Below are 57671 nucleotides of genomic sequence, written 5' to 3'. Positions count from 1 at the left end.
TGTCGACAACTCGTCGCGCTACTGCCAGAACCCGGCCACCCAAGGGCTTTTTCGCACGGTGGGCTATGGCGGCGACGCAGGCACGATCGCCGACCTGGAACAGGCGGATCTGATCGTCCTGGTGGGCAGCAACCTGGCGGAGAATCATCCCGTCATCGCTTCTAAAATCAAGGCCGCACGCAAGCACAAGCGGCAAAAGCTGCTCGTGGTCGATCCACGCAAACATGAGATGGCCGAGCGCGCCGATCTCTTCCTGCAGATCAAATCCAGCACCGACATTGTCTGGGCCAGTGCCATGTCACGTTATCTGTTCGACCACGACCTGGTGGACAAGGAATTTCTGGACACACGTGTGAATCAGGTGGATGAATACCGGCGCTCGCTTGAACCGTTTACGCTGGAATTCGCCTCGCAAATCACAGGCCTATCCCAGCCTGACCTGGTCAGGGCAGCCCAGATGATCGCAGACGCCAAAAGCGTGTGCCTGCTGTGGGCGATGGGCATCACTCAGCACAGCCATGGTGCGGACACCAGTACGGCGCTCTCCAACCTGTTGCTGGTCAGCGGTAACTATGGGCGCCCTGGCACGGGCGGTTACCCGATGCGCGGACACAACAATGTCCAGGGGGCCAGTGATTTCGGTTGCCTCAAAAATGTTTATCCCGGCTACGAAAAGGTCACTGACGAAGCGGTGAGAGCCAAGTGGGCAAAAGCCTGGGGGGTGGCCCCCGAGCAGTTGTCCAACAAGGTCGGCGAAGACAATTTCCTGATGGTCGAGCATGCCGCGCAACGCAAGATCAAGGCGATGTACATCATTGGTGAAGAGACGGCGTTCTCGGATGCCGACACGGAAAACGTGCATGAAGCCTTCAAGCATCTGGACTTCATGGTGGTCCAGGATATTTTTTTCAGTCGCACCGCGCAATTTGCCGATGTCGTGTTGCCAGGCTGCCCTAGCGTTGAAAAGGAGGGGACGTTCGTAAACACCGAACGGAGGATCCAGCGTTTTTATGAAGTCTTTCCACCGCTGGGAAACAGCCTGCCGGACTGGCGCATCCTGACCGAGCTGGCCAAGCGCATGGGGCATGACTGGGGGTATGAGCATCCCGCGCAAATAATGGAGGAAGTCGCGAATATTTCGACCCTGTTTGCTGGCGCCCGTTATGAGCGTCTGGACGGCTGGAACTCCCTGCTCTGGCCGGTTAAGCCAGATGGCACTGACACGCCATTGCTCTACACCGAGCGGTTCCACACCGACGATGGCAAGGCCGTGCTGTATCCGCTCGAGTGGAAAAGCCCGGCAGAAGCGCCCGACCGTGAATTCGACCTGATGCTGGACAACGGACGCATGCTCGAACACTTCCAGGGCAACAACCAGACGGGACGTGGAGACCGCATCGATTCGTTGTCACCTGACTGGTTTGTCGAAGTCAGCCCCGAGCTTGCCGCCGAACGTGGCCTTCAGGAGGGGACAATGGTACGTATCACCTCGCGACGTGGATCGGTCTCTGCGCCAGTGGTGATCACCGATCGTGTGAGCGCAAAGGTACTCTTTATGCCGATTCACCAAGGCAAACCCGGCATCAATGAACTCACTGGCGAACATCACGACCCGGACGTCAATACGCCTGCCTATAAGGAAACCGCGGTGAAAATGGAGGTCCTGAAGGCGCCACGCCACCGTCCGCCATTGCCACCGGCAAATTTCCGGCATGGCCACAGGACGCCGAACAAGGGCATAGACGTGGCCGTGAAATGGGCCAGAGACGATTACGCGCCGATCGATACCCCGGCGCCCCACCCGGAGAGGTTTTAATGGCTGAGCCTATCGATTACGACGTCAAACCGACCAAGACCGAGCCTGACGCGAAGGATGAACTGGATCGCCTGCTTCAGAGCCTGCATCAACACGGCGTTTTGCGCATGGTCAATGATTTGGTCTGCGCCAACACGGCGATTACCAACGTGCTGGTGGACGGCCTCAATAAGGACGGCACGCTCAATGTCATCCAGAATCTGTCGATTTTGGCGATGGCACTTTCACGTGTTCAGCCCGATGAATTCTACCGACTGGTGTTTGCGCTGAAAGACGCTGGCGCCGCCGTAAGCCAATGGCGCGCGCCGGATCATGACAATCTCGCTCCGGGTGTCAAAGGCACCTACCGTTTGCTGCATGACGAATCGCTTTGGCATGCGATTACACCGCTTCTCGAAGGCTTGAAGGCAATGGGCGAGGGGATGAAAAGGCCGGTCGACAAACCGATCAGCCAGTTTACTGGCAAGCCCAGCGACGCCTGATCGGAGCCTGCACATGGAACCGTTGGAATCCGCATTGATGCTGGCGCGCTATCAGTTTGCGTTCACCATCAGCTTTCATATCGTGCTTGCTGCCTTTTCCATAGGCCTGGCCAATTATCTGATGGTGCTGGAAGCCCTGTGGTTATGGCGCAAGCGTCAGATCTACAGGGATGTCTATACGTTCTGGCTGAAAATCTTTGCCTGGACGGTTGCCGTGGGGACTGCGTCCGGGCTGGTCATGGAGTTTCAGTTCGGGACTAACTGGGGCGCACTGGCCAATCGAGCGGGAGGTATTCTGGGGCCGCTGATGTTCTATGAAGTCATGGTCGCGTTTTTTCTGGAAGCCGGCTTCATCGGGGTCATGCTGTTCGGCATGAATAAAGTCGGCCCGCGCCTGCATTTTCTGTCTACGTGTGCCGTGGCCGTTGGCTCGTTATTCAGTGCATTCTGGATATTGTCAGCCAATTCATGGATGCACACGCCTGCCGGTTTCAGCATCGCCGAAGATGGCCGGTTCGTACCCGAAGACTGGCTTCAGATCATCTTCAATCCCTCATTTGCGTATCGCATGGTTCACATGAGCCTCGCAGCATTTCTCGGCACTGCCATGCTGGTCGGCGGTGTTGCCGCGTGGCATCTATTGCGCAACAGCCGTCACGCCAGCGCGCGGCTGATGTTTTCAATGGCCCTGTGGATGGCGGCGCTAGTCGGGCCCCTTCAGATCGTGGCCGGGGACTTGCACGGTGAAAATACACGGGATTACCAACCGCAAAAGCTGGCCGCCATTGAGGGTTCATGGCGGCGTCCGGAAGCGGGCGAGGGTGAGCCACTCAGGCTGTTTGCGATACCCGACCAGACCCTGCGTAGAAACGATTTCGAAGTGGCAATCCCTCATCTTGGCTCGCTGTACCTGCGCCATGATTGGACCGGCACCATACAGAGCCTGGATGAGTTCGCCGCGCAAGATATCCCGCCGGTGGCCGTGGTTTTCTATGCGTTTCGCATCATGGTCGGCCTCGGCTTGCTGATTGTGGCCCTGGGCATTGCCAGTCTTTTCCTGCGCTGGCGCGGTGGCCTTTTTGAATGTCGGTGGTTGCTTCGCTGTTCAGTCCTGATGGCGCCGGCCGGGTTCGTGGCAATGCTGTGCGGATGGATCGTCACCGAAGTCGGCCGACAGCCCTTCACGGTCTACGGATTGATGCGCACCGTTCACAGCCATTCGCAGCAACCCCTTTCATTCGTTGCGGGCAGCATGCTCGCCATCGTGGTCATGTATGTGCTGGTTTTCGGGGTGGGTCTTTTCTATCTATTGCGAGCAGTCAGGCAACTGCCGGTAGAAACGGCGGACACCCGCCAATAAGCGCCAGAGTAGGGAGGGATCGTCATGTTCATGTCTGAAGCGTTGTTACCCGATCTGGCGGCGGCCGCGATCGCGTTTACAATCATTCTTTATGTGATTCTGGATGGGACCGATCTGGGTGTCGGGATGCTCCTGGCGACGCGTCACGCTCCTGATGAGAAAAAGATAATGGTCAACTCCATCCTGCCCATCTGGGATGGCAACGAAACCTGGCTGGTGCTGGGTGGCGGAGGGTTGCTGGCGCTGTTTCCGGTGGTGTACAGCGTGTTGTTTTCCGCGCTCTACATCCCGCTCATTGCGATGCTGCTGGCATTGATCGCCAGGGCGGTTGCACTTGAATTCCGCGCTGACGCGTCGACGCGAATGAAGCGTTGGCTTGACATCAGCCTTGTGGCCGGTTCGCTGATCGCGACGCTGTGCCAAGGACTCATCATGGGATGCGTCGTGCAGGGCGTCGAGCAAGAGAAGGGCAGGTTCAGCGGCCACGGCTGGGAATGGCTGGGCGTATTTCCGCTGACATGCGGCATGGCGCTGGTGATCGGCTACGCGCTGCTGGGTAGCTGCTGGCTGGTGTGGCGCACCGAAGGGCAATTGCAAGCTGCCGCGAAAGGCCAGGCGCGGACACTCGGCTGGATGACCCTGCTCGGGATGACGGCGATCCTGCTATGGACCAGTATGTCCAACCCGCTTTACCGAGATCATCTTCTGAGCTCCAGCCTGAGCCTGCCGCTTTTAGTACTCCAGGGTGCGTTAGTGGCAGGCTTTTATTGGGCGTTCTTCAGCCGCCTTGAGTTTCTGCCCTTGTTCGCGGTGCTAGGATGGTTCGGGGTGGCTTTCGTTGCCGCTATCGTTGTCCTCTATCCTTTGATCCTTCCCCCTTCATTGACGATCAGCCAAGCATCTTCCCCAACCTCGAGTCAGGCCTTTATGCTTGCGGGCTTTGCAGTATTGGTACCTGTGACGCTTGCTTACAACACATGGGGATTTTGGGTGTTCCGTGGCAAGGTCACGGCGGGTAAATGAGATTACCGGTTTGCGATATGCGCGTATTGCCGCGATCCTGAAGGTAACAAATTATGCTTCGTCCATTCAGACGATATGAAGGGAGTGGGAATATAAGCTTTTCGCAGTATTACTATGCATCAGCGCGCCCGTTGAGAATGGATTTTTGAAGCCAGCCGGTGAACGAGCGATGGTCATTGAGGCAACTCTGCAAGATCGCCGCATTGTCATGGTAGCGCTTGCCATCGTAAGGTTGAGTCCAAAGCTCAATCTTGCCGAGCGAACCGGGAGCCGAGATGAACCGCCTTGTTCAAGCTGCAGCACTAGCAAGCACCCTGACCGTTATCGCCGTGCCTGCTCAAGCGCAGATCACGCGGCTTGAGCTTTTGCGGACCGAGCCAGCCTTCGGCGGAGCACGCTTTGGCGATACCGGGGCCTACGAGCGCATCTTCGCACGCGCCCATGGCGAGCTGGACCCGGCAAGCGCTGCAAATAGCACCATTCAGGACATCGACCTCGCACCACGCAACGAACGCGGCAGGGTGGAATATACGACTGATATCGCCATTCTGCGCCCCGCTGACATTACCAAGTCCAATGACATCCTCTTGTTCGACGTACCCAATCGGGGCGCCAAGCGCGCGATGGGATTATTTAATGCCGACATGAGCGGCAGCTCTTCAGCCACCAATAATTTGGAGGTCGCCGGGGACGGTTTCCTGCAACAGCTCGGCACGACGCTGATTTCGTTCGCCTGGCAGGGGGACATCGTCCCTGGCGAAAATCGCATGACCGTGCAATTACCCATTGCAATAAATACCGATGGGACGGCCGTCACTGGTGTGGTCCGCAGCGAATTAACCACACGCGCGCCTGCCGCGAGTCTTGACCTCTCCGCAGGTTGGTTCACGACCGTGCCTCCTCACACAAGCTATAAAACGGTCGAAACCGACAACACCAAGCCGCTTGCGGATGGTTTCCTGCCCACCCTGACAATGCGGTCGCGCGCCAATGCGCCTCGGCAAGAGATCCCTACGAGTAACTGGCGTTTTGGCGACTGCAATACCCCTGACGAAACCCGGATATGCCTGTCTACCGGTTTTCAACCCGGCAAGCTATACGAACTGATTTACCACGCCAAGGATCCTGCGGTGATGGGGATCGGTTTTGCGATCGCACGGGATGTCGGGGCGTTTTTCCAGAAAGCCGAGCGCGACGATACAGGGGTTACCAACCCGGTTGTGCATGGGCCCAAGGTCAAGTCGATCATAATCGGCACCTCGCAATCCGGGCGTTTCATCCGCAGCATGATCGCGCTGGGATTCAACCGCAGCGAGCAAGGACAGCAGGTCTATGATGGCGCGATGCCGCATATCGGCGGCGGCCTGATGCCGCTTAATATCCGCTTTGCCCAGCCTGGCCGCGCCTGGGGCCAGCAGGTCGATCATGACTATCCAGCCTACGATTTCCCGTTTACCTATGGCCGGCAAACCGATCCGATAACCGGACGCTCGCAGGGGCTGCTCGATCGCTGCACCGCCAACGGCACGTGCCCGTTTATATTTCATATGGCGACAGCACTCGAACTCTGGGAAGGGCGACAATCGCTCGGCCTTACCGACCCACTCGGCCTGCGCGATGCGGATGAACCGGAAAACGTGCGCACCTTCATTATGGCGAGTACCCAGCACGCACCGCCGGCCTTACCACTGCCCGTCACGCCCTCCTTCGGCCTTTGTCAGATTCAATCGAACCCGAATCCGCATACGTGGACGATGCGCGCCGCGTTCATCAACCTCATCGGCTGGGTACGCGACCACACCGCACCGCCAGCCTCGGTAAAACCTTCGGTGGCGAACGGCACGCTCGTGCCGGCTGACCGAGTGCATTTCCCGCTCATCCCCGCCACGAACTATGCTGGCGTTGCGCGCCCGGCGTTGCGCTACACCGGTGCTGTCAACAGCCTGCAAGTGTTGAACTTCGGCCCGGATTTCCGCCCGCAAGACAGCTCCGGCATCCTTACGAACGAACCGCCCAAGGCAGGCGTCGGCAGCTACGGCATCCTGGTACCGCAAGTGGATGCAGACGGCATTGATGTTGGCGGCGTGCGCGATGTGTATCTGGGCGCCCCAATCGGCACTTACACGGGCTGGAACACTTTCCGCCCCGAGTTGTTCGACGGTGGCTTTTGTAACTTTCAGGGTAGCTTCCTCCCCTTTGCGTCTACCAAGGCCGAGCGAATCGAGGCTGCAGATCCTCGACTCTCCCTGGAGGAGCGCTACCCGACGAAAGACGCCTATGTGGCTGCCGTTCGCAAAGCGGCGGACGAACTGGTCACGGCGCGGATGCTGCTGCCCGAAGACCGCACTCGGCTCGTCATGGAAGCGCAAGATAAAGGCGTACGCAGCGGGCCTTGAGCTCGCTCCTTTTGAGGTTACTGACATCTCTCAAAGGCGGAAATCTGGCCTAAGGAGGAGGGTGGTCATTAGTCCTCAGCTGACCAGCTTTTGAGCGACTGACGTGAAGGTCGTCTAGCAGCAGCCGTAGGTAGAGCGAGCACTCTGGATTTCGACCCGGCTCTCGTTTTGAGGTCAGCAGATCTTACGAGAAAGAGGACAATCCGGCGAATCAGGCCGGTGGACTTGTTCTCTTCGATGTTCTTGGACGTTGCCGGCGGGTGGTGAAGGGACTTCAACATGCCGCTGCAACAGCGTTCTGAATGCAATGGAGTCAGCTCACATTTGTCACGACAGTCTTCTGTGGAATGGCTTCAAGCCTGACGCTTCGTTGCTTCTGATCCGTCGGGCAGACGAGGTTATGCTGTTGGCGAACCCTACCTACCATGCGGAATACGGGGTCGGAGCTTGGCAAATGGGGGCTGAATCAGAAGGGGAGGCGTTGGGGATCGAGCTCAAACGTATTCTTACCGCTGTACCAATCGTGACCGCTGCGGTGCGTTCACTTGCTCCTGGAACGGAGACGTAAGCGATCACGTCCCCAGCCTGAATACAATTCGCTGCCGACTTCTATGAGAGCTCAGAACTGGAAACGGTGGAAATATCGGGCAGGAAGATTCGTGGCCGAAATGGCCTCACACCCTAAACTTGGATGGTCGCTGCTGTGTCCTCAAGCTATGCGGAAGCATCACCCGAGCGACGAAGCGGGATCCAATCACCGATGAAGATGATTAATAGGAATCTAGGTCTTGGCTCGGGCCTTTGTATCGATGGGCGCGGTTTTCAATGCAGCTAAGGCAAATCCCATCCCCCTCAGTATTTGCATTCTTAGGAGCATTCGGCATGACTTGGAGCAACAAGAGCCGGCAGGTCACAGCAACGACAGGCCATGACAATAATCGGCGTGAAACGTTATTTAACATAATATACATTATGCGTAATACCATGTTACGTAATCAGGGCCGTTCCACATCGGTTTACAACACAAAACCCCCTCTACGTTTCAAACCATGGCAAGCCCTGCATCACGATTATCTCGTTCCATCTCATGAAGCAGCTCGTTATCCATCGCTAGGAACAATGCTGCAGTCATTACCTGCCGATTCGTTCCAGTAGCAACTTCTTCACCAATATCGTTCTTGTCGATGTCGTCCTGACCCCGATTACTCGTCGCGCTCGCTCAGCCCACATGTCGAGATCCAGCCCAGTGAAAACTATACTGACTCATGCGTGCATTTGAGATTCAGCATCCAGCACCATTGCAGCGGCTGAACACTCGGTCCCGCGCCTGCCGGCTTGACACAGCGCCCTGTGGCTGGGCGCTGGCTCGACGACCGATCAGGCTAAGAGCCTGGTGCGGCTCTGCCTGTTGAGGGAAGATGAAACCGTCTTGATTGCATACCGCGCATGGAGCATACATAGACAGTCGAGCGTCAGTGAACACCGACGCTTGCTCTTTCCCTGCCCTGAATCCTCAGCCCTTAGTCCCAACTCAACTAAATGACTATTTAGTCGAGTTAAGTCACATCCAGAAACAAACAACCCTCAGTAGCCACTCGCTGCCGTCACCGCTCCACCTACGATCGCAATCCCCGAACTGCTGCCCAACCGTGTCGCCCCAGCCTCGATCATCTTCACGGCCGTCGGATAATCGCGCACACCTCCGGATGCCTTTACCCCAACGCCGGCGCCCACGGTCTTGCGCATCAGGGCCACGTCTTCAGCGGTAGCGCCGCTGCGACTGAACCCGGTGGATGTCTTGACGAATGCCACGCCCAGGTCGCGACAGATCTCGCATGCCTGAACCTTCTGTGCGTCATTGAGCAGGCAGGTTTCCAGGATGACTTTCAATGGCACGGCGCCACAGGCTTTTTTGACCAATGCAATATCGTCGCGCACGGCGTCCAGCAGTCCGTCCTTCAGCCAGCCGATGTTGAGCACCATGTCGATCTCCCCTGCCCCGGCGGCAATGGCTCGTTCCGCTTCGAAGGCCTTGGTGTCGCTCAGGCCGGCGCCGAGGGGGAAGCCAACCACCGCGCAGATAACCACGCTCTTGTCGGTCAGGCACGAAGCCACGTAGGGCACCTGCCCGGAATTGACGCATACCGAATAAAAGCCATGTTCCCGCGCTTCGTCGCACAGGGTCTTGATCTGATCAACGGAGGCGTCGGGAGCCAGCAATGTGTGATCGATGTACTTGGCCAATGCGGCGGGTGGAAGACTGTTCATTTAATGGCCCCTTGCCTGTATGTTTCCAATAAGTGTGCAGCGCTGTCACAGTGCTCACATAATACGTTAAAATACTAACACCAAATGTTGCTTATTTAACATCAACAATCAAGCCCTGGAACACGCGTGGACAGTAGAAAAGCCGAGCGACTCAAGCTTATCCAGCAAGCCCTGCAGGACCAGAACGCCATTCACCTGAGGGAAATGGCGGCCCTGTTGGACGTTTCCGAGATGACCCTGCGTCGCGATCTCGCCCACTTCACCGACCACGTGCGCCTGCTGGGCGGCTATATAACCCGGGTAGGAAACGAGGTCGGTGATTACCGCGTGGCCGATCAGGACACCCGCCATGTGGAGGAAAAACGCCGCATCGGCAAGCTCGCCGCGCAGTTGGTCCAGTCTGGTGACACGGTGTTTTTCGACTGCGGCACCACCTCGCCGTTTGTGATTGATTTCATCCCCGATCAGCTGGAATTCACGGCGGTGTGCAGTTCGCTGAACGTGCTGCTCAAGCTGCAGAACAAGCCCAATTGCCACATCGTGTTGTGTGGCGGCACCTTTCACCGCAAGAACCAGGTCTTCGAAAGCAGCGCCGAAAGCAGCATCCTCGACAGCGTGCGTCTGACATGGGCCTTCGTGACCGCCGCCGGCGTCAGCCAGGCATTCGGTGTGACCTGCTTCAACTTCAATGAAGTCGAGGTCAAGCAAAAGGTCATACGCCAGGCCCAGCAACGGGTGCTGCTTGCCGACTTCAGCAAGTTCGACACGGTGCGCACCGCTCACTTCGCCACCCTGGAAGATTTTCAGTACGTGATCAGCGACAAGAAAATCCCCCGCAGCTACACAGAATCCATCCTCGCCAGCGGCGCGCAATTGCTGGTTTAAGCCCGCAGCGCTTGCCGCTCCTGTGCACTCAGGTAGCCGGTGGTCAGGCTGAACGAAGCGCTGGCGCCGGCGGCCAGTACCCGGACGTTGCCCTTGGCTTTTTCCGCGTTATAACCCTCGGGTTCGCAGGTGGACGGCAGCACGAACGCCGCCACCTGTTGATCCGGCGTGTAGAGAATCCAACGCACGGCATGCTCGAACTGCTCGGGACGGTAACGGGTGTAAAACGCGGCGCCGTCGGGATGATCCAGCAGAAAATGCGCCTGGCCTGCGGCGTCCGTGCCCACTCCGTCGAAGAAAAACACGATTTCCGGGTCGTACAGTGACGGCTGATCGAGGCTGGCCAATTGCGCCGGATCTTCTTCCAGTTGCGCCATGTAGGCGCTCCAGGCGGATGTCGGTTTGACGTGGTCCGGCACGCTCGTGCGCAGGCGTTGGCGTCGCATGCCCTGCGGCTCGACGAACCGCGCGCCCTCCACATAGGCGTAGTTCATATGGGCCATGTACATCAGGTCCATGGGCTTGCCGGCCAGGTTGGTCACTGCCATAGCGATATCGAACAGGGCCGAATCGGCACGCAGCGTCACACTGGGGCACGCCCGATAGCGATCGCCGAAGCCTTTGGCGTATTCGTACGACCCGTGCAGGCTCACGTGGTTTTCACCCAGTTCCAGCCAGGCCGTGTCCATCGGCGCACAGGGCATTTCGCCGTGCAGCGCATGGGTGTCCTGCGGCGCCGGGCAGCCATTGCGCAGCAGGCCGCTGTGAAACATGAAGCAGCCGTAAGTCTCGATGATGGTCGGGCTGGGCCGGGGTTGCGTGAACAGGTTGCGCATGGTCAGGTCGCAATCGTCGAAGACGGCGGACCAGATCATCTGCCCCTGATAAGGCAGCAGCACCAGGCGACCACGGCTGTTCTCCAGGCTCAGGGCCTGCACGCCGGATGGATAGGTCCAGGCACTGACCTTGAAGGCCTGCGACTGCAGGATGATTTTCTCCTGCTCGCCGAACAGCGCGGGGTACAGCGGCACACGAGTACTCATGAGGCCACCGCCCCGGCTGCCGTCAACGGCTCGCGGCCAGGCTGACGCATGCACTTGAGCGCGTAGATGACGATCACGATAAAGCACAGCAACGGCACGCTGTAGGCCAGTTGCATATTGCCGCCGCTGGCGTCGGACAGCAGGCCCTGAAAGATCGGGATGACGCCGCCGCCGACGATGCTCATCACCAGCAGCGAGCCGCCGACGCCGGTGTCTTCACCCAGGCCATCGATGGTCAGGCCATAAATGGTCGGCCAGCAAGGCCCCAGGAAAATGCTCACGCCGACCGCCGCATACACCGCCGAGATATTCGGCACCAGGATGGTGTAGGCCAGCAGCACGATGCACAGCACCCCGTAGATCGCCAGAACCTTGGCAGGATGCAGACGTCGCATCAACAGGTTGGCGATCATCTTGCCGACAAAATAGGCGGCAAAGGTGGTCATCAAAAACCATGAAGCACTGCGCTCGTTCATGCCGCCCATTTGCATGGCCAAGCGAATGGTGAAGCTCCAAACGCCGACCTGGGCCCCCACATACAGAAACTGCGCCAGCACGCCAAAGGTAAAACGCGGGTTACGCCACAGGCGACCGAGGCTCTGACGCAGGCTGCCAGGCTTGCTATCGGCAGGTTTATTGCCCTTGCAGGCGGGAAACCGGGTGATGGCGACAAGGATAAACATCAGCACCAGCACGGCAATCATCCACTTGTAGGGCAACAAGGTGGACTGGATCATCTGCAACTGCTGCACCGCCGCCTCGGTGGCGCTCATTTGCGCGAGCTGTTCGGTCGTGGCGTCAGTGGACTTGAACATCACAAAGCTGCCCACATACACCCCAGTCATTGCACCAAAGGGGTGGAAGGTCTGCGAGATATTCAGGCGTCGCGTCCCGGTTTCCCGTGGGCCCATCAGCGTCGAGTAGGTGTTGCAGGCGGTTTCCAGGAACGACAGGCCCGCAGCAATCACAAACAGCGCCAGCAGGAACATGCCGTACTTGGCCATGGACGCCGCCGGAAAAAACAGCAGGCAGCCGAGCATGTACAACAGCAGGCCGATCAGAATCGTGCTCTTGTAGCTGAAGCGTCGCACCACCATCGCAGCCGGAATGGCCACGAAAAAGTAGCCCAGGTAAAACGCCGACTGGACGAACGCGGTCTGGAAATCACTGAGCAAAAACGCTTTCTTGAAGTGCGCGATCAGCACGTCGTTCATGCTCGCCGCAGCGGCCCACAGTGCAAAAATGCTGCACAGCAGGATAAAGGCGAACCAGGGTGTACGGTTCAGGTAGAAACCATCGGGTGTCTGTTGCAGCGCAGGTTTGTTCATTATTGTTCTCCGGGCTGGGTTGAGGGTGTTACGGCTGTTGCTGGAAGCGCGCGAACGCTTCGCTGTCGGGATAGGAAAACTGCGTGCCCAGCGCCATGACCGAGCATGCCGAGTACGCCACTGCCTGCTCCATGGCCTGCTGAATATTGCCGTCGCGGTTCCAGTGGTGAATGAAGCAACCGATGAAAGCATCACCGGCGCCGGTGGTGTCACGGGCCGCAACCTGGCGGCCTGGCACGCGGAACTCGCCCTCCTCGCCCACGTACAGCGCACCCTGTTCGCCCAGGGTGACAATGACGTGGCGAATGCCGCTGGCAACCAATGTGCGCGCAGCGGTTTGAGCGGCAGCCGGCGAGTCCACCACCTGCCCGGTGATCAGCGCCAGCTCCGATTCGTTGGGGATCAGAAAATCCAGTTGCGCCAGATGCTCAGGGCTCAAGCCCGCCAAGGCCGGTGCCGGGTTGAGCAGCACCGCAATGCCGTGCCGGCGCGCGAATTCGATGGCGTAGTAGACCGTCTCCAGTCGGATTTCCAGTTGCAGCACGATCAGCGCGCACTCACGCAACTCGGCTGCGGCCGCATCAATGTCTGCCGGCGCCAGATGCGCGTTGGCGCCCTTGACGATGAGAATGCTGTTGTGGGAATCGGAGCGCACAAAAATCGGCGCTACACCACTGGAAACGCCAGGCACCCGCTGCACATAACGGGTGTCGATACCAAAGCGCTGGAAATTGGCCAGGGTGTTATCGGCAAACATGTCGTCGCCCACCTTGCTCAACATCAACACCCGGGACCCGAGCTTGGCAGCCGCCACCGCCTGGTTGGCGCCCTTGCCACCGCAACCGAGGGCGAAGTCCGGCGCTTCCAGGGTTTCGCCCTGGGCCGGCATGCGGTCGATATAGGTAATCAAATCCACCATGTTGCTGCCGATGACTGCGATCTTGCTCATTGCTATTCCACCTTGTTGCGGCACGGCCAGGCAGGTCATACCGCTTTTGTTTTGTTATTTAAATAACATATGGTGTGAATATTCAATCTTTTTTTTGCGATCTGGCATTGAGTCCGCACAAAAAAAAACCGGCCCATTGTGGGCCGGCGGGTTGCGCAGCGGGCGCTACAAGCTGAACCGATCCACCGATTGCGAGAGCTTGCCAGCCAGCCCGGACAAATGGTCGGTAGTGGAGGCGGTTTCGTCGATCACCCGGCTGTTGTTTTGCGACATGCCGGCGATCATCTCGACCTGATGGGAGATTTCATTGCTGGCCAGGCTCTGCTCGCCAATGGTGCGCGTAATATCGTTGACCAGCTCGGTGGTGCTCAGGGTGGCCTGCAGGATTTCGCGGATGGCCCGCTCGACCTCAGCGGTCACGGCCATACCTTTGTCCACTTGGGCGACGCCCTCCTCCATGCTGGTCACCGCCTCGCGCGTGCTCTGTTGGATGCGCTCTACCATGTTGGCAATTTCCTGGGTCGACGCGCTGGTGCGCCCTGCGAGGCTGCGCACTTCATCAGCCACCACCGCGAAACCACGCCCTTGCTCACCGGCACGGGCGGCCTCGATGGCGGCATTCAGCGCCAGCAAGTTCGTCTGGTCGGCGATGCCCTTGATCACCTGGATAATGCTGTAGATCGCCTCGGACTCTTTATCCAGGGTGCGGATGACCTGGGCCGATTGCTGCGCCGAGCGGGCAATGCCGCCCATATCGTTGACCACTTGGTGAATCACTCGACCACCGTCCTTGGCCAGGGCTTCGGCCTGATTAGCCATGTCCAGTGCACGCCCGGCATGCCGGGTGATTTCCTCGATGCTGGCGGTCATTTCGCTGGCGGCAGCCGCCATTGTGCTGGCCGCGCCGCTTTGCTGCTGGCTGCTGTTGGCAACTTCATGGCAGCCATGGCTCAGTTGTTCGCTCATGTGGTTGACCTCATGGGCGTTGCTGCGCACTACCTCGATCATGCCGCGCAAGTCGCGCTGCATCGTTGCCAGGCTGCTGATCAGCATGCCCGCTTCGTCCTTGCGCCGCGGCTCAGTGATCGTCTCGCTCAAGTTGCCCCTGGCGATGCTCGCGGCAATCCTGCTCGCGGCCTGCAACGGCCCCATGATGCTGAGGATCACCCAGCGGCCCTGCGCCAGCAGCAGCAACAGGCTGACAATCAACACTGCGCCCAGGGTCAGGTTGGCATTGCTGAGGGTTTGCCGGGTGCTTGCGCCGCTCTGTTCGGTTTTGCTTTCGATCACCTCGCTCAGGGCCGCCATCTGGTCTTCCAGATGACTGAACGCGCTGTTGAAAGTATCCAGCTCGCCGCGAGCGGCCTCGGGATTATCCAGCGCCAGGGCGACGATGCGCTCGCCCGCGCTGATATAGGTGTCCAGGGTGGGCTTGAGTTTTTCCAGGCTGGTCTTGAGCGTGTCGTCCAGCGGCAGCTTGAGGTTATCGCCCAGCACCTGGCGAAAGTGCTCGGCATGTTCTTTCAGCGACTGGGTGACCTCGGCCTTGGTGCTGGTGCTTTTGCCCAGGCCCACCAGCATTGCCGACAGCACATCGGCGCGCAGGGCATCGTGCATCATGTCGGCTTCCATGTGGTTGCGCAGCACGGTCATGCTCACCGCGTTATCGGCCACGGCATCGCCCATCCGGGTGTTGCCCACGTAACCGGTCAGGCTCATGACCAACGCCGCAAGCAGTCCGGTCGCAATCAACAGCATCAAGCGTAGTCTGATCGTCATGCCTTATCCCCTTTCCGAACCGCCGATTGGCGGTCCTACCGCTAGTAGCGTTATCGGCCGCCATGAGCGGATTTTTAGGTTAATTTCAGCGCCGCGCCGTGGCCTGAACGCCAACCATTCGTCGGGCCTGCGCCGCATCCATCACAACTATCGCCGCGGCCCAAACTACTAATCCCATAGCACCCTTGGAAATCTATGGAGATTGTCATGACTGATTACCCACGCCCTCCCTTCGCCCCACAAACCCAAGCCGTGCCAGGCACTCAAAAGAAGATGGATCCGTACCCTGACTGTGGCGAACAGAGCTACAAAGGCTCCGGTCGGCTGGCCAACAAGATCGCGCTGATTACCGGCGCCGACAGCGGCATCGGTCGTGCCGTGGCCATCGCATTCGCCCGTGAAGGCGCCGATGTGGCCATCGCCTACCTCGACGAGCACGAAGACGCCCAGGAAACCGCACGCTGGGTTGAAGAAGCCGGCCGCCAGTGCCTGTTGCTACCCGGTGACATCGCGCAGAAGGCTACCTGCCAGGCGCTGGTGGACAAGACCGTCGAGCAGTTCGGCCGCATTGATGTGCTGGTCAACAATGCCGCGTTCCAGATGAATCACGAAACCCTCGAAGAGATCGAGGATGAGGAATGGGTCAGGACGTTCGATATCAACATCACTGCGATGTTTCGCATCTGCAAGGCTGCCCTGCCCCACATGAAGGCCGGCAGCTCCATCATCAACACCAGCTCGGTCAACTCCGACATGCCCAAGCCAACCCTGCTGGCCTACGCCGCTACCAAAGGCGCCATCGCCAACTTCACCGGTGGTCTGGCACAGTTACTGGGCAGCAAGGGCATTCGCGTCAACAGCGTCGCCCCCGGTCCGATCTGGACGCCATTGATCGTGGCCACCATGACTGATGAAGATGTGCAGAGCTTCGGCAGCGAAACCCCGCTGGGCCGGCCAGGGCAACCGGTCGAAGTGGCGCCGATCTACGTCCTGCTTGCATCCGATGAGGCCAGTTACATCTCCGGTTCGCGCTATGCGGTGACCGGCGGCAAGCCCATTCTCTGATACCCCACGCAATGTGGGAGGGGGCAAGCCCCTCCCACATTTTGATGTTCATCAAACGTTGGTCTTCATCCAAGCGGGCGACCGCTACAGGTCGAACCTGTCCACCGCGCGTCGCCGCTCGTTATCCTCACGCACGTCATAGCTGGCCGTGGTCTGGATATTGGTGTGGTGTGCCAGTTTCTGCGCAATCGACAAGTCATGCTCCTCAATCACTCGGGTGATGAACGAGCGGCGAAAGTCATGGGGCATGATCTTTACACCCACCTGTTCTCCGCGCTGGCGGGCGATGTAATAGATCGCATGCTTGGTGATACGCTCGCGGGTGATATGGCTGCCACGACGGATACGATTGAACAGAAAACTGTCGTCCTGCTCACCCTCCTTGAGCTGTTCGCGACGAAAATCCAGCCAGGCCGTCAGCTTGGCGAAGGCCCAGTCCGGCGCGTATTTGACCAGTTCCTTGTTGCCCTTGCCGATCACCCGCAGGCTGCGCTCCTGGAAATTGACCTGCGCCAGGTCCAGGTTCACCGACTCCGATTTGCGCATCCCCGAGCCGTACAGAATGCCGATCACTGCCGCGTCGCGCAGACCCTGGGGGCGTGGATCGGCGGCGCACGCGTCCATCATTTCGCGGATCAATGTGCGCCGCAGGTTGCGGCCCTGGCTCAGGCGGCTGCCGGGAGTGGCCTTGACCGTGCGCATTTTCAGCAGGTGTTCCTGGCTGATCAGGCTCATGCGCCATGCCTCGTTCATCACCCCGCGTACGGCATTCACATACAGCGATGAGGTATTGGGCGCATAGCCGTCTTCGCGCAGGGCAGCCACGAGGGCGATCACGTGTTCAGGTTGCAGATGGTGCCAGTCGATGTCTTCGAGATTGGCGTCTTCGAAGCCCAGGCGGTCGGCCGCGTCTTGCAGCACGTAGCGCATGGTCAGTTGGCTGGAGGGGGCCAGGCGGGTGAGATAGAGGGTCAGTGGGTTGCGGATAGACTCGGTCAAGGTAGATCAGCCTTTGGATTAAATACCTCGAGCAATCCATTGATTAGTCGAGGTATTTAGTGAATTGGCGAGGCCTGAGTCTAGCGCAGGATCAGCCCTCGCACCACATCACGGCGCCGAGTCCTCGTCCACGGTAGGTTCCTGAGGCGGGGGTTGGACCTGGGCTTGAGCCCACTCGGTGTCCTGCTTCTTCATCAGCGCAAACCAGTGCTGGCGCATGAAGGTCAGGTAGCGCTCGGGGGCCTTGGCAAAGTCTTTCTCATCGCCATAGCACCCCGGCAACGGCAGTTCGGTGCCCTGCTCCTTGTACTGGCTGACCAGCGCCTGTTGGGCTGCCACGCTGCAATCGGTGGGCAAGGGCATGCCGCGCAGCGCGCCGAGCTCTTCGTCCCACCACGCGGCGCCATAGCGGTCGACACCACGCAGCCGGTACTTCTGGGACTTGCCCACATGCATGATCAGTTTGAATTGATTGGGACTCACGTCGCTGGCGCACGTGAGCGAATAGCCCACGGTGGCCTGGGTGATGCCGTCCCCCGAAAGGTCTGTGACGCGGGTGGCCGCCATGTCGAAACGCAGCGCCGCATCGAATTCGCAGCGTTGCACGTCGTCGTAGAGCATCCACATGCGCCGGGGACGGTCACCGTCGATCAGGTACTGGGCCGCGTAGACGAATGCCGATTGGCTGCCATCGTCGTCCCGCTCGCTGATTTGCTCGGCGAGCACCAGCAGGTTCTTGCCCTGGCGGTCGTCCCAGGTGAACGCCGCCACTTGCTTGCCGCGCACTTCGACGCCGTCAGGCACCTGACTGACCGGCGTAAGCGCCACCCCTTCATCGGCCCGCACCGTACCGATACAGGCCACGGACATCATCAAACCGATCAACGCAGGCCGCAATTGGCCGCGCAAAAGCTGCACGCTATTCATCCGACTACCCTGGCACGAGATGGCTTACTTTACCGGCACTTGAGGCGCAATGCAGAGAAGATTGTTGAATTAAATCCGGCAACGAATCACAGGCGGCGAAGTTGCACACAATGTGCGGCGGCTTGTCCCTGTTTTGCTGGTCAGTTCTCGGCTGCAGGCCGCTGGCTGCTTAGCTGAACCCTAGCTGTCTACCTGTCAAATAAACGAGTTTTTCATCAGGCTTTCATATCTGTTCAACATTTTTGCGCTTAATCTTGAACGCATTACTTCACAGTAAACCGCGCTATACAGGCTAACCTGTTGATAATGTTCCAGCTTTGACACCGCGCATCTATCCGCGGCCTGCATGTTCGCCCCCTGATTGCTGCTGTTTTCACGCTTCAAGTTGCGCTAACCCCGAGGTCATGAATCTTTGAAACCCTACCCTATTCATTGCGTGTCGATCGTTATACCGGTCTACAACGAACAAGAGAGCCTGCCTGAACTGCTGCGTCGCACCAATGCCGCCTGCAAGCAACTGGCCTACGAATACGAAATCATCCTGGTGGATGACGGTAGCCGCGACAATTCGGCCCAGATGCTCGAAGACGCCGCGAACGAAGACGGCAGCAACATCGTGGCGGTGATCCTCAACCGCAATTACGGCCAGCATGCCGCGATCATGGCCGGTTTCGAGCAATGCCGGGGTGAGGTGGTGATCACCCTGGACGCCGACCTGCAGAATCCCCCGGAAGAAATCCCGCGCCTGGTCGAGCAAGCCGCCCTTGGCTACGATGTGGTCGCCACCGTGCGCAACAATCGCCAGGACTCGGCCTTCCGCCGTTGGCCGTCGCGCCTGATCAACCTTGCCGTGCAGCGCTCCACCGGCGTGGCCATGAGCGACTACGGCTGCATGCTGCGCGCTTACCGCCGCACCATCGTCGATGCCATGCTCGCCTGCCGCGAGCGCAGCACCTTCATTCCAATCCTGGCCAACGGCTTTGCCCGCCATACCACGGAAATCCTGGTGCACCACGCCGAGCGTGAACACGGCGAATCCAAATACAGCGCCATGCGCCTGATCAGCCTGATGTTCGATCTGCTTACCTGCATGACCACCACGCCACTGCGCCTGCTCTCCATTGTCGGCTTCAGCCTGGCAGCGCTGGGCGTGCTGTTCGCCCTCGCGCTGGTCATCCTGCGCCTGGCCTTCGGTGCGCAGTGGGCCGGCGACGGCATGTTCGTGCTGTTCGCGGTGCTGTTCGTGTTCACCGGCGGCCAGTTCATCGGCATGGGGCTTCTGGGTGAATACCTAGGCCGCATGTACAGCGATGTGCGCGCCCGCCCCCGTTTCTTTATCGAAAAAGTGCTGCGCAACCAACCGGCAGCACCTGCACCCGTGGTCGTCGTCGACGGCCTGGTGTCATCCCATACCTCCACTTCTTCCGATCAGGGTCAGTCATGAGTTCAAAAGCTGTTGTATTCGCGTACCACGATATTGGTTGTGCAGGCATTGAAGCCCTGCTCAGTGCGGGTTACGAAATTGCTGCCGTGTTCACCCATGCCGATGATCCCAAGGAAAACAATTTCTATGGCTCCGTTGCGCAACTGTGCGCGCGCAACGGCATCCCGGTGCATGCTCCGGAAGACGCCAACCACCCGCTGTGGATCGAGCGTATCGCCAAGCTGAACCCGGATTACATCTTCTCCTTCTACTACCGCAACCTGCTCAGCGAAGCCCTGCTGGCGACCGCCAAAAACGGCGCGTTCAACCTGCACGGCTCGCTGCTGCCCAAATACCGTGGCCGCGCCCCGGCCAATTGGGTGCTGGTCAACGGTGAGACCGAAACCGGCGTGACCCTGCACCGCATGGTCAAGCGCGCCGATGCCGGCGCCATCCTCGCCCAGCAGAAAGTCACGATCGATCGCAGCGACACCGGCCTGACCCTCCACGCCAAACTGCGTGACGCGGCCACCAGCCTGCTGCGCGATGCACTGCCGCAACTGGTCCAGGGCAAGCTGACCGAAACCGCCCAGGACGAAAGCCAGGCCACCTGCTTTGGTCGCCGTACCGCCGCCGATGGCAAGCTGGACTGGAAAAAACCGGCTGAACAGCTGTTCAACCTGGTACGCGCCGTGACCCAACCCTACCCGGGCGCCTTCTGCGCCGTGGGCGAGCACAAACTGATCGTGTGGCAGGCCGAGGTCATCCAGGGCAATGAAGGCCTGGCGCCGGGCCGGGTGATCAGCGTCAACCCGCTGCGTATCGCCTGTAGTCAAGACTCCCTGGTGATCAAGTTCGGCCAGCGCAACGCCACCGGCCTGTACCTGGCCGGCCCTTCCCTGGCCGATGAATTGGGTCTGGTGGACGGCTCCGTACTGCGCGGTGCCGAATCCGGCAGCAAGCCACGCCGCACCCGCGTGCTGATCCTGGGGGTCAACGGTTTTATCGGTAATCACCTGTCCGAGCGCCTGCTGCGCGATGACCGCTACGAAGTCTACGGCCTGGACATCGGCTCCGACGCCATCGAGCGCCTGCGCAGCCACCCCAATTTCCATTACGTGGAAGGCGATATCAGCATCCATACCGAGTGGATCGAATACCACATCAAAAAATGCGACGTGGTGCTGCCGCTGGTGGCCATCGCCACGCCTATCGAATACACCCGCAACCCGCTGCGCGTGTTCGAGCTCGACTTCGAGGAAAACCTCAAGCTGGTGCGTTACTGCGTCAAGTACAACAAGCGCGTGATCTTCCCATCGACCTCCGAAGTCTATGGCATGTGCCAGGACCAGTACTTTGACGAAGACACCTCCAACCTGGTGGTCGGCCCGGTCAACAAACAGCGCTGGATCTACTCCGTCTCCAAGCAATTGCTCGACCGCGTGATCTGGGCCTACGGCGACAAAGGCCTGAAGTTCACCCTGTTCCGTCCGTTCAACTGGATGGGCCCGCGTCTGGACCGCCTGGACTCGGCGCGTATCGGCAGCTCACGTGCGATCACCCAACTGATCCTGAACCTGGTGGAAGGCACGCCGATCCGTCTGTTCGACGGTGGCGAGCAGAAACGTTGCTTCACCGACATTGCCGACGGCATCGAAGCGCTGGCGCGCATCATCGATAACGACAACGGTGTGTGCAACGGCCAGATCATCAACATCGGCAACCCGGAAAACGAAGCCAGCATCCGCCAGTTGGGCGAAGAGCTGCTGCGTCAGTTCGAAGCCCACCCGTTGCGTGGCAACTTCCCGCCATTCGCCGGCTTCCGTGACGTCGAGAGCAAGGCGTTCTACGGCAACGGTTACCAGGACGTGGCGCACCGCAAGCCAAGCATCGACAACGCCAAGCGCCTGCTGAACTGGACGCCGACCGTGGAGATGAGCGAAACCATCGGCAACACGCTGGACTTCTTCCTGCGTGAAGCCATGCTCGAAATCGCCCAGTCCAACGAAGCAGCCAAATAATGAAGGCAGGCTTGCGCATCGACGTCGACACCTACCGTGGCACCCGTGAAGGTGTGCCGCGGCTGCTCGAATCCTTGGAAGAAGCCGGGGTTAAAGCGACGTTCTTCTTCAGCGTCGGGCCGGACAACATGGGGCGCCACCTGTGGCGCCTGATCCGTCCGCAGTTCCTGTGGAAGATGCTGCGCTCCAACGCTGCCGGCCTGTATGGCTGGGATATTTTGCTGGCCGGCACCGCCTGGCCGGGCAAGCCGATAGGCCGTGACCTGGGGCACCTGATGCGCCAGGCCAAGGCCGCCGGTCATGAGGTTGGACTGCATGCCTGGGACCACCATGGCTGGCAGGCCAACACCGGGCGCTGGAGCGACGCACAGCTGATCGAGCAGATCCGTCGCGGCGTCGACACCCTGAGCGACATCCTCGGTGAGCGCGTCGACTGTTCAGCGGCCGCCGGTTGGCGCGCCGATGAGCGCGTGGTGCAAGCCAAGCAAGGTTTCAATTTTCGCTACAACAGCGATTGCCGGGGTACCAGCCTGTTTCGGCCGACATTGGCCGACGGCAGTGCGGGTACGCCACAAATTCCGGTAGACCTGCCGACCTTCGACGAAGTCGTCGGGCCGGTGGTGGCTGCCAAAGATTTCAACGGCTTCATTCTTGACCGCTTCGAAGCGGCGAAGCTCAACGTCTACACGATCCACGCAGAAGTAGAAGGGATTCTGATGGCCAATGATTTTCGCCAGTTGCTCGCCCAGGCTGGGCAGCGCGGCATCGAGTTCGCGCCACTGGGTGACCTGTTGCCCGCCGACGTCAATACCCTCCCCCGACAACACCTGGTGCGTGGCGCCTTGAGCGGCCGCGAAGGCTGGCTCGGAGTGCAGCAGGCATGATGCGGCGTTGGGCCCTGCCCCTGCTGCTGTTGGCGTTCGGCGCGTTTTACCTGCTGCCGTTGGCCACCCATGGCCTGTGGATTCCAGATGAATCGCGCTATGCGCAGATCAGCCAGGAGATGCTGCTGACCGGCAAGTGGGCCGCGCCGCACTTCATGGGTATCCGCTATTTCGAGAAACCCGCCGCCGGCTACTGGATGATCGCGTTCGGCCAGGCGATCTTCGGGCAGAACCTGTTCGGCGTGCGGTTTGCCTCGGCCCTGAGCACCGGCCTGAGCATCCTGCTGGTGTACGCCGTATCGCGCCGTTTGTGGGGCGACCGCCAGAAAAGCCTGATCAGCACCGTGCTGTACACGAGTTTCGTCAGCGTGGCGGCGCTGGGCGGTTACGCCAACCTCGACCCGCAGTTCACCTTCTGGGTCAACCTCACCGGCGTTGCGTTGTGGTTTTGCCTGGACAGCACCACTCGGCGTGGCCGTCTGTGGGCATGGGCGCTGCTCGGGTTCGCCTGCGGCATGGGCTTTTTGACCAAAGGCTTCCTGGCGTGGCTGTTGCCGGTATTGATTGCCGTGCCGTACATGGTTCTGCAAAAGCGCGTGGGTGAACTGTTGGGGTATGGGCTGATCGCGGTGGCGGTTGCCACGGCTGTCAGCCTGCCCTGGGCGCTGGCCGTCCACCTGCAGGAGCCGGACTACTGGCACTTCTTCTTCTGGCACGAGCACATCCAGCGCTTTGCCGGCGAAGATGCCCAGCACGCCGAGCCGTTCTGGTATTACCTGCCGCTGCTGGCCGCCTTTTCGTTGCCGTGGCTGGGCCTGCTGCCTGCCACCTTCAAGCAGGCCTGGCTGGACAAGCATGCGCCGAAAATTGCCTATCTGTTGCTGTGGCTGCTGATGCCTCTGGCATTCTTCAGCCTGGCCAAAGGCAAGCTGCCGTCCTACATCATGCCGTGCCTGCTGCCCCTGGCCGTGCTGATGGGCCATGCGCTGGCCGACAAACTGGCCCAAGGCCGCACGCGTGCCTTGCGCATCAACGGTTGGCTGAACCTGATCCTCGGTGTCGTGGCGCTGCTGGCGCTGACCTGGGTGCAACTGAAAAAACCGGTGTACGAACCCGGCCAGGAAACCTTCAGTCTGGTGCTGGTCTGTGTCTTGCTGTTCGGCTGGGTTATCGCCAACCTGCTGCAAGCCATGCGCCCGCTGACGCTGTGGGCGGCGCCGCTGATCGGCAGCGGCCTGCTGGTGGCCCTGGCCCCGGCCGCGCTGCCCCATTCGGTGGTTTACAACAAGACCCCCGATCAGTTCATCCTTGATCACTTGCAAGAACTGCAGCCGGCCACCGCCCTGCTGAGTAACGACCTGGGCGCGGCATCGGCGCTGGCCTGGCGCCTGAAACGCCCTGACGTGACCCTCTACAACTCTATCGGCGAAGTGAAATACGGCCTGGCCTACCCGGATGCCAGCCATCACATGGTGGACACCCACCAGGTTCAGCAATGGATGAGTGATGCGCGCAAGCGCGGTCCGGTCGGCGTGGTGATGCGGGTCAAGGGGGATGACGAGATTGCCGAAGTCAATCTGTTGCCCCAGGACGGCAAGCGGTATGAGCAGGGCAACATCGTGATCCTGATCTTCGCCCAGGTGGCGCCGTGATCACCCTGCTGCTGTTGCTCGCTGCCTGCCTGCTTACCTGCATGGGTCAGGTCTCGCAGAAGTTTGCCGTGGAAAGCTGGCGACACCTGCCCGAAGGCTGGGCGCTGAAATTGCGCTCGCCGTGGCTGTGGTCAGCGCTGCTGTGCCTGGGTTTCGGCCTGCTGGTGTGGCTGCTGGTTTTGCAGCGCCTGGAGGTCGGGATTGCCTATCCGATGCTCAGCCTCAACTTTGTGCTGGTCACGTTGATGGCGCGGTTCGTGTTCCATGAGCCCATCGACGGCCGCCATTGGCTGGGCGTGGCACTGGTGATTGCCGGCGTTGTGTTGCTGGGGCGCCAGGTATGAGCCGCGCACGGGGTTTTGCCCTCGCCCTGGGCAGCGTCGGCCTGGTCAGCGCCGCACAACTGGGCATGCGCTGGAGCATGACGCGCCTGCCCCTGCCCCATGAATGGCTGAGTGTGCCGATTGATCCGAGTGCGCTGGGCGTGGTGATCCTCGCGATCCTCGCCTACGCGCTGTCGATGCTCTGCTGGCTGGGGGCGCTCAAGCACCTGCCGTTGGGCCGTGCCTATTCACTGCTGAGCATCAGCTACGCGCTGGTCTACCTGTTGGCCGCCAGCCTGCCCGTGTTCAACGAATATTTTTCACTTTCAAAAACCTTGGGGGTGGCGTTTGTCATCCTCGGTGTGTTGGTTATCAACTCCCGCCGTCCTAGCGCAGCAAGTCCCAGGAACGCCTCATGAAAATCAGTGTATTTGGTAGTGGTTACGTCGGTCTGGTACAGGCCACCGTATTAGCCGAAGTCGGTCACGATGTCATCTGCATGGACGTGGATCAGAACAAGGTCAAGCTGTTGCAGCAGGGCCATGTGAGCATTTTCGAGCCAGGCCTTGCGGCCATGGTCAAGGAAAACCTGGAGAGCGGTCGCCTGCACTTCACTTTTGACGAGAAGCTGGCGGTCGAACACGGCGAAGTGCTGTTTATCGCCGTGGGCACGCCGTCGGATGAAGACGGCTCGGCCGACCTCAAGTACGTGCTGTCGGTGGGTGACGCCGTGGCCCGCCATCGTGTGGCCCCGGTAATCCTGGTGGAGAAATCCACCGTACCTGTCGGCACCGGCGATACCCTGCGCGCGCACATCGAAAAAGCCCTGCGCGTGGCCGGCCGTCATCTGGAGTTCGATATCGTCTCCAACCCCGAATTTCTCAAGGAAGGCTCGGCCGTTGCCGACTGCCGTCGCCCTGACCGCATCATCATCGGCTGCGAGCGTGAAGAAGTGCGCGACGTGATGCGCGACCTGTATGCGCCGTTCAACCGCAACCATGACCGCATCATCTTCATGGACCTGCGCAGCGCCGAGCTGACCAAGTACGCCGCCAACTGCATGCTCGCCACCAAGATCAGCTTCATCAACCAGATTGCCGAGCTGGCCGAACACCTGGGCGCCGACATCGAAGCCGTGCGCCTGGGCATCGGTGCCGACTCGCGCATTGGCTACCACTTCATCTACCCGGGCTGCGGCTACGGCGGCTCGTGCTTCCCCAAAGACATGCGCGCCCTGATCCACAGCGCCAGGCAGGCCAACTGCTCCAGCGACCTGCTGGAGGCGGTGGAAGCGATCAACCAGCGCCAGAAGAGCAAGCTGTTCGAGCGCATCAACGCGTTCTTCAAGGGCAATCTGCGCGGCAAGACCTTCGCCCTGTGGGGCCTGGCCTTCAAGCCCAACACCGACGACATGCGCGACGCCCCCAGCCGCGTGCTGATGGAGGCCTTGTGGGCTGCCGGCGCCAACGTACGCGCCTTCGACCCCGAAGCCATGCAGGAAACCCAGCGCCTCTACGCCGATGAAGAGCGCCTGATGCTGATGGGCACGCCGGAGTCGACGCTGGTGGGCGCCGATGCGCTGATCGTCTGCACCGAATGGCAGCAGTTCAAGGCACCGGACTTCGACCTGATTCACCAGCGCCTGAAAACCCCGGTGATCTTCGATGGCCGCAACCTGTATGACGGCGAACGTCTGGCGCGCAAGGGCTTCCAGTATTTCCCGATGGGCCGTGGCGACTCCTGCACGCTGCCGATCCCCCAGCAGCAGTGGTTACCCCAGGTTGTGGAAGCCTGATACGTGAACAAAGCGCAACCCTCCCCGCTCACCGCAACGCTGCGCCGCCAATCCCTGGGGCTGGGGTTGCTGGCGCTGTTGCTGTTTGTCGTCGGCAACTGGCATCAGGCAATCATCGGCTTTGACTCGCGTTTCGTGGTGTTTGCCCAGGAGATGCTGCGCCATGGGCCGAGTTTTTTCCCCACGACCTATGGGCAGCCGTACGCCGACTACCTGGCGACTTCCACCCTGCTGACGTGGGTGTTGTCATTGCCGTTTGGTCAGGTCACCAGCTTCACGGCCTGGTTGCCCACCTCCATCGCATCTGCGCTGATCGTCACCCTGGTGTACCGCCTGACGGCGCCCTACTCCACGCGCTGGGGCCTGCTGAGCGTGGCGATGCTGTTGCTCAGCAGCACTTTCATTACCGAGACCCGCGCGGTATCCCTCGACCAGATGCTCGCCGCCGTGGCATTGGCGGTGTTCTACCTGGGTTATGCCCATGATCATTTCGGCGCGGCCAGGCGCGTGCACTGGCTGTTCCTGCTGCTGATCATCGGCTTTGCCATCCGCGGGCCCATCGGGCTGGTGATTCCTACCGGCATCCTGTGCAGCTATTACCTGCTCAGTCGCCAATGGCGCCCGTTGTTCAGCTTCGGGCTGCTGGCCCTGGCGCTGCTGGCGGCGTGTATCGGCCTGTTGTTGCTGCTGGCCAAGCTCAGTGGCGGTGAAGTGTTCATGCAGGACGTGATCCGCATGCAGTTCATGGGGCGCATGGACGGCAGCGAAGGTTCGAGCGGCGTGCTGTATTACTTCACCAGTTCTCTGGGCAACTATGCCCTTGCCTACCCGCTGGCCTTGCTGGTGCTGCTGGCAGTGCTTGCCGGCGGGCGGCGCACACCGGACCCGGCGTTGCAACTGGTGCTGTACTGCGCCGCCGCCGGTGTGCTGGTGATGCTGGGGTTGTCGGTGCCACAGGCAAAAAAGGCACGTTACATTCTGCCGATGCTACCGATGGCGGCGATCATTGCGGCTTACCCGTTCCAGGTCAGCCAGGGACGCTTGTTCGCCGGGTTGCGCGCTTTGATGCTGGGCATCTGGACGCTGTCGCCGGCACTGCTGGCGATCGGGCTGATGGCGGCGCGGCGACGCTATCCGCAGCAGTTGGAGAGCCTGGGGCTGATGTTCACGGTCCTGGGTGTGCTTCAACTGCTGGCAGTGTTTTCGTGGCTGAAGCCGCGATGGCGCCCGCTGGGGCCGGCATTGGCGGCAGTGCTTGCGATCTGGTCGACTTACATCGTGGTGGTCGAGCCCCTTGAACGCGCGGTCTACGACACACGTGCCTTCAGCCTTGCGGTCAAGGCGCGTATCCAGCAAGAGCCCGCCCCGCTGGTGCTGCACGGCCTGGGTAAGGACGCGAAAGCGATCAAGTTCATGGTTGGCTATGGCTGCGACAAGGTGCCCCTGTTTACCCAGACGTCCAGGGACCTGGCACCGCTGCAAGGGCCAGCCTGGCTGGTGATGAGTGCCCAGGACTTCGACCACCTGGAAGACCCTCGCCTGCAGGGTCTCACTCCGACCCTCACAGGAACGTTCGATAAAGACCCTTACGTGCTGCTGCGTCTGGAGAAGGTTTCACCGCCTTGAGCGCAGGTTGGCCCGCTTCGTAGGACGTGACGCCCGCTCTTTCCGGAGTGGGCGTTTTTCGTCACAGGCAGCCGGAAATACCCTACATATCTATACGTAAAGGCCGATTAACTCTGCCTTTCGGCGCCTCCACCCCGCCGGTAAACTCGCATACCAGTGCGTTAACTATCTACCACCCGACGCACACTGCATAACAACAAGGACGCTGTCGGCCAGCGACATCAGGGCCGCCTACTGCATAAAGAGGGCAATGCCGTGTCGGATGATTCTTTGCTAATTCCCGGGCCGAGGCTGGATGGGTTGATGGAACTTCGCGATGCCGTGGTGGCGCTGAACGGGCCGCTGGCCGACGATCCAGCGGTGCAGGAAAACCTGCAGCGTCAGCTGTTCAACGAGGAACGCCGAACCCGCGTGCTCGGGCGGATCAGCGCAGTGTCAGCACAGAAAACCCGGCTAATTCCTTTTGGCTGATTGCGTTGAATCCAGTTTTATTGCATTCAACCTGCATTAATATGCATTGGACCCATTGATTCAACGGCGGCACACTGCGCAGGTTCCTTCCCCCAATTGTTGGAACTTGCAGGGCTTTTCCGGGAAACCTGACAAGCCCTTTTTTTCGCCCGCTGTTCATGGATTCGCACAATGCTCGCTCGCTGGTTACCCGCTGCCATCAACACCCGTCCTGCAGAATGGAGCCGTGCCGCCATCGGCATGGCTCTGGGCACCCTGTTCAGTGTGTGGCTGTGCGCCCAGGTGTTTGGCATGGACGTCGCTCTGCACCTGCTGGGCCCACTGGGCGCGTCGGCGGTGCTGCTGTTTGCGGTGTCATCCGGCGCACTGGCGCAGCCGTGGTCGATCATCGGCAGTTACCTGTGCGCGACGGTCGTTGCGCTGCTGGTGGCCCGGGTATTGGGGCGCACCCTGGGCAGTGCGTGCCTGGCGGCAGGCATGACGGTGATTCTGATCTGCTGGCTGCGCTGCCTGCACCCACCGTCCGGGGGGCTGGCCATGACCCTGGTGCTGGCAGACCCCGCGTCCGCCGCCCTTGGCTGGCATGAACTGTTTGCCGTGATGCTCGGCGCCGGCGCCTTGTTGGCGTGTGCCCTGGCCTACAACAACGCCACGCGCACCCGCTATCCCAAGGCTGCCGGTATGCCGCCCGAGGGGGTCATGGGTAATTCACCGCCGATGACTGACCCGGCCATCACTGCCGCCGATCTGAAGCTCGCCCTGGCTGAAATGGAACAGTTCTACGACATTGAGCCGAACGAGCTTGAGCAACTGGTCCATGCGGCCGAGGGCCATGCGCGCCGGCGCAGTATCGGCGAAGTCCTGGCCCGCCGCGTGGCGTAAGCACGACTGCATAAATGCAAGAAGCACCTGCATGATTGAAGGTTGTACTGGGCAAATTTGCACTGGTAGGATCGCGAGAAGGTTCGCTTGCGAACATCTTGATAAAGACAATAAAAGCAGGGAGTTAGAGATGACTGCTCAGGTTTCCGCCGAGGCAAGCCCCATCGACGCGCGCAACAAGGATGTTCAGACCGAAGTCCGCAACCATATCGGCCACCTTACTCTCAATCGCCCGGCCGGCTTGAACGCCCTTACCCTGGACATGGTGCGCAGCCTCAGCCACCACTTGCAGGCCTGGGCGGACGACCCGCAGGTGTATGCCGTCGTGCTGCGCGGCGCCGGTGAAAAAGCCTTCTGCGCCGGCGGCGATATCCGCTCCCTTTACGACAGCTTCAAGGCCGGCGATAGCTTGCACGAGGACTTTTTCGTCGAGGAATACGCGCTGGACCTGGCGATCCACCATTACCGCAAACCCGTACTGGCCCTGATGGATGGCTTTGTGTTGGGCGGCGGCATGGGGCTGGTGCAAGGCGCTGACCTGCGGGTGGTCACCGAGCGTAGCCGACTGGCCATGCCGGAAGTCGCCATCGGTTACTTCCCGGATGTGGGCGGCAGTTACTTCCTGCCGCGCATTCCGGGAGAGCTGGGGATTTACCTGGGCGTGACCGGCGTGCAGATCCGCGCAGCTGACGCACTTTACTGTGGCCTGGCCGACTGGTATCTGGAAAGCGATCGGCTGAGCGACCTCGACCACAAGCTGGACAGCCTGCGCTGGCGCGGCTCGCCGCTCAAGGACCTGCAGGGCGCGCTGGCCAAGCTGGCCGTACAGCAACTGCCGGACGCGCCGCTTGCCGGCTTGCGCCGGGCCATCGACCATTTCTTTGCGCTGCCGGATGTGCCGAGCATGGTCGAGCAACTGCAGCAGGTCACCGTTGCCGACAGCCATGAATGGGCAATCACCACCGCCAACCTGATGCAGACCCGCTCACCGCTTGCCATGGCGGTGACCCTGGAAATGCTGCGTCGCGGCCGTCGCCTGCCGTTGGAGCAGTGTTTCGCGCTGGAGCTGCACCTGGACCGACAGTGGTTCGAGCACGGTGACCTTATCGAAGGCGTGCGCGCGCTGATCATCGACAAGGACAAGGCGCCACGCTGGAACCCGCCGTCCCTCGATGAACTGGAAGCCGCCCATGTCGAACGCTTCTTCCGCGACTTCAAGCAGGTTGGGAGATAAGCCATGCAAGATATTGAATACACAGAAGATCAGGTGATGTTTCGCGACATGGCGCGCGACTTTGCGCGCCACGAGATCGCACCGCATGCCCAGGCATGGGAAAAAGCTGGCTGGATCGACGACGGCCTGGTCGCGAAGATGGGTGAACTGGGCCTGCTGGGCATGGTCGTCCCCGAGGAATGGGGCGGCGCGTATGTCGATTACGTCGCTTATGCCTTGGCGGTGGAGGAGATTTCCGCCGGCGACGGAGCTACCGGCGCGTTGATGAGTATCCATAATTCAGTAGGTTGCGGGCCAATCCTCAACTACGGCTCACTGGAGCAGAAGCAAACCTGGTTGGCGAAACTTGCCAGCGGCCAGGCGATTGGCTGCTTTTGCCTGACCGAACCCCAGGCCGGTTCCGAAGCGCATAACCTGCGTACCCGCGCCGAACTGCGCGACGGTCAGTGGGTGATCAATGGCGCCAAGCAATTTGTCAGCAACGGCAAGCGCGCGCAGCTGGCGATCGTGTTTGCGGTGACAGACCCGCAGCTTGGCAAGAAAGGCATCTCGGCGTTCCTGGTGCCCACCGACACCCCGGGATTCATGGTCGACCGTACCGAACACAAAATGGGCATCCGCGCGTCAGATACCTGCGCCGTGACCTTCACGGCCTGCACGGTGCCCGAAGCCAACTTGCTGGGCGAGCGCGGCAAGGGCCTGGCCATTGCACTGTCGAACCTGGAAGGCGGCCGCATCGGCATTGCCGCCCAGGCCCTCGGGATCGCCCGTGCAGCGTTCGAAGCGGCACTGGTATATGCCCGTGACCGTACGCAATTCGACAAACCGATCATCGAGCACCAGAGCGTGGCCAACCTGCTCGCCGACATGCAGACCCGCCTCAATGCCGCCCGATTACTGATCCTGCACGCCGCGCGCCTGCGCAGTGCCGGCAAGCCATGCCTGTCGGAAGCCTCCCAGGCCAAGCTGTTTGCCTCGGAAATGGCCGAGAAGGTGTGCTCCTCAGCGGTGCAGATTCATGGCGGGTACGGATACCTGGAGGACTACCCGGTGGAACGCTACTACCGGGACGCGCGCATCACGCAGATTTACGAGGGCACCAGCGAGATTCAGCGGATGGTGATTGCCAGAGAACTGAAAAACTACCCGCTCTGACTGTCTGTGGAGTGTGAGCGCGATCATGTGGCGAGCGGGCTTGCCCAATGCCATTCAGTTAAGCGCAGATTCCCTGTGGCGAGCAGGCTTGTCCTGCGTTGGGCTGCGCAGCAGCCCCACAACCAGGCGCTGAGCCGTATCAGGTACACCGCGTTTGGCTGGATTGGGGGCGCTTCGCACCCCAACGCGGGGCAAGCCCGCTCGCCACAGGGATATCACTGTATGTTGTGTTTGATAAGCGCGCTCTTCAGCGGCGGGCAGATCGGTTACTTGTCCTTGAACTCAGGCGCGCGCTTGGCGACGAAGGCGGCCATGCCTTCCTTTTGATCCAGGGTGGCGAAGGCTGCGTGGAACACCCGACGCTCAAAGCGCACACCTTCTGACAGGCTGACTTCAAACGCGCGGTTCACGCTTTCCTTGACCATCATACTGATCGGCACCGACTTGCCGGCAATCAGAGTCGCCACTTTAAGCGCTTCGTCGAGCAGTTCATCGGCCGGCACAATGCGTGCTACGATCCCGCAACGCTCCGCTTCCACCGCATCGATAAAGCGACCGGTCAGGCACATCTCCATGGCCTTGGCCTTGCCCACGGCGCGCGTCAGGCGCTGGGTGCCGCCCATGCCCGGCAGCACGCCGAGGTTGATTTCCGGCTGGCCGAATTTGGCGCCGTCACCGGCTAGGATAAAGTCGCACATCAGCGCCAGTTCGCAGCCGCCACCCAGGGCAAAGCCGTTGACCGCCGCGATGATCGGCTTGCGGCGGTTGGCCACGCGGTCGCTGTCGCTGAACAGGTCGTCGAGGTAGATCTGCGGGTAGGTCAGCTCGGCCATTTCCTTGATGTCGGCGCCGGCGGCAAAAGCTTTTTTCGAACCGGTCAACACTATGCAACCAATGTGTGGATTGGCCTCCAGTTCGTCCAGCGCCTGGTTCAGCTCGCTGACCAGTTGCGCATTCAGCGCGTTCAACGCTTGCGGACGATTGAGGGTAATCAGCCCGACACGGTCCTGCACTTGCAGCAAAATGGTTTCGTAGCTCATTGATTGGCTCCTTAGAGAGTGCGTGAGATGACCATGCGTTGAATATCGCTGGTGCCTTCGTAAATCTGGCAGACCCGCACATCGCGGTAAATCCGCTCCAGGGGAAAGTCGCTCAGGTAACCGTAACCGCCCAGGGTTTGCAAGGCGCACGAGCAGACCTTTTCGGCCATTTCCGAGGCAAACAGCTTGGCCATGGAGGCTTCCACAAGCGCTGGCTTGCCGCTGTCGCGCAGGGCTGCCGCGTAATGCACCATCTGCCGCGCCACCGCTATTTGCGTAGCCATGTCGGCCAGGCGGAACGCCACGGCCTGGTGCTCGATTAACGTCTTGCCGAAGCTTTCGCGCTCACGGGCATAATCGCGCGCGGCTTCGAACGCCGCACGGGCCATGCCCACCGCCTGCGAGGCGATGCCCACGCGGCCGCCTTCAAGGTTGGCCAGGGCGATCCGGTAACCTTCGCCCTCCTCGCCCAGGCGATTGGCCACCGGCACCCTCAGGTCTTCAAACAGGATCTGACAAGTGTCGGAGGCATGCTGGCCGAGCTTGTCTTCGATCCTGGCCACGCTGTATCCAGGCGAATCCGTCGGCACGATAAACGCACTGATACCACGCTTGCCCGCTGCGGGGTCGGTGACCGCGAACACAATCACCACCCCAGCGTTTTTTCCCGAGGTGATGAATTGTTTGCAGCCGTTGAGCACATAGTGGTCACCGTCACGGCGCGCGCGGGTTTTCAGGCTGCTGGCGTCAGAGCCCGCCTGGGGCTCGGTGAGGGCGAAAGCGCCGAGCATGGCGCCACTGGCCAGGGGCGTGAGGAACTGCGCTTTCTGTTGCTCGTTGCCGAACGTAAGGATCGGCACGCAGCCCACCGAGTTGTGCACGCTCATGATGGTCGAGCAGGCGCCATCGCCGGCGGCGATTTCCTCCAGAGCCATGGCATAAGCGAGATAGCCGGTGTCGCAGCCGCCCCACTGTTCCGGCACCAGCATGCCGAAAAAACCCAGCTCGGCCATTTCGCCAATGGCCTCTTTGGGGAAACGGTGGTCGCGGTCCCACTCGGCAGCGAACGGCTTGAGCCGCTCCTGGGCAAATTGCCGGGCAGCGTCGCTGATTTGCAGTTGTTCATCATTGGGCAGCATGGTGCTCATTCCTTAATACAGGCATTCGACGGCCATGGCCGTGGCTTCACCGCCGCCGATGCAAATGGCGGCCACGCCGCGCTTGAGGCCTTGCTGACGCAGCGCCGAAAGCAACGTCACCAGGATCCGCGCGCCCGAGGCGCCAATCGGATGGCCGAGGGCACAGGCGCCGCCGTGGATATTCACTTTGCGGTGGGGAATCTGCAGCTTGCTCATGGTGACCAGGCTGACCACGGCGAACGCTTCGTTGATCTCGAACAGGTCGACTTCGTCGAGGTTCCAGCCGGTCTTGCTCATCAGCTTACGAATGGCCCCTACCGGCGCCACCGGAAACAGCCCCGGTTCATCGGCGAACGCAGCGTGGCCCTGGATGACCGCCAAAGGCTTGAGCCCGCGCTTGTCAGCGTCGGATTGACGCATCAGCAGCAAGGCCGCCGCGCCGTCGGAAATCGAGCTGGAGTTGGCTGCCGTCACCGTGCCGCCTTCGCGGAACGCCGGTTTCAGGCTGGCAATCTTGTCCAGGCGTGCCTTGGGCGGCTGCTCGTCATGCAGGATGGTTTTCTGCTCCTTGCCCACGGTGACCTGCACCGGAACGATCTCGGCGGCAAAGTTGCCATGGCTGATCGCTTCCTGCGCGCGGCTCAGGGAGGCAATGGCAAATGCGTCCTGGGCTTCGCGGGTAAAGCCGTTATGCAGGGCGCAGTCTTCGGCGAACGTGCCCATCAGTCGGCCCTTGTCGTAAGCGTCTTCCAGGCCGTCAAGGAACATATGATCAAGCACCTTGCCATGGCCCATGCGGTAGCCGCTGCGGGCGCGGTCGAGCAGGTACGGTGCGTTGGACATGCTTTCCATGCCACCGGCAATCACCACCTCGGCGCTGCCGGCCATCAACGCATCGTAGGCCAGGATCGCCGCCTGCATGCCCGAACCGCAAATCTTGTTCAGGGTGGTGCAGCGGGTGCCTTTGTCCAGGCCGGCGCCCAGCGCGGCCTGACGTGCCGGCGCCTGGCCAAGCCCCGCCGGCAGCACGCAGCCGAACAGCACTTCATCGACGCTGTCTGCGGCGATCCCGGCCCGCTCCAGCGCGCCCCGAATCGCGGCGGCGCCCAATTGCGGCGCGGTCAGGCCCTTGAGGTCACCCTGAAACCCGCCCATGGGCGTGCGCGCGGCGCTGACAATAACAATCGGATCGTTCATGAGACCTCCTTAGCGGGCTGCCATGCGCAAAGCGCCGTCCAGACGGATCACCTCGCCATTGAGCATGCTGTTTTCAATGATGTGCCGCACCAGCGCGGCGTACTCGGCAGGTTTGCCCAGGCGTGGCGGAAACGGCACGCCGGCGGCCAGGGCATCACGCACCTCGGGGGTCATGCCGGCCATCATCGGTGTTTCGAAGATGCCGGGGGCGATGGTCATCACGCGGATACCAAAGCGCGCCAATTCACGGGCGGCCGGCAGTGTGAGGCTGGCAATGGCGCCCTTGGACGCGGCATACGCGGCCTGGCCGATCTGCCCATCGAAGGCGGCGGCCGAGGCGGTATTGATGATCACGCCGCGCTCGCCGTCGGCATTGGCCTCGGTCTCGGCAATCGCCGCGGCCGCCAGGCGCATCAGGTTGAAGCTGCCGATCAGGTTGACGTTGACCACCTGGGCAAAGCTCGCCAGGCCATGGGGCCCGTCCTTGCCAAGGATTTTCTCGCCGCGCACCACGCCAGCACAGTTGACCAGCCCATGCAGGCCGCCAAACGCGTCGACCGCCGCCTGCACGGCCGCCTGGGCGGCAGCTTCCTGGCTGATATCGGCCACGGCGCTGCGTGCACGCACGCCAAGCTGTTCGGCCTTGGCGGCGACGGCTTCGGCGTTCATGTCCACCAGCATCACGTTGGCACCCGCCGCGACCAGCATCTCGGCCGTGGCCGCGCCTAGGCCCGAGGCACCGCCGCTGACCAGAAACACCTTGTTTTCAATCTGCATCATGGTTTCCTTGAAAAGTGGATCACGCCACGGCCGCCTGGGCCTTGGCGATCTCCTGATTACGCAGGATAAAACGTTGCAACTTGCCGCTTGGGGTCTTGGGCAAGTCGCTGACAAATTCGATTTCCCGTGGGTACGCATGGGCCGCCAGGCGCTTGCGCACATGCAGGCGCAGTTCCTCGGCCAGCTCAGGGGTGGCGCGGTACTGCTCGTTGATCACCACAAAGGCCTTTACCAACTCGGTGCGCTCCGGGCACGGCTTGCCGACCACGGCCGCTTCGACCACGGCCGGGTGCTCCACCAGCGCGCTTTCCACATCGAACGGGCCGACGCGGTAGCCGGACGTGGTGATCACATCATCACTGCGCCCGACAAAACTGATGCTACCGTCCGGGTTCAGCTCCACGGTGTCGCCACTCAGGTAGTACTTGCCGACAAACGCCCGGGTGTCGACGCCGTCGTAACCGGCGAACCAGCACATCGGCGATTGCTCGCGGTCGATGGACAGGATGCCCGGCTGGCCGGCCGGTAATTCCTCGCAGTCTGCACCCAGCACCACGATACGGTGACCCGGTGATGCAAAGCCGGCTGAGCCCACATGCACCGGATGCGCCAGGCCATGGTGGTTGCACAGCACCATACCTAGCTCGGTCTGGCCGTAATGATCGTGAATGGTCACGCCCAGGTTGTCGGCGAACCAGCGGATCACTTCCGGGTTCAGCGGCTCGCCGGCGCTGCTGACGATGCGCAGCCGGCCCTTGATCGACTCGGCGAATTGCTTACCGCCGGCTATCAGTAAACGGTAAGCCGTGGGCGAACCGGTAAGGTTGGTGATGCCGTACTTGTTGATCACCCGGCAGGTGCTTTCCAGGGTGAACGGGCCATCGTAGAAGGTGATAGGGTGCCCCATGGACAACGGCCCGGTCACCCCGAAATAGATGCCGTAGGCCCAGCCCGGGTCGGCGACGTTCCAGAATGCGTCTTCGGGACGCAGGTCCACCGCGTCGCGGGTGTAGCTCTGGAACGCGACGATGGCCTTGAGCGGCACCGACAGCGCCTTGGCCGGGCCGGTAGTGCCCGAGGTGAACATCAACAGGAACGGCTCGTGCGCGCCCAGCATCACCGGCTCACAGTAATTGGCGTGGTTGGGCAGCTCAGCCCAGAAACTGAAGTCACCGCGTACCAGGCCTTCGCCCTTGGGGCCGGTGACCGTGACGATAATCGGGCAGCCGTCAACTTCAGCGAGTTTGGGCCGGTTGACCGCGTCGGTGACCACCAGCGCCGCGCCGGAACTGTTCAAGCGATGCTCGATCGCCTTGGGCCCGAAGGCGGTGAATAACGGCTGATAGACCGCGCCGATCCGCCAAGTGGCGAGTACCACCACCAGCAGTTCGGCGGTGCGAGGCAGCAGGCCCGCGACCTTGTCGCCGCGCCTTACGCCCTGGGCCAGGAGGAAATTGGCGAAGCGTGCGGCCTGGTCCTGCAGGTCACTGAACGTCACCGTGGCGCTGCGCCCGTCCCTGCCCTCCCAGAACAGCGCGATGCGCCCCGGCAGCGCGTGGCGGTCACAGCACTCCACGCAGGCGTTGAGGGCCTGCAGGTTGCCGGCCAGCGCCGCGTCAACGGTACGTGGGTAATCGAACTGGCTCATCGCAGACAGGTAGTCACGCATCGCTTCAAATCCCTCTGTGTTTTTATTTTCAGGGCGTAAACAGCTGAAATAGTGGCGCCAGGGCGCCATGGCGGCAATGGTCAAAGCCTTCAAGATAGTTGACTGGTTTGGCCATTGCGCGCAGGAGCGGACGCGGGTTTGACACCTGCCGTGGTCTGGTCGAAGCTGACGGCTTTGTAACAGTCGCTCACGTTTTCTGGACGCCCGCATGTCAAAGTCACGCCGTTACTCCATCATCGGCCTGTGCGCCCTGCTGTTTATTGTAGTGATCACCTGGTATTTCTCGCGCGCCACCCCGACAGCGGTGCCACCCGCCATTGCCCATGGATATGCCAAGGCGCTGAGGCAGGCGCACAACGGCGAACCGGGTGCGGCGCGAGTGCTGTATCAGCAACTGGGCCGCCCGGACCTGTCGCCGGAACGCCGCGCCGCGCTGCATGCCGAGCTGCCCAACTACCCCAGCCCCCAGGCATTGAAATTGGCCGATAAAGACCTGCTTGACGACTCGCCAGTGGTACGCGAAGCGGCCATTCACAGCATTGTCGGCCTGGTGCCCACCGGCCAGCGCACCTTGCTGCTCGGGCCGGCGCTGGACGATCCGGAGCAGGAGGTTCGTTTTGCCGCAGCCAATGCCTTGCTCGGCCTGTCGCCGGACACGCTGGGCCTGTACTTCGGCCCGTTGCAACAAGTGCTCGATGAGTTCGTGAAAAAGCTGAAGGCCGAGCCCGAAACAGCCGAGGGCTGGATTCAACTGGCGCGCCTCTACATTCACAGTGCCCTGCTGCAGGATGCGCAGAATGCGCTGGAGCAGGCAATACGCCTGCAACCGGATAACCTGCAAGCCGTGGTCGCGCAGATTGAACTGCTGGACAAACAGGGCAAGACCGACGAGTCGCGCCAATTGCTGGGGAGGCAACTGGCGGCGCACCCGGAATCAGCCTACTTGCAGCATGCGCTCGGCATGTGGCTGCTGCATCACGGCGAACGGCCTTATGCACTGCTCGGCCTGTCCAGGGCGATCGAACTGGAGCCGGACAATCAGGATTATCGCTACGACCTCGCCACCACCCTGCACGCCCAGGACGAACTGGAAGCGGCCCAGCGCCAGTTGGAAGAAATCATCCAGCGCCACCCCGCCAACCGCAAGGCGCGTGTACTGCTGGTCAACTACTGGAAGGAGAGCGGGCAGCTGCAGAACGTGCAGGTATTGCTCGCACAGCTTGAGCAACAGAACCCCGACGACCCCGCGTTGCAGCAAGGCCTTTAGAAATCCTCGCGGCCAACGGACCTGTTATGTCGAGCGGGCTTGTTGTGGCGAGCAGGCTTGTCCTGCGTTGGGGTGCGAAGCAGCCCCAAAACCAGACGCTGAGCCGTATCAGGCACACCGCGTTTTGCTGGATTAGGGGCGCTTCGCACCCCACGCGGGGCAAGCCCGCTCGCCACAGTAAAACCTGCTTTCCGGCGTTAGACCTGCTTCACACAGCAAACCCAATTTCCACAGTAAGCCCACTCAACAGCAACCGAGAGTCGCCCACGGCACATAATCGCAAGTTCGCGGAACGGCTACAGGCCGCTACGGTCAAGAGATTATGGCGTGCCAAGCGGGCACGCCCTCTACTTGTACGTGACCTGAGGGCACTTCTTGTCTACATCCAACGAGCTGTTCAGTGAAAAGGCGGCCATCGGCATTGAAGGTCTCGATGACATTCTTTGCGGTGGGCTATCGCGCAGCCACCTGTTCCTGCTGGAAGGCGAACCTGGCACCGGCAAAACCACTGTGGCGCTGCACTTTCTCCAGGCAGGCGCCAGAGAAGGTGAACGATCGCTGTACATCACCCTGTCGGAAACCGAGCGTGAACTGCGCCAGGGTGCCAAGTCCCACGGCTGGGACCTGGATGACAATATTCATATCTTCGAGCTCACCCCGCCCGAAAGCCTGCTCAACGCTGATCACCAGCAGAGCCTGCTGTACTCCTCCGACCTGGAACTGGGCGAAGCCACCCGACAGATCTTTGAAGTGGTCGAGCGCATCAAGCCGAGCCGCGTAGTGATCGACTCGCTGTCGGAAATCCGCCTGCTGGCACAGAGCTCGTTGCGCTACCGCCGGCAGATCCTGGCGATCAAGCATTACTTCGTGCGTTACGACGCCACGGTGTTGCTGCTGGACGACCTCACCACCGAATCCCTGGATAAAACCGTGCACAGCGTAGCCCACGGCGTGATTCGCCTTGAGGAGCTGACGCCCAGCTATGGCGCCGAGCGGCGCCGCGTGCGCGTGGTGAAGTACCGTGGCCAAAAGTACCGTGGCGGCTTTCACGACTTCACCATCATGGAGGACGGCATCCACGTGTTCCCACGCCTGGTGGCGGCCGAGCACCGTGGCGGTTATGTGCGACAGACGCTGAGCAGTGGCATTCCTGAACTGGATGCGTTGATGGGCGGCGGTGTCGAAACCGGTTCCAGCAGCCTGATTCTTGGCCCGGCCGGTACCGGCAAATCCCTGATCTCGATGGTCTTCGCCGCCGCCGCAGTGGCCCGTGGCGAAAAAGCCGCGCTGTTCATCTTCGATGAAGAGTTGGGCCTGTTGTTTGAACGCATGAAAAACATGGGCATCGACCTGGCCGCCCTGCGGGACACCGGCAACCTGCTGATCGAGCAAGTGGATGCCGCCGAACTGTCCCCTGGCGAGTTCTCGCACCGGGTGCGCCGCTGCGTCGACGAGCGCGGCATCAAGACGGTGGTGATCGACAGCATCAACGGCTACCAGGCCGCGATGCCGGAAGAGAACGCGCTGATCCTGCATATGCATGAGCTGCTGCTGTACCTCAACCGCCGTGGCGCCGCGACGTTCATGACAGTCGCCCAGCACGGGCTGGTGGGCGATATGCAAACGCCCGTGGACATCACCTATCTGGCGGATACCGTCATTTTGTTGCGCTACTTCGAGGCGCTGGGCAAGGTTCGCCGGGCGATTTCGATCATCAAGAAACGCACCGGCTCCCATGAATCATCGATTCGCGAATACCGCATCAGTGCTCGCGGGTTGACCGTGGGTGAACCCCTCGACAACTTCCAGGGCGTATTGCGCGGTATCCCCACTTACATGGGCGCGGGCTCTCCCCTGCTCAAGGAAGAGGGCCAGTGAACAGTCTTTTACCTGTCTCCGAGCGCGCAATCATCCTCGCCCCCGTGGGCCGCGACAGTTCACTGGCGTTGATGATGCTCAACGAAGCCGGCTACAGCGGCATCGTTGCCGCCAACCTGAGCGCGCTGTGCGAGGCGCTCGAGCAAGGCGCCGGCCTGCTGGTGATCGCTGCGGAAGCCCTGCGCGGTGTCGACCTTGAACCGCTGCTCGAGTACCTGCATCGGCAGCCCGCGTGGTCGGACCTGCCGATCGTATTGATGACCCACCACGGCGGCACCGAGCAAAATGGTTCGTCACACCTGAGTGGGCTGTTGGGCAACGTGACCTTTCTGGAGCGGCCATTTCATCCGGTCACGCTGATCAGCCTGGTGAGCGCCGCCCTGCGCGGCCGCCGCCGCCAATACGACGCGCGCGATCGCTTGATTGACTTGAGCGAAAGCGAGCAGCGCCTGCGAAGCACCCTGGAAACCCTCGAACAGCAGGTCGAAGAGCGCACCGCGCAACTGCGCAGCAATGAAGAAGCCTTGCGCCAGTCGCAGAAAATGGAAGCGGTCGGCCAGTTGACCGGCGGCATAGCCCACGACTTCAACAACATGCTGACCGGCATCATCGGCAGCCTGGAATTGCTGCGAAGGCGTATTGCACGGGGCAAGCTCGACGACCTCGATGGCCTGATCGACCTGGGAGTGACCTCGGCCAACCGCGCCGCCGGTTTGACCCACCGTTTGCTCGCCTTCTCCCGTCGTCAGTCGCTGGACCCCAAGCCTGTGGAAATCAACCAACTGGTGAACTCCATGGGCGAGCTGCTACAACGCAGCATCAACGAAAGTATTGCCCTCGACATGCGCCTCACCGGCCCGCTCTGGACCGCCGAAGCCGACCCCAATCAACTGGAAAGCGCCCTGCTCAACCTCGTGCTCAACGCGCGCGATGCGATGCCCGGGGGTGGCCGCCTGACGGTCGAGACCTCTAACCGTCATCTGGACAGCGTGTTTACCGCCGCCTACGGCACCTTGCAGCCCGGCGATTACGTTGAATTGAGTGTCAGCGATACCGGCTGCGGCATCCCCGACAGCGTGATAGGCCGAGTGTTTGACCCTTTCTTCACGACCAAGCCGATCGGCCAGGGCACCGGCCTTGGCCTGTCGATGATCTATGGCTTTGCCCGCCAGTCCCGCGGCCATGTGACCATCCACAGTGAAGTGGGCAATGGCACCACCGTCAGCCTGTTCCTGCCCCGTTTTGCTGGCGAGATCGCTGCGCAGGAGGCCAGCAACCCGACATTGCTGCCCTACGCCAATGCTGGCGAGACAGTGTTGATTGTCGAGGACGACCCCGCCGTGCGCGTGCTGGTCAGCGCGGTGCTCAAGGAGTTGGGCTATGGATTCGTCGAGGCCGTGGACGCTGTTACGGCGGTGCCGATCATCGAGTCCGAACAACGCATTGACCTGATGATCAGCGACGTCGGCCTGCCGGGCATGAACGGACGCCAATTGGCGGAGATCGGCCGGCAAATCCGGCCCGGTTTGAAGGTTTTGTTCATCACCGGGTATGCCGAGCATGCGGCGGTGCGGGGTGGATTTCTCGATCCCGGCATGCAGTTGATCACCAAGCCGTTTACGTTCGACCTGTTGACGGCGAAGGTGCGGGAGATGATTCAGACAGAGTCTGCCTGAGAACACCCAATGGCCTATCCGCCAATAAGCGGTAACAACATCACGCGTCGATAATGGAATCCCAGTCGCTGAACCGGTACGAAGAGTTGAAGCCCGAAGTCTGTTTTTTTACTCCCGGGCGGCATCACTACTCTTTTGAGAGCCGGACTTAATGACGATCACAGCTATCTCGCAGCACCCTCACGCCGCCACGCTTGAAAACGAAGAACCATTGGCTGCCGCCAAGCCTGCGCCCATGGTGTCTGCCCTACACGATACTCAGGCCACCCCCTCCCGCGACTTATCTCGCGCCAACGGCGACAGTCAATTGGCGCAAGCCTACGCTAAAGCGCTGCAAGGCTTTACAGGCGCCCCCACGGAGGATTCTTCCGTCACGATTGAAGTGCACCCTGATTCGACATTTGGTCAATGGTGGGCACAGTTGTACCGTGCTGCTGAAACAGGTGACTTCGTGAGCTGGTGCGACAAGGCTGGAGTACGCGCCCAGCCTATCCGGATCAACCCGAAAACAGGAGAGCTTGTTTACCGGAAACGGTCGGACGGGGCCTGGAAGATCGTCGGCAGCGAGGACAGTGGCTGGTCTGCCGTGAGAGGGCCCTTGATCAATGCGGCCAATGTGTTGTCCAGCCAGAGCCGGCTGATTGAGCTCCCGCCACTGGAACACCCCAACCGCGCGCCGGCATGGCTGGTGGGTCGTTTCTACCACGAGAAGCCACTCGCCACTGCGTCGCAAATCCGGCAACGCGCTGCGCAACTCCTGCAAGATAAAGCGTTTAACCAGGAAACTTCCTCACGGTTGCCGCAGATTATCGAGGAGCGCAGCGAAGATGCATTGGAAAAACAAAGAATGGTACTGGGGGACATCGGCAACCGACACAACGCCTTGGCAGCCCTCACGCGCCTTGGTCAACGGCTGACAGAGGGTAATATTCGGGACTCTGAAATATCCGATTACCTGCGTGAGACCCGTATCCTGATCAATGCCAGCTCTTCTTATCAGCGTGACAGGACGTTGCCGGAAGAAGGACGCGTCAGTGTTCTGGAATATTTACAGTACCTCGGCCTGGACGTGCCTGATACCGCCGAGATTGTGCACGAGCTCAGGGCGTTCCTCGGTACCCCACCGCCGCAGTCGCCCCTTCATGGCAACTATGGCGGTGCAATGTCATGGCCCCGTCCGCTGGATGAGCACACCCGACAACAGCTGGCCGCGGCCTTGCTCCATGGCAATGTCGGCAACCTTAACCTGCGCACGCACCGCAGTGTGCTGGCTGCGCTGGTGCAAGGCGTCACCATCACCCCTTTGGAACTGCGCAACCCGCGTCAATTGCTTGATCGGCTCATAGGGTCACCAAGAGGCCAGGCCTTGGGTGAAGCCATACGCGCCAAGTTTGAACGCCTGTCGGTGGCCGGGATTGCCAACGATTGGTTGATGACTGCGCTGAACATGGAATATGTCACGAAGATCACGCGAACTTACAGTGTGAATGACGACGAACACCACGACGGCAATTTCAATCTGAATGACCCCGCACTGAGCGGTAAGTCATTTGCCGATGTGGTTGATAGCGTGGCAGAGCACTTATATAAAATCGGCGCAGTTCCCTCCCCTGAGCTGAGCAGACTCACGGCCTATCTTAGACTGTCGGCACAAGCGCCGGAATTGCTGGTTAAAGAGGTCCCGGCTGCCGTCACCTATGGCTCCATGGCGCATGTCAGACTTGCCGTGAAGGTGGCCTGCATTGAAGCGCACACACCTGGGCGCACTGCGAACATGACTTACAGCGAAGTGATGGTCGATAGCCCTGCCGTGAACGCCGCGCACCAAAACATGGAGCAGGCGGTTCACCTGGATAAAGTCAAGGATTGGGCAATTACAAACGGGATCGCGACCCGTATTGATTCAGCGGATGACATGAAGACGGTAACCGACGCCTACAACGAGCAAGTGGCGCAGTTAAGCGCGGCCTCGCAGGCTCAGCGTGCACCTGTTCCGCCTTCTCGCAAGAAAATGGCGCTCATCGAACTACGCAAGATACTGGGCAATACCATCGACCTGGAATTTAAATGCATAGAACTCAATCATGAGGACGCCCATCGAGCAGGCCCCTATTCGCTACTCGATATGTATATTGAAAATAATCTTCACACCCCTCCCCACAATGTGCATTTCAATCTGAATGAGCGCAAAGTTTCAGAAAGCAAGGGCTGGCGTATCTACCCCTTTCAGGACGCCAAGGATGCTGGCAAGGTCAACTTTACGCTCGACGAGGTGCTGAACAAGGTCAAGCGCTTGCCTGAGATCAATCAACTCTATACCGAGCGGTTCACGGCGTATGGTAAGGAGATTGAAAAAAGTGTGGAAACGCAAGTTAGACACATGCTCGCTGAGTTACCGCTGGAGGATAGAAAGTTTATTGAATCAGGCCAGCTTTCTATATTTAAGGAGATGCAAACCTTTATCAAAGCCGGAGGAGGTCCAGGCAGCTACGAGCAAAAGCCCGTATCGGAAAACACTTTTCTGGTGAAAGTGAAAAACGGTGCCAGTGCACGTACATATGAATTCAATCTCAAGCAGGCAACAGTTAAACAGCGTACCGACCTGGGTGACTTCAATGCGGGTCGTCAGGACGGTACTCGATACGGGTTTGCGCCTGGAACGCAAAAAAAGGTCGGCGTTGGTGAACCCCTGCATGATTTCATGGAGCCCGTCGCACTTTCCCGTCCAGAGCATCAGATACAACGGGTTTCGGGCGGGCCGTTGAACAGCTTTACGAGTGCGCAGACATCAGTCATCGCCACCACACTGGCCAACGCCACCAGCGACTGGAAAAGCCAGGAAATCGCTGGGATCGAAGACACGACGTTCGACCGTGAAAGGCGTTCCCACGAAGCGACCAGGCAATTTTTTCTAAATCTGATCCCGTTCAGATCTGCGATCGTCAATTTTCAGAATGGCGATCTGGGCTCATGTATTCTCGACCTGACGCTCGACGTGTTCGGGTTTCTGACATGCGGGGTCAGTACGGGTGCAAAAGTCTCGAAAGTGCTCGCCAGTGCCGCTACCCGTGCAACCAAAGGGGTGCGCATCGCCCAAACTCTGGGAGTCGGTGTGCTCAGCTCGCTGAACCCGTTGGATGGGCTGCCAGACGCACTTCAGAGCGCTGGACGAGGCGTCGTGCGCGCCGGTAAACGCGTTTTCGCAGAAGCGGCCAATGATATCGGCTACCTGCGGGGGACACATCGCTACGACCTGGTGGCTGCGCGCAAACAATTCGATAGCGCCTCAATAGGCACCTATACAATCGGTAACGCCGTTACTCAGACGCCTGCGGTCTATCAAAAGAACGGCTGGTATGCCTACGACCCCGCTTCAGGTCAGCACTACGGTCCTGCGCTGAAGGATTTCTTGCCCTCCGTCCGATTCGATAATGAGCAGTTTGGAAAATGGGCAACAGCGCAGGATCCAGCCAAAAAGATCGATGATGCCATTGTCAATAATTGGAAAAATGTTGTGGCCACACACCGTAATGGCGCGCAGAAGGCAGCATTTGAACGAGGTTATAACGCAGGGCAATCATATCGTTTCAAAGGCTTGTCCCCCTCAAGCAAAATTGAGGACTTGATGAAGCTCGCCGCCAATCAAACGCTGTCGGCCGAACAAGTGGGTGTCCTCGTCAGGCGATACGATGATTTGGCTTATACGTTTGGCCTGAAGGGTGCACAACGATTCATCCATATCATCGAGCCTCGCTACGGTAGCGTAATGCCCATGCCACAAGTGGTTTACTTCAGCCAGACGGCGCAACTGTCTGACGGGCAATGCGCTGCGCTATCGCGAGTGATGGCAACTGCCATTGAACACGGCAAGGAAAAGCAACTTATTCAAAACATGTTCACGGCGGCTGCGTTTCCAAAAGACCCTGCGTCCAGACGCTTCATAGAGGGGCTGCGTAAACTGCAAACCCAGGTAGGTGGACAAAGCTCGTTCCATGCCGCAAAGCCGGTGCGCCAGCTAAGTCCTTCGAACATGGTCAAGGAGCTGGACGACTCCACGGTTTCACAATCAATCATGATTGACTCGCCAGGCCATGCGATGGCGGCCGGCGTCACAATAGACGCCGGCAACAAACGCTTCTGGTTCTATGACCCCAATTACGGTCACGCCACATTTGCAAGTGCGGCGGACATGAAGGATGGGCTGATCAAGCTGTTTAACGATAAAAAACTGGAGGTGAAGTACAAAACGCACAGTACTGATCCCAACGTCCTGGAGTTCAAGGTTTTCGACCATGATGACGCGTGGCAGCAAAGAAACAGTGTGTTCAGTAAAGATGTGAAGGCCTTGTACGAGCAGCCCCTTGTGCCAACACCTGTAACGCCGATACCAGCATTACCTGTCCAGGCGGATGTGCCACAGCGTATCCCGTATCTCCCGCCCCCTGTCACCGTGGTCAAACGTCCGATAAAAATCAGAGCAACAGCAACACCCGATGAAGTTCAAGCCATCGTTAACAAAAACCAGACCATCAAGGATGTAGGGGGCATCAAGAAAACAGTCTATTCAGGACTGGTATTCCGTGGCGATACGCGACCGCCTTTGGCGAACATTCCGGGCGCTTCGCAAGGCGTGTTCGACACCGGTTTCACATTGCGTACGCCGATCAACGATATACGTGAGGTCAACGGAACGCGGGGGGCATTTGGCGGGGGGCATGATGCTTTAGACCCTGATGGCAAAGGAATCTCAACCTCCGCTTTTTATAACAGGGGTAATGCCGGGGCCTATTTTTACGGGGGCCACAAGGGGGGCCATACTTACCTGGTGGACGGCCGCGACATGGAGGGTTTCCATTTGTACGCCAACCGGCATGCCATAGAGCATCCGGGTGATAAACGCGTGAATCTACTGCCCTGGGAAATAAACTACGGTACCGACATTCCCGGCCACCGAATCATTGGCGCATTCGATTCGGCGGGTACGTTTATTCCGAATCCGAACTACGCCTCCACCTCAAAATGACTGACTGACCGACGCCTAAGTTCAAGCCCGCTGTGAAACAGTGGGCTCACGCCAACAACCGCTGGATATGCGCCTGCAGCGTATCCAGATCGAACGGCTTGGCCAGAATTGGCGCATTGCGCGTGATGGGGCTATCGCAGTCGAGGATTTCCTGCGGGTAACCGCTGATAAAAATAACCTTCAGTTCAGGCCGCACTTTAAGCGCCGGCTCGGCGATCTGCACCCCGGAGATACCGCCGGGCAGGCGGTAGTCGGTGACCATCAGGTCCAGGTGCGGCTTGGTGGCCAGAATCTCAAACGCCTCTTTTCCGTTGACGGCCTTCAATACCCGATACCCCAGGCCTGCCAGGTATTCACCCAGCACAAACATAATGGATTCGTCGTCCTCGACGATCAGTACGACGTCTTGTGCATCTTCACTCATGGGAAGCCTATGTCCGGTCAATTGCTGCAATTACGACCATGGGGTCTGGCAGAGGTTGCGTTGGGCTGACGATTGATTTCATTGCGCTTGCGCAAGGGGCAGGCACACCCGAAACAAGGCGCCCTCGCCTATCCGGCTCTCGACCTCGATGGTGCCGCCATGGGCCGCGACGATCTGCTCGGAAATGAATAATCCAAGGCCCAGCCCAGCGGCTGCATGGCTGGCAGACACGCGCTCGAACTGCTGGAAAATGCGCTTCTGGTTCTCTTCACTGATACCAATGCCGTGGTCGCGCACTTCCACGCGCGCCTCGCCATGTTCGGCATACACACGCACGTGCACCGGGCTCTTGGCGCCGTAGCGCAACGCGTTGGTCAGCAGGTTGGTGACCACCTGCTCAATGCGAAACTCGTCCCAGCTGCCGGCCACGGGCCCCTCGACCACCAGGTGTATCGATGACTCGGCGGCAGTGACCTGTGGTGCAAAATTGTCCACCAGGTTGCTCACCAGGTGCGCCAGGTCAAAATGCGCCGGGCGAATCGACAGTTTGCCGGTACGAATACGCGACACGTCGAGCATGTCTTCGATCAGACGGATCAGGCTGCGGATCTGCCGCTCGTCGCGGTCGACCATCGCGTGCATCTTGTCGAGTGTGAACGCCGCCGCGTTGTCCCGAGCCAGGTGCATCTTGCGCAACTGGGTTTCCAGGATCAGGCCGTTGAGGGGGGTACGCACTTCATGGGCAACGATCGACATGAAGTCATCGCGCATGCGCACCGCCTGCTCAAGCTCGGCCTGGGTGGCCTGCAGGCGCGTCAGCAGCAGTTCCTGCTCGCGACGGCTGCGCTCCAGGGCTTCGACCTGCAGCTTCATGGCCTTGCTCTGGCGGTAAAGATCGACGAACACATTGACCTTGCTCTTGACCGCATGGATGTCGAGCGGTTTGTGCAGGAAGTCGACGGCGCCGCTTTCGTAGCCCTTGAACGCATAGTTCAGCTCGCGACCGGCGGCACTGACGAACACAATCGGGATGTTCTTGGTTTTTTCGGTGCCGCGCATCAATTCGGCCAGCTCGAAGCCGTTCATGCCCGGCATCTGCACATCGAGGATCGCCATGGCGAACTCGTGTTCGAGCAACAGTGACAAGGCCTCGTCGGCGCTCAATGCCTTGTAGACCTGGCGATCCTCGCGCTTGATCAGCGCTTCGAGGGCCAGCAGGTTTTCCGGCAGATCGTCGACGATCAGCAGTTTGGCCTGGACGGTACTTAACATGGGAAAGATTCCAGGGAAGCCAGCAATGAGCCGATCCGGCCCAGTGTCAGAATATGATCAGGTGTGTGCAGGGCCAGGGCCGCCAGCGGCATCACGGCGATGCGTGCTTCAGTGGGGTCCTGCACGACCGTGGTGCCGCCCGATTGCTTGACATGTGCCAGCCCGCGCGCGCCGTCCTGATTGGCGCCGGTGAGCAGGATCGCCAACAGGCCGGTGCCGTACGCATCGGCAGCCGATGAAAACAGGTAATCGATGGCTGGCCGTGAATGATGCACGCGGTCTTCCTGGCTCAGGGACAGGCTGCGGTCCTGCTCCACCGAGAGGTGGTAACCGGGCCCTGCGAAATAGAGGGTGCCGGCCTCGATCAGCTCTTTATCCCGCGCTTCTTTTACCGGGATGCGCAGGCGCCGCGCGAACACGTCGGCCAACTGGCTGCGGCGCTCGTCCGGCAGGTGCAGCACGGCAACGATCGGCAGGCCGAAGTCGGTGGGCAACTCGCCAAATATGCTCAGCAACGCCTCGACACCGCCGGCGGACGCGCCGACGACGATGGCTTCAATCCCGCGAATCGGGTTGGCTGCGGCGTCGTTCATGATTTGCGGTAGATCCGTTCCTGTTTGACCAATGGCTCGAACTGTTTGCTGTAGGCGGAAAAATCCAGGGTTTCCTTGCTGCCCAGCACCAGAAAGCCGCGATGACACAGCGACTCATGGAACAGACCGAATGCACGATCCTGCAATTTTTTATTGAAATAAATCAACACGTTACGACACGAAATTAATTGAGTTTCGGAGAATACACTATCGGTCGCCAAACTGTGATCGGCAAAGGTCACATTCTCGCGCAGCGTCTTGTCGAAGATCGCGTAATCGTAGGCTGCCGTGTAGTAATCGGCAAATGAGCGCTGGCCTCCGGCCTGTTGATAGTTGGCGGTGTAGGCCCGCACGTTTTCCAGGGAGAAGATGCCCTGCTTGGCCTTGTCCAGCGACGCTGGATTGATATCCGTGGCGTAGATGATCGTGCGTTCCAGCAAGCCTTCCTCGCGCAGCAGGATCGCCATGGAGTACACCTCCTCCCCCGTGCTGCAGCCGGCGATCCAGATCTTGATCGACGGGTAGGTCTTGAGCAGCGGCACCACTTCCTCGCGAATCGCGAGAAAGTGCGACGGGTCGCGAAACATCTCGCTCACCGGGATCGTCAGAAATTGCAGCAGTTGCATGAACGCCGACGGATCGTGCAGCACCCGCTCCTGCAGCGCCGAGATGGTCGCGCAATCGAACTGGCGCAACGCATGGGCCACACGGCGCTTGACCGACGCGCCCGAGTAATCGCGAAAGTCGTAGCTGTACTTGAGGTAAATCGCCTCAATCAACAGGCGCAGCTCGATGTCGCTGCTTTTGTCCAAGAAACTGCGCTCCACTTAAATGCGTTCCATCTTCGGCAGCCAGACGCGAATCAACGAGAACAGACGGTCCAGGTCAATCGGTTTGGCCAGGTAATCGTTGGAGCCTGCCGCAAGGCAACGCTCCTGATCGTCTTTCATGGCCTTGGCTGTAACCGCGATGATCGGCAACTTCTTCCAGCGCGGGTCCTGGCGGATCAACGCAGTGGCCTCGTAACCGTCCATCTCCGGCATCATCACGTCCATCAGCACCAGGTCGATGTCTTCCACCTCGTCAAGCCTTTCGATGGCCTCGCGGCCGTTTCGCCCGATCACCACCACGGCGCCCTTGTGCTCCAGCGCACTGGTGAGGGCGAAAATATTGCGTACATCGTCGTCCACCAGCAGGATCTTGCGGCCCTCGAACACCTTGTCGCGGCTTCGCGCAGTCTTGAGCATGGTCTGGCGCTCATGGGACAGCTGGGATTCAACTTTGTGCAGAAAGAGTGTGACCTCGTCCAGCAAGCGCTCCGGCGAGCGTGCGCCCTTGATGATGATCGAGCGCGAATACTTGCGCAGCTCGGCTTCTTCATCGCGGGTCAGGTTGCGCCCCGTGTAGACGATCACCGGCGGGAACGAGCAGATATCTTCGGTGGCCATGCGCTTGAGCAGCTCGTTGCCGAGCATATCCGGCAGTTTGAGGTCGATGATCATGCAGTCATAGACATGGTCGCGCAGCAGGTCGAGGGCTTGCTGGGCAAAGCCCACGGCGGTGATCTCGATATCATCGTCGCCGATCAGGCGGGCAATGCTGTCCCGTTGCAGGTCATCGTCCTCCACCAGCAGCACGCGCTTGACCTTCTGCGTCAGCTTGGCCTCCAGGCGCGCGAACACGTCCTTGAGCTCTTCGCGTGTGGTGGGTTTGACCGCATAACCGATGGCGCCCATGTGCATCGCCGCTTCGACGCGGTCTTCCACGGAGATCACATGCACCGGGATGTGGCGCGTGCCGGCGTTTTCCTTGAGGCGCTGCAACACGGTCAGCCCGGAATGGTCTGGCAGGCGCATGTCGAGCAGGATGGCATCGGGAATCAATGATTCGGCCAGGCTGTAGCCTTCGTCCGCGCCATGAGCCACCAGGCAGTGATAGCCCAGTTCATGGGCCAGGTCGAAGAGGATACGTGCAAAGTTGGGCTCGTCTTCCACCACGAGGATGCAGCGCGTGGTGAACGGCGCCTTGTCGCGGTCGTCGGCAAAGCGCGGGATCTGGCTGGCGTCGGCCACCGGCAGCGGCGAAACCTTGATCGGCGCGGGTGCGGGAACCACCGCCTGGCGCGGCTGCTCGACTGTCGGGGCGTCGGCTTCGCGTTCTACATAGTGCTCAGGCAATACCAGGGTGAACACGCTGCCCTTGCCCGGCTCGCTGGTCACACTGATATAGCCGCCGAGCAAGGCTGCCAGATCACGGGAAATCGACAGGCCCAGCCCGGTGCCGCCGTAACGGCGGTTGGTGGTGCCGTCGGCCTGGCGGAAGGCTTCGAAGATGCTTTCCTGCTGGTCCGGCGCAATGCCGATACCCGAATCGCGCACGGTAAAGGCAATGCCCGCGTCCTGCGCGCGGGACACCGACAGGCTGACCTCGCCCTGTTCGGTGAACTTGATGGCGTTGGACAGCAGGTTCTTGAGAATTTGCTCCAGGCGCTGGCGGTCGGTAAACAGCATGGCCGGCGCACCGGGCTGTACATCCACCTGAAAACCGAGTTTGCGGTCAGCGGCCAGCGGCTCGAACATGCCGCGCAAACCTTCGACCAGACGCGCCACATGGGACGTTTCCGGACGCACCTCGAGCTTGCCGGCTTCGACCTTGGAAATGTCCAGAATGTCGTTGATCAGGTTCAGCAGGTCGTTGCCGGCCGAGTAGATCGACTCGGCGAACTTGACCTGTTCGGCACTGAGGTTTTCCTGAGGGTTCTCGGCCAGCAGCTTGGCCAGGATCAGCGAGCTGTTGAGCGGCGTGCGCAGCTCATGGGACATGTTGGCGAGGAATTCTGACTTGTATTTGCTCGAGCGCTGCAACTCATCGGCGCGCTCCTCCAGCTGCAACTGGGCCTGGTTGAGCTCGACGTTCTTGCGGTCCATGGCGTCGCGCTGTTCGGACAGGGTCTGGGTCTGCTCCGCCAACTGCTCATTGGTCTGCTCCAGCTCCGCCTGCTGGGTTTCCAGGTGGGCCTGGGATTCCTTGAGGATGCGTGACTGTTCTTCCAGCTCTTCGTTGGCGGTCTTGAGTTCTTCCTGCTGCACTTGCAACTCTTCGTTGAGTTGCTGGGTCTCGGCCAGCACCTCTTGCAGGCGCTGGCGGTAACGCGCGGCCTCGATGGAGGTGCCAATGTTGCCGGCGATCAGCTCCAGCAGCTCAACGTCACGTTCATCCACCGGGCGCAGGAAGCCCAGTTCGATCACGCCGTTGACACGGTCTTCGTCATTGGTCGGCACCACCAGCACGCTGCGCGTCGAGCCCTCGCCCAGACCGGAACTGACCTTGAAGTAATCCACCGGTACATCGTCCAGGCGAATCAGGCGATCAAGCTGGGCAGCCTGCCCAACGATGCCTTCGTCGCTGTAGATCGACTGCTCCTGCTGTTCTTGCTCGCGCGAGAAACCATAGGTGGCCACGCGCTTGAGACCGCCATGCTCCTGGCGCACATACAGCGCGGCTACCGCCGAGCCCATGTATTGGGCAAAGAACTGCAGAATATTGCGGCCCAGCATGTTCAGGGTCAGTTGGCCAAGGACCTGCTCGGCCAGTTCGGTCTGGCCGTTACGCAGCCAGGCTTGTTGCTCAAGACGTCGTGCAATCTTCTGTTGTGACGCGAGGTTTGCGCTGTAGCTATCTGATAACGCTACCAAATTTCTTCGGCCAATATAGGCAAGAAAACCGCTCAGCCCCAATACGAATGCCAGGTAGAGCACAACGCTGACAATGGTGGTACGGGTGACGTCCTTGTTGCGTGCAATACGAAACTGCTGCTCCATCGCTACCGCATCTGCGTATTCCTGGCGAATCGCGTCGGTGAGGCCCTTGCCCCTGCCGGCCTTGACCGCCGAGCGGTAATCACCGCTGTTGCGCTGCAGGTCAATCATCGACTGGGCGTACTTGTTCCACTCACCCTGCATCGCTTCCAGACGCTTGAGGCGGTCCACCTGCTGCGGGTTATCCGCCACCAGTTCCTGCAAATTGCGCAGATCGCCAATGATGCGCGGCTTGGCCACTTCGTAGGGATCGAGAAAATGCTCGTCGCCGGTGATCAGAAAACCGCGCAGGCCGGTCTCCAGGTCCACCGTGAGTTTCGACGACTCGTTGAGGTTGTTGATCACCCGATCGGTGTGTTCAACCCATTGGATCACCGACAACAGATAGGTGATCAGGCAGACGAAAAACACCGCGCTGAGTACGCCGACGCTCAGGGGCAGTGCGACATTTCGGCTCAACAGGTTACGGAAGCTCTTTTCATCGACGGATGACGCAGGAGTCATGGGCATGCCTTGGCCAAATACGGAAAAACCGGGAGTTTGCCCGAATACCGGGTGCCGAGGCTATGTTTGTGCGCTTATTTGACGCAAGCGTACGGGCTCGACGCTTAGCCGGTGGAACTGGATTGCACTGACCCGGCACTCAGGACTACGCCTCAGGAACAGGGAAGGTCCAACAGTCAGGCGCCTTTCCTACATACCAAGGTATTCCAAATGAGCATCACCAGCGTAGCGCATCGACCGATGAACCTTGTCACCGAAGCCCCTGAAGCGGGTGCAAAAAAGGCTGGCGCGGTAACAGTGAATCCATCCCCCCAGCACTATTCGCCCGCTGTTGCGACACCTGCAGTCAAAACCGTCCGGCAACTGCTGGCGGACCAGCAGGATATGCTCAGTCTTGCCGATAAGCTTCGCAACCTGACAACCTGGGTGGATCACAAGTTTTCCGACCAGTTGAACCGCGATGTTCTGGTGCCCTTTATAAATTCCTCCGAAACCCTGACCCACACTACTCCACCGACCCTGGCTGCCGTCATCAAGGACCTGGGTTATGAATTGCCGCAGACCCTGGACGAAGCCAAAAAGCTGGCAGACGTATTGGAGAAAAGAGCGTCGGTCCCTCCCCTGCGTGATTTCGGCGGTGGGTTGTCGTGGCCAATACCAATCTCGCAAGCTGACCAGAGTCGTATTGAGCGATTCCTGTACTCCAGCCGCACAGGGGTGTCAGGCTTGCCGCTGCCCCGCTTCTGGGCTTCGGGTGTGCTGGGGTATCTGCTGATGGGCGGTCCGGTGACACGAGGCGATTTGAAAGATCCGGTCACAGCGCTGCAGACATTGCTCGACAGCCCCAAGGCCGTAGAGCTGGGGCAAGCCTTGCAAGCGCACCTTGGCGGTGTGGCCTCGGACACCAGTATTTACGACTACGTACTGGCAGCTATCAACCTGAGACTGGATCCGGAATCTTCCCTGAACAACGTTCGCAACAAGGTAGCCGGTTTCGACTTGTTGGACTCCAGCCATTGGGGGCTCACCCCGTCGGAGGTCGTGAAAAAACTGGGCCTTCATCTAGTGAGCAAAGGGCGGGCAACACAGGACTCGGCCGAACTGGCCAGCCTTCTACTATTGGCCCCAAGCGCTCCCCAGTTTCTGGTTAAGGACATTCCCGACGGCGTCACCGTAGGCTCTGCCATGTGGACGCAATTGACCATTGCCGCCGCCAGGATCGAGGCGCGGACACCTGGTCGGGTGCAGAACATGACCTACGCCGAGGTGATCGCCCAGGCGGAGCCCATTGCGACTGACACTTACGCCAATCAAGTGGCTCAACGCGACGCCCTGAGCGATTGGGCCCAAGCCAATGGCGTGTTGAAACCATCCGAAACCGAACATTCGGCAGCCGAGATGCAACAGGCCAAGACAGCCTATAACGATCGACTTAACGCCTTGGTGAAGTCTTCGTCGTTACTGGAGACACCCGTACCCAGTCGAAAGGACATCGCGTTGGAATACTTGAAAGCTGCATTTCCTCAGGTTGATCCTGCCGTCTTTGAAATTAAGGATTTACAGATCGGCAAAGAGGGCGGAGGCCGCATTTACGCCGCGCATCTTACGCGTCGCTCGATGCTTGATGTCGTGATGGAAGGTGCAAAGCTCGATAGATTTCAACTATGGGTTAAGAAGGACCCGCGCATTCCGATCGCCTCGTTCAATGCTTACGTAAAGACCAAAAAGCATCTTGAGGTCAACAAGCTATTTGGCACGCACTATGAAACCACGATGAAATCCCTGGGTGACGGCCACCATGAACTTGTCAAACAGCTGATTGCCAAGTTGCCACTGGCCGATCGCTTGAACCTTGAATACGGCGACGTGAAGTTTTTTCACACCAATGAGTACAAAATTGCCAAGGATTTCACTTCGCCGCTGGAACTGACAGAGCGTGGGCGCAGGATGCATATAAAGACCACGCTCAACGGTAAAGTCACTATTTATGAAGTCAACACCAGCGCGGGGGTCATTGAAAAACAGGATCATCCGGCCGATAAGTTCAGTGAGCCCTACAGCCCGGAAAAAATGGATGTCAGGCGAGCCAACCTGATCACTCGAAGGTCGCTTCTGGACCCCTACAACGGCGCGCGTGACAACGAAGCCAAAGAGCAGCCTGTTAGCGCTCAAACCCCCGACAGCTATCGCTCCAAGCGCACCGACTTTATTGCCGACATGTACGTCAAAGCGCTTGCGCTGGATGGCGAGGACTTGCTCAATCACGCCAGAGGCATTACCTCCTTTGACAGAGGGCGGGCGCTGGGGAGCGTCATTGATGAATTCTTTCTCAACCTGATTCCGTTGCGATCGGCGATCAATAACTTCAGGCAAGGCAATACCTTTGAAGGGGTCAGTGATCTGGCCATGGACGCATTCGGGCTGCTTACGCTGGGTGCGGGCAAAGCTGCGCAGGCGGTAAAAGTGTTTGGCAAGGGCATGTCGGGTCTCAAAGCCGCTGGCAAGGCTACCCAAGCGGTAAAATTTCTTGGGGCGGCTGCCCTCGAGTTTCTCAATCCCATTGGCGGGGTGGGCGATATGTTGGTGGTAGGAGCCAACCTGGTGCGCAAGGGATTTGCCAAAGGAGCCGATCTGGTCACCGCGCTCAGGGGCGCAAGTGGCAATTACGACCTGCTCAAAGCGGCCAGCAAACACTACGACGCCGCAGCGGCAGGCGCCTTCAAGGTTGACGGGCAGACCGTTCAGGGCACCGCAATACTCCAGGGGCGCCAGTGGTATGCGTATGATCCTGCCAGTGGTGCGTCTTACGGTTCGCCACGCATGGACTTCAATCCCGCGGCCGTCGCCCTGGACGGTGAAATCAGGGCGTTCGGGGATGGCTGGCGATGGATGTTTGGTTCCACGTCTCCTGCCCATAACAGCACTTTTCGCAGGGACTACTCGGCGGCCATCGTCGCGGCGAAAGCCGAGGATAACGCCGCTTATATCAGGGGGCAGAACACCGCGCACCCGCAAGACATAGACGGCTACACCCCAGCGTTGAAGATCGATGACCTCAAACGCCTGGCGGTGGCCAGACGGCGCACGCCTATGCAATTGGGCAGCCTGGTCAGACGCATTGATGACCTCGAGATGCTGCCTGCCAAATTCAAAGCCAAGCGCGACATCGCCGAACTAACCGATGCGGCCGGATTCAAGCGCGGGTACGACGCGGGCAAACCCCAGGCGATCCCCGGGTTTGCGGACACGTTGAACAATAATGAGCTTGCCGAGCTTACGCTGGTGCCCGGACGCACGCCGGAGGAAATTGGCCGGTTGGTCCGGTACATGGAAAATCGCCGGTCCCTTGTCAGCCTGGAGAACTCAAGGGTTTTCAGCGATGAGGTCAAAGCCGCAGGCGGCACATTCATACCCGTTCCGCAAGGCCTCGTGCTCGGCCAGATTGCCTTGATGTCTGAAGGAGAGTGCGCGGCGATATGAGAGTGTCAGATTTTTTGTGTTCGGGCCGGTTACGGCCTGCCGTCAGGCAGGCCCTATCTTTACCAGGTCGGCCTGATAAATCGATCTCCGTACAGAATCGCAAATTGATTCATTGCGTTCTTCCA

Annotated in this window: 41 protein-coding genes and 1 pseudogene (1 of these 42 running past the window's edge); 24 read left to right on the top strand and 18 right to left on the bottom strand. The window is 60.0% G+C overall.

The window, feature by feature from the left end:
- From fdhF to TU75_RS00185, 5 genes are all read left to right on the top strand, one after another.
- A protein-coding gene (gene fdhF / locus TU75_RS00205; RefSeq protein WP_231981967.1) for a formate dehydrogenase subunit alpha crosses the window boundary here: on the top strand, positions 1–1816 show its 3' portion. It extends 1364 nt beyond the left edge of the window; the window shows 1816 of its 3180 coding nt (coding positions 1365–3180); the start codon falls outside the window, past its left edge; the stop codon is at positions 1814–1816.
- Complete coding sequence (locus TU75_RS00200) at positions 1816–2298, top strand: hypothetical protein (RefSeq protein ID WP_060547858.1); 483 nt, start codon at positions 1816–1818, stop codon at positions 2296–2298. Before fdhF ends, TU75_RS00200 begins: the two co-directional genes overlap by 1 nt.
- A 13-nt stretch (positions 2299–2311) precedes the next feature.
- On the top strand, positions 2312–3658 hold the full coding sequence (locus TU75_RS00195) for a cytochrome ubiquinol oxidase subunit I (protein WP_060547857.1): 1347 nt from the start codon (positions 2312–2314) through the stop codon (positions 3656–3658).
- A gap of 24 nt (positions 3659–3682) precedes the next feature.
- The gene (gene cydB, locus TU75_RS00190) at positions 3683–4681 is read left to right on the top strand and encodes a cytochrome d ubiquinol oxidase subunit II (RefSeq protein WP_060547856.1); all 999 of its coding nucleotides are present in this window, start codon (positions 3683–3685) and stop codon (positions 4679–4681) included.
- A gap of 275 nt (positions 4682–4956) precedes the next feature.
- A complete protein-coding gene (locus TU75_RS00185; protein ID WP_060547854.1) occupies positions 4957–7077 on the top strand; it encodes an alpha/beta hydrolase domain-containing protein in 2121 nt (706 codons plus the stop codon).
- 1584 nt (positions 7078–8661) lie between these two features.
- On the opposite strand, the gene deoC is transcribed toward TU75_RS00185, so the two are convergent.
- Positions 8662–9345 carry a deoxyribose-phosphate aldolase gene (gene deoC, locus TU75_RS00175; protein WP_060547850.1) on the bottom strand — a complete coding sequence of 228 codons (684 nt, stop codon included), beginning with the start codon at positions 9343–9345 and terminating at the stop codon, positions 8662–8664.
- A gap of 126 nt (positions 9346–9471) precedes the next feature.
- Here deoC and deoR point away from each other — a divergent pair, with 126 nt between their 5' ends.
- Positions 9472–10230 (top strand): DNA-binding transcriptional repressor DeoR, encoded by a 759-nt coding sequence (gene deoR / locus TU75_RS00170; RefSeq protein ID WP_060547848.1) that lies wholly within the window; start codon positions 9472–9474, stop codon positions 10228–10230.
- Here deoR and TU75_RS00165 read toward each other — a convergent pair.
- The 5 genes and pseudogenes from TU75_RS00165 to TU75_RS28395 all read right to left on the bottom strand — a co-directional run.
- Positions 10227–11273 carry an aldose 1-epimerase family protein gene (locus tag TU75_RS00165; RefSeq protein WP_060547846.1) on the bottom strand — a complete coding sequence of 349 codons (1047 nt, stop codon included), beginning with the start codon at positions 11271–11273 and terminating at the stop codon, positions 10227–10229. The two genes, deoR and TU75_RS00165, sit on opposite strands and share 4 nt — an antisense overlap.
- A complete protein-coding gene (fucP, locus tag TU75_RS00160) occupies positions 11270–12601 on the bottom strand; it encodes an L-fucose:H+ symporter permease (protein ID WP_003230664.1) in 1332 nt (443 codons plus the stop codon). Before fucP ends, TU75_RS00165 begins: the two co-directional genes overlap by 4 nt.
- 28 nt (positions 12602–12629) lie before the next feature.
- A complete protein-coding gene (gene rbsK / locus TU75_RS00155) occupies positions 12630–13550 on the bottom strand; it encodes a ribokinase (RefSeq protein WP_060547844.1) in 921 nt (306 codons plus the stop codon).
- Positions 13551–13715: 165 nt separating this feature from the next.
- A complete protein-coding gene (locus TU75_RS28400; protein ID WP_413469478.1) occupies positions 13716–14441 on the bottom strand; it encodes a methyl-accepting chemotaxis protein in 726 nt (241 codons plus the stop codon).
- 132 nt (positions 14442–14573) lie between these two features.
- Positions 14574–15329, bottom strand: a pseudogene (locus tag TU75_RS28395) (MCP four helix bundle domain-containing protein); the annotation flags it as partial.
- A 207-nt stretch (positions 15330–15536) separates the two neighbouring features.
- Between TU75_RS28395 and TU75_RS00145 the strand changes: the two are divergent.
- Positions 15537–16394 carry an SDR family oxidoreductase gene (locus TU75_RS00145; protein WP_003230670.1) on the top strand — a complete coding sequence of 286 codons (858 nt, stop codon included), beginning with the start codon at positions 15537–15539 and terminating at the stop codon, positions 16392–16394.
- An 84-nt stretch (positions 16395–16478) separates the two neighbouring features.
- Here TU75_RS00145 and TU75_RS00140 read toward each other — a convergent pair whose 3' ends face one another.
- Together TU75_RS00140 and TU75_RS00135 are read right to left on the bottom strand one after the other, a co-directional pair.
- Positions 16479–17393: a site-specific integrase gene (locus tag TU75_RS00140; protein WP_060547840.1), complete on the bottom strand. Its 915-nt coding sequence runs from the start codon at positions 17391–17393 to the stop codon at positions 16479–16481.
- Positions 17394–17501: 108 nt separating this feature from the next.
- Positions 17502–18320: a M949_RS01915 family surface polysaccharide biosynthesis protein gene (locus TU75_RS00135; RefSeq protein WP_060547838.1), complete on the bottom strand. Its 819-nt coding sequence runs from the start codon at positions 18318–18320 to the stop codon at positions 17502–17504.
- Positions 18321–18732: 412 nt separating this feature from the next.
- Between TU75_RS00135 and arnC the strand changes: the two genes are divergently transcribed.
- From arnC to TU75_RS00080, 12 genes are all read left to right on the top strand, one after another.
- Positions 18733–19764, top strand: a complete 1032-nt coding sequence (gene arnC, locus TU75_RS00130; RefSeq protein ID WP_003230677.1) for an undecaprenyl-phosphate 4-deoxy-4-formamido-L-arabinose transferase — start codon at positions 18733–18735, stop codon at positions 19762–19764.
- Complete coding sequence (arnA, locus tag TU75_RS00125; protein WP_060547836.1) at positions 19761–21764, top strand: bifunctional UDP-4-amino-4-deoxy-L-arabinose formyltransferase/UDP-glucuronic acid oxidase ArnA; 2004 nt, start codon at positions 19761–19763, stop codon at positions 21762–21764. The genes arnC and arnA overlap by 4 nt, the downstream gene beginning before the upstream one ends.
- The gene (gene arnD / locus TU75_RS00120) at positions 21764–22648 is read left to right on the top strand and encodes a 4-deoxy-4-formamido-L-arabinose-phosphoundecaprenol deformylase (RefSeq protein WP_060547835.1); all 885 of its coding nucleotides are present in this window, start codon (positions 21764–21766) and stop codon (positions 22646–22648) included. The genes arnA and arnD overlap by 1 nt, the downstream gene beginning before the upstream one ends.
- The gene (gene arnT / locus TU75_RS00115; RefSeq protein WP_060547833.1) at positions 22645–24300 is read left to right on the top strand and encodes a lipid IV(A) 4-amino-4-deoxy-L-arabinosyltransferase; all 1656 of its coding nucleotides are present in this window, start codon (positions 22645–22647) and stop codon (positions 24298–24300) included. Before arnD ends, arnT begins: the two co-directional genes overlap by 4 nt.
- Positions 24297–24644, top strand: coding sequence for a 4-amino-4-deoxy-L-arabinose-phosphoundecaprenol flippase subunit ArnE (gene arnE / locus TU75_RS00110; protein ID WP_015372077.1), 348 nt, complete (start codon positions 24297–24299; stop codon positions 24642–24644). Before arnT ends, arnE begins: the two co-directional genes overlap by 4 nt.
- Positions 24641–25042 (top strand): 4-amino-4-deoxy-L-arabinose-phosphoundecaprenol flippase subunit ArnF, encoded by a 402-nt coding sequence (arnF, locus tag TU75_RS00105; protein WP_060547831.1) that lies wholly within the window; start codon positions 24641–24643, stop codon positions 25040–25042. Before arnE ends, arnF begins: the two co-directional genes overlap by 4 nt.
- A complete protein-coding gene (locus TU75_RS00100) occupies positions 25039–26418 on the top strand; it encodes a UDP-glucose dehydrogenase family protein (protein ID WP_003230688.1) in 1380 nt (459 codons plus the stop codon). The genes arnF and TU75_RS00100 overlap by 4 nt, the downstream gene beginning before the upstream one ends.
- 3 nt (positions 26419–26421) lie before the next feature.
- The gene (locus tag TU75_RS00095; RefSeq protein WP_060547824.1) at positions 26422–28044 is read left to right on the top strand and encodes an ArnT family glycosyltransferase; all 1623 of its coding nucleotides are present in this window, start codon (positions 26422–26424) and stop codon (positions 28042–28044) included.
- A gap of 303 nt (positions 28045–28347) precedes the next feature.
- Positions 28348–28515: a hypothetical protein gene (locus tag TU75_RS27595; protein ID WP_163001002.1), complete on the top strand. Its 168-nt coding sequence runs from the start codon at positions 28348–28350 to the stop codon at positions 28513–28515.
- Positions 28516–28686: 171 nt separating this feature from the next.
- Positions 28687–29397: an HPP family protein gene (locus TU75_RS00090; RefSeq protein WP_060547822.1), complete on the top strand. Its 711-nt coding sequence runs from the start codon at positions 28687–28689 to the stop codon at positions 29395–29397.
- Positions 29398–29527: 130 nt separating this feature from the next.
- The gene (locus TU75_RS00085) at positions 29528–30631 is read left to right on the top strand and encodes an enoyl-CoA hydratase/isomerase family protein (protein WP_060547820.1); all 1104 of its coding nucleotides are present in this window, start codon (positions 29528–29530) and stop codon (positions 30629–30631) included.
- Between the two features lie 3 nt (positions 30632–30634).
- On the top strand, positions 30635–31786 hold the full coding sequence (locus TU75_RS00080) for an acyl-CoA dehydrogenase family protein (RefSeq protein ID WP_060547817.1): 1152 nt from the start codon (positions 30635–30637) through the stop codon (positions 31784–31786).
- Positions 31787–32052: 266 nt separating this feature from the next.
- Here the strand turns inward: TU75_RS00080 and TU75_RS00075 are convergent, their stop codons facing one another.
- Genes TU75_RS00075 through TU75_RS00055 form a run of 5 tightly spaced genes read right to left on the bottom strand, consistent with a single transcriptional unit; the run spans position 32053 to position 37611 of the window.
- Positions 32053–32826 (bottom strand): enoyl-CoA hydratase, encoded by a 774-nt coding sequence (locus TU75_RS00075; RefSeq protein WP_015372073.1) that lies wholly within the window; start codon positions 32824–32826, stop codon positions 32053–32055.
- An 11-nt stretch (positions 32827–32837) separates the two neighbouring features.
- Positions 32838–33965, bottom strand: a complete 1128-nt coding sequence (locus tag TU75_RS00070; protein WP_003230700.1) for an acyl-CoA dehydrogenase — start codon at positions 33963–33965, stop codon at positions 32838–32840.
- Positions 33966–33977: 12 nt separating this feature from the next.
- Complete coding sequence (locus TU75_RS00065) at positions 33978–35162, bottom strand: acetyl-CoA C-acyltransferase (RefSeq protein ID WP_060547815.1); 1185 nt, start codon at positions 35160–35162, stop codon at positions 33978–33980.
- Between the two features lie 9 nt (positions 35163–35171).
- Positions 35172–35939, bottom strand: a complete 768-nt coding sequence (locus TU75_RS00060; protein WP_060547813.1) for an SDR family NAD(P)-dependent oxidoreductase — start codon at positions 35937–35939, stop codon at positions 35172–35174.
- A 22-nt stretch (positions 35940–35961) separates the two neighbouring features.
- The gene (locus TU75_RS00055) at positions 35962–37611 is read right to left on the bottom strand and encodes an AMP-binding protein (protein WP_060547811.1); all 1650 of its coding nucleotides are present in this window, start codon (positions 37609–37611) and stop codon (positions 35962–35964) included.
- Positions 37612–37819: 208 nt separating this feature from the next.
- On the opposite strand from TU75_RS00055, the gene TU75_RS00050 reads away from it, so the two are divergent.
- The 4 genes from TU75_RS00050 to TU75_RS00035 all read left to right on the top strand — a co-directional run bounded on the left by TU75_RS00050 (position 37820) and on the right by TU75_RS00035 (position 47455).
- Entirely contained in the window at positions 37820–38878 is a 1059-nt protein-coding gene (locus TU75_RS00050; protein ID WP_060547809.1) for a HEAT repeat domain-containing protein, read from the top strand.
- A gap of 375 nt (positions 38879–39253) precedes the next feature.
- Complete coding sequence (locus TU75_RS00045) at positions 39254–40756, top strand: ATPase domain-containing protein (protein ID WP_003230706.1); 1503 nt, start codon at positions 39254–39256, stop codon at positions 40754–40756.
- Entirely contained in the window at positions 40753–42432 is a 1680-nt protein-coding gene (locus TU75_RS00040) for an ATP-binding protein (protein ID WP_060547807.1), read from the top strand. Before TU75_RS00045 ends, TU75_RS00040 begins: the two co-directional genes overlap by 4 nt.
- 151 nt (positions 42433–42583) lie before the next feature.
- Positions 42584–47455: a hypothetical protein gene (locus TU75_RS00035; RefSeq protein WP_060547805.1), complete on the top strand. Its 4872-nt coding sequence runs from the start codon at positions 42584–42586 to the stop codon at positions 47453–47455.
- A gap of 46 nt (positions 47456–47501) precedes the next feature.
- Here the strand turns inward: TU75_RS00035 and TU75_RS00030 are convergent, their stop codons facing one another.
- The 5 genes from TU75_RS00030 to TU75_RS00010 form a co-directional block, all read right to left on the bottom strand.
- Positions 47502–47879 (bottom strand): response regulator, encoded by a 378-nt coding sequence (locus TU75_RS00030; protein WP_003230710.1) that lies wholly within the window; start codon positions 47877–47879, stop codon positions 47502–47504.
- A gap of 78 nt (positions 47880–47957) precedes the next feature.
- The gene (locus TU75_RS00025) at positions 47958–49151 is read right to left on the bottom strand and encodes a hybrid sensor histidine kinase/response regulator (RefSeq protein WP_060547803.1); all 1194 of its coding nucleotides are present in this window, start codon (positions 49149–49151) and stop codon (positions 47958–47960) included.
- Positions 49145–49744 carry a chemotaxis protein CheB gene (locus TU75_RS00020; protein ID WP_060547801.1) on the bottom strand — a complete coding sequence of 200 codons (600 nt, stop codon included), beginning with the start codon at positions 49742–49744 and terminating at the stop codon, positions 49145–49147. The genes TU75_RS00025 and TU75_RS00020 overlap by 7 nt, the downstream gene beginning before the upstream one ends.
- Positions 49741–50571, bottom strand: a complete 831-nt coding sequence (locus tag TU75_RS00015; RefSeq protein ID WP_003230715.1) for a CheR family methyltransferase — start codon at positions 50569–50571, stop codon at positions 49741–49743. The genes TU75_RS00020 and TU75_RS00015 overlap by 4 nt, the downstream gene beginning before the upstream one ends.
- Complete coding sequence (locus TU75_RS00010) at positions 50572–54066, bottom strand: response regulator (RefSeq protein WP_060547799.1); 3495 nt, start codon at positions 54064–54066, stop codon at positions 50572–50574.
- A 210-nt stretch (positions 54067–54276) separates the two neighbouring features.
- Here TU75_RS00010 and TU75_RS00005 point away from each other — a divergent pair, with 210 nt between their 5' ends.
- Positions 54277–57546 (top strand): hypothetical protein, encoded by a 3270-nt coding sequence (locus TU75_RS00005; protein ID WP_169794335.1) that lies wholly within the window; start codon positions 54277–54279, stop codon positions 57544–57546.
- The last annotated feature ends 125 nt before the right edge of the window (positions 57547–57671 follow it).

Source organism: Pseudomonas poae, from assembly GCF_001439785.1.
GTDB classification, from domain to species: domain Bacteria; phylum Pseudomonadota; class Gammaproteobacteria; order Pseudomonadales; family Pseudomonadaceae; genus Aquipseudomonas; species Aquipseudomonas poae.
Note: the sequence above shows the minus strand (reverse complement) of the source record. Positions and strands in the feature narration are given on the sequence as shown.

What these genes read in the sequence shown, in the direction of transcription:
- rbsK (WP_060547844.1), bottom strand. Translation starts at nt 13,550, where the DNA reads ATGAGCAAGATCGCAGTCATCGGCAGCAACATGGTGGATTTGATTACC.
- TU75_RS00005 (WP_169794335.1), top strand. Translation starts at nt 54,277, where the DNA reads ATGAGCATCACCAGCGTAGCGCATCGACCGATGAACCTTGTCACCGAA.
- TU75_RS00090 (WP_060547822.1), top strand. Translation starts at nt 28,687, where the DNA reads ATGCTCGCTCGCTGGTTACCCGCTGCCATCAACACCCGTCCTGCAGAA.
- TU75_RS00010 (WP_060547799.1), bottom strand. Translation starts at nt 54,066, where the DNA reads ATGACTCCTGCGTCATCCGTCGATGAAAAGAGCTTCCGTAACCTGTTG.
- TU75_RS00070 (WP_003230700.1), bottom strand. Translation starts at nt 33,965, where the DNA reads ATGCTGCCCAATGATGAACAACTGCAAATCAGCGACGCTGCCCGGCAA.
- arnA (WP_060547836.1), top strand. Translation starts at nt 19,761, where the DNA reads ATGAGTTCAAAAGCTGTTGTATTCGCGTACCACGATATTGGTTGTGCA.
- TU75_RS28400 (WP_413469478.1), bottom strand. Translation starts at nt 14,441, where the DNA reads ATGGCGGCTGCCGCCAGCGAAATGACCGCCAGCATCGAGGAAATCACC.
- TU75_RS00165 (WP_060547846.1), bottom strand. Translation starts at nt 11,273, where the DNA reads ATGAGTACTCGTGTGCCGCTGTACCCCGCGCTGTTCGGCGAGCAGGAG.
- TU75_RS00145 (WP_003230670.1), top strand. Translation starts at nt 15,537, where the DNA reads ATGACTGATTACCCACGCCCTCCCTTCGCCCCACAAACCCAAGCCGTG.
- TU75_RS00060 (WP_060547813.1), bottom strand. Translation starts at nt 35,939, where the DNA reads ATGCAGATTGAAAACAAGGTGTTTCTGGTCAGCGGCGGTGCCTCGGGC.
- TU75_RS00050 (WP_060547809.1), top strand. Translation starts at nt 37,820, where the DNA reads ATGTCAAAGTCACGCCGTTACTCCATCATCGGCCTGTGCGCCCTGCTG.
- fucP (WP_003230664.1), bottom strand. Translation starts at nt 12,601, where the DNA reads ATGAACAAACCTGCGCTGCAACAGACACCCGATGGTTTCTACCTGAAC.
- TU75_RS00030 (WP_003230710.1), bottom strand. Translation starts at nt 47,879, where the DNA reads ATGAGTGAAGATGCACAAGACGTCGTACTGATCGTCGAGGACGACGAA.
- TU75_RS00100 (WP_003230688.1), top strand. Translation starts at nt 25,039, where the DNA reads ATGAAAATCAGTGTATTTGGTAGTGGTTACGTCGGTCTGGTACAGGCC.
- TU75_RS00085 (WP_060547820.1), top strand. Translation starts at nt 29,528, where the DNA reads ATGACTGCTCAGGTTTCCGCCGAGGCAAGCCCCATCGACGCGCGCAAC.
- TU75_RS00200 (WP_060547858.1), top strand. Translation starts at nt 1,816, where the DNA reads ATGGCTGAGCCTATCGATTACGACGTCAAACCGACCAAGACCGAGCCT.
- TU75_RS00075 (WP_015372073.1), bottom strand. Translation starts at nt 32,826, where the DNA reads ATGAGCTACGAAACCATTTTGCTGCAAGTGCAGGACCGTGTCGGGCTG.
- cydB (WP_060547856.1), top strand. Translation starts at nt 3,683, where the DNA reads ATGTTCATGTCTGAAGCGTTGTTACCCGATCTGGCGGCGGCCGCGATC.
- TU75_RS00065 (WP_060547815.1), bottom strand. Translation starts at nt 35,162, where the DNA reads ATGAACGATCCGATTGTTATTGTCAGCGCCGCGCGCACGCCCATGGGC.
- TU75_RS00035 (WP_060547805.1), top strand. Translation starts at nt 42,584, where the DNA reads ATGACGATCACAGCTATCTCGCAGCACCCTCACGCCGCCACGCTTGAA.
- TU75_RS00080 (WP_060547817.1), top strand. Translation starts at nt 30,635, where the DNA reads ATGCAAGATATTGAATACACAGAAGATCAGGTGATGTTTCGCGACATG.
- TU75_RS00020 (WP_060547801.1), bottom strand. Translation starts at nt 49,744, where the DNA reads ATGAACGACGCCGCAGCCAACCCGATTCGCGGGATTGAAGCCATCGTC.
- arnD (WP_060547835.1), top strand. Translation starts at nt 21,764, where the DNA reads ATGAAGGCAGGCTTGCGCATCGACGTCGACACCTACCGTGGCACCCGT.
- TU75_RS27595 (WP_163001002.1), top strand. Translation starts at nt 28,348, where the DNA reads ATGGAACTTCGCGATGCCGTGGTGGCGCTGAACGGGCCGCTGGCCGAC.
- deoC (WP_060547850.1), bottom strand. Translation starts at nt 9,345, where the DNA reads ATGAACAGTCTTCCACCCGCCGCATTGGCCAAGTACATCGATCACACA.
- TU75_RS00195 (WP_060547857.1), top strand. Translation starts at nt 2,312, where the DNA reads ATGGAACCGTTGGAATCCGCATTGATGCTGGCGCGCTATCAGTTTGCG.
- TU75_RS00185 (WP_060547854.1), top strand. Translation starts at nt 4,957, where the DNA reads ATGAACCGCCTTGTTCAAGCTGCAGCACTAGCAAGCACCCTGACCGTT.
- arnT (WP_060547833.1), top strand. Translation starts at nt 22,645, where the DNA reads ATGATGCGGCGTTGGGCCCTGCCCCTGCTGCTGTTGGCGTTCGGCGCG.
- TU75_RS00025 (WP_060547803.1), bottom strand. Translation starts at nt 49,151, where the DNA reads ATGTTAAGTACCGTCCAGGCCAAACTGCTGATCGTCGACGATCTGCCG.
- TU75_RS00055 (WP_060547811.1), bottom strand. Translation starts at nt 37,611, where the DNA reads ATGCGTGACTACCTGTCTGCGATGAGCCAGTTCGATTACCCACGTACC.
- arnF (WP_060547831.1), top strand. Translation starts at nt 24,641, where the DNA reads ATGAGCCGCGCACGGGGTTTTGCCCTCGCCCTGGGCAGCGTCGGCCTG.
- TU75_RS00135 (WP_060547838.1), bottom strand. Translation starts at nt 18,320, where the DNA reads ATGAATAGCGTGCAGCTTTTGCGCGGCCAATTGCGGCCTGCGTTGATC.